We start from the raw sequence: 56,937 nt of genomic DNA on the forward strand, positions 1-56,937 counted from the left end.
CGAAACTAGCCCGAAGATGAATCTTCCACACAAGGGTCGTTGTAGACTACGACGTTGATAGGCTGCAGGTGTACGTGTAGAAATACATTCAGCTGAGCAGTACTAATTACCCAACAGCTTGCACAACTTTTAACTCATTCTCTTTTGCTTCCAATATGACATGAAATTCAATGAAGGAATTTTGAATAAGTGAATGATTGAATATTCTATCATTCCAACATTCTCTCATTCAATCATTGTACACTCACAAAGATCTTGTTGGTGACTATTGGAATGGTTCGGAGCCACGTTGGCTTCACTTCTTCCCTTAATCACAAATCCAACAGAAAATCTTGTTGGTGACTATTGGCCTGGTGTTCACCTCTTCCCATCCCGAACAGAGAAGTTAAGCCCAGAACCGCCGATGATACTTGGGTCAAACCTGGTAAAGTAGGTAGTCGCCACAATACCATTACAATCAATCCCATCTTCACAAGAGATGGGATTTTTTTGGTTGTGGCTACCGCTTCCGGGACGCGCAGTCCCAGTTGGTATCGACTCCGACCGGCTATGCGCTCCGGTCAGAGAAGTTAAAGGGTACGCCTAGTGCACGGGTTGCCTAAGCCGGGTGCACCCGGCCTGTCTATACCATTTATAACTAATTTCAGCTTCAAAGGGAATGAATTTTTTTAGTCGCGATTAAGATAAATAAAACATTTCTTATTTAAAGCTGCGTGCTCAAACAACACTTCGGACAGATAAATAACGCTTCAATTTTCCATTTGCCGCCCCAAAAAGTTACTGGATTGTTATTTTATTGTCTTAAACGCTAGCCGTTATCCTCTCCTAGCCTAAATATCATCGATAAAGCCTGTTATTATGGGCTCTATACAAATCTTTACATGTATGTAAGGCGTATTATATATAACGTTTATCTTGGTTTGAACAAACAGCAGTATATTTGAATTATTGACAAGGACGATTTGTCGGGTGGTACTGTATTAAACGGTTTAAACACGATTTCAATGACCAATAAAATAGATAGAACCAGATTGATATGATCTAAACAGAAGTACAGGCAATATAGATGTCGAATTATCTCATAACTGTTGTCTAGTGGAGAACATGTTCAGTTGCAAAACGTTATTGTATATAAAGCAAAAATCTCTAAAACAGCATTAAGCTATTTTAGAGGGTTACAAAATCTTATAATGCTATAATTAAAAACTAACTGCCGCACCAGTATGCATTAAAGAGCGTATGGCTGCGAGAATCCCTTCCTTATCAAAACCACACTCACGGTGTAATTCATCCGGCTCGCCGTGTTCAACCAATGCATCAGGAATACCAAGTCGTTTTACATGCGAATTATATCCGTGATCGACCATAAATTCAAGCACAGCACTTCCAAAGCCACCTTGAAGGCAACCATCCTCTATTGTGATAATCCTGTCAAACTTGCTGAAAATCTCATGAAGCATCCCTTCATCAAGAGGTTTGACAAAACGCATGTCGTAATGCGCTGCACTAATTCCTTCCTTAACCAGCGTTTCACAGGCATCGACAGCATAATTACCAACAGGCCCTAATGTTAGTAAAGCAATATCATTACCCTCTTTAATTTTGCGGCCTTTACCGATTTTTATTTCTTCAAATGGAGTCTGCCACTGCGGCATTACGCCATTTCCACGTGGATATCGTATGGTAAATGCCTGACGACCCTTTTGTATAACGTCAAGTTGCGCCGTATACATTAAATTACGTAACTCCTCCTCATTCATGGGTGAAGAAACGATCATATTTGGTATACACCGCATAAATGCAATATCATAAGCCCCATGGTGCGTCGGACCGTCAGCACCAACTAAACCGGCTCTGTCAAGGCAGAATATTACAGGAAGTTCCTGCATACAAACATCATGTACAACCTGGTCGTAGGAACGCTGCATGAATGTTGAGTAAATATTGCAATATACCACTTCACCTCGTGTTGCCATACCGGCAGAAAATGTTACCGCATGTTGTTCCGCAATTCCTACGTCGAAAGCTCTGTCAGGCATTGCTTTCATCATAATATTCAGAGAAGATCCCGAAGGCATTGCCGGCGTTACACCAACAATTTTTTCATTTTTCTCAGCCAGTTCTACCAAGGTATTTCCAAAGACGTCCTGGTACTTTGGAGCTTGTGGCGTATCGTAAATTTTTTTCTTTATTTCTCCGGTAATCTTATCAAATATACCAGGTGCATGCCATTTGGTTTGATCCTTCTCGGCAGGTCCGTAACCTTTTCCTTTAACCGTCAAACAATGCAAAATTTTTGGACCCGGAATACTTTTTAAATCATTCAGAACTTCTGTCAAATGTCCGATATCATTTCCATCAATCGGGCCAAAATAACGAAGGCCTAACGATTCAAAAAGATTACTTTGACGAAGAATCGCAGTTTTCATCATTGTTTCCACTTTTGAAACAACTTCTTGTGCGCTCTTTCCAAAATTGCTCATTTTACCAAGCATATTCCAGACTTCGTCTCTAAGTTTATTGTAGGTATGAGAAGTGGTAATATCTGTAAGATATTCTTTCAATGCACCAACATTTGGGTCAATGGCCATGCAGTTATCATTCAGGATAATCAGCAGATTGGAATCTGTCGCGCCTGCATGATTCATTCCTTCGAAAGCCATACCAGCTGTCATAGCCCCGTCACCAATGATAGCAATATGCTGACGGTCATGATGATTTTGTAAGGCGGATGCAACGGCCATGCCCAATGCCGAAGAAATAGAAGTAGATGAATGACCTACTCCAAATGCGTCATAAATGCTTTCCTTGCGTTTTGGAAAACCCGAAAGTCCGCCATAAGTACGGTTAGAATGAAAGTTGTCACGGCGACCGGTAAGTATTTTATGGCCATAAGCCTGATGCCCTACATCCCAGACAAGCTGGTCGTCAGGTGTATTAAAAACGTAATGAAGTGCTACCGATAATTCTACAACACCCAGGCTTGCACCAAAATGACCTCCGTAAACAGAAACATTGTCAATAATAAATTGACGTAACTCATTACAAACCTGTGGAAGTTGAGTTCGGTCCAGCTTTCTTAAATCCTCGGGAGAATCAATCTTAGCAAGTAGTTTTCCTGGTGTAATAAGCATATAGAAAGCTATTGAAAATCAGATTAGGCAATCAGCCTTAACATAAAAAGATACGCAAAATTAAGCAAATAGATGTTCACTACTGCTTTTTATTTTTGCTGACTCGCCTTGAACAATTTTTGCTTCTCTTCTTTGGTCAGACTCTCGTATCCTGACTTGGAAATTTTGTCCAAAATCGAATCAATTTCGTGTTGGTCAGGCATTTCTATTGTCGAAGAAGTTGTCGAAGACGAATAGACACTAGTGCTTCTGTATACCTGTTTTTCACGATACGTAACCTGCATCGAAGGGCGTCTGCGGAAAAGTCCGGTCCACCCGTTCATGATAGCGTAGACTGGTTTACCCAGGTCGGTACCGTTTTGCAACAGTTTGATAAAAATGTACCCAACCAGAGCCCCACCTAAATGGGCCAGGTTACCTCCTGCATTTGGCCCTACGGTTTGTGCAAGCGATAAAATAATATAGAAAAGTGCAATGAATTTGATTCGGATCGGCCCTAAGAAAATCAGGTTGAAAGTATAATTGGGAAGAAGCGTAGAAGCTCCTACCGCTACGGAAAATGCCGCTGCAGAAGCACCGAGCATGGTTGAGCTTTCAACCTGTGCCTGGAAAAATGGCAACAAATTGTAAATCAGCATATAAACCAAACCTCCTGCAATCCCTCCTAAAAAATACAGGGCAACAACACGTTTAGCGCCAAGATATTCATCTATCAGTTTACCAAACCAGTAGAAGAACAACATATTGAATAAAATATGGAAAATATCTTCGTGTGTGAAGAAATAAGTTATCAGCGTCCATGGCTTCCGGATAAATTCCTGAGGGAATGCAGGAAGCTCAAGCATATCAATAATCCAGCTGTAAATATTGGATGACTGACTAAGTGTAAAAATGATTTTTACCAATAACAATACCAGAAAAACGGCCGTATTAATTAAAATAATTTTTACGAGCGAATTCTCCGATTTCTCGAATTCTCTCTTAATGTCGTCAACAATATTGCTCATCTTCTTCTTTCAATAAAAATTTTCTCTTTGTGTGCCCCAGTAACGCAACAATATATATGCAAATAGCATTCCTCCAACGTGTGCAAAATGCGCGACATTATCCGATTGCGCATTTTGTATCCCTGAGTATAGTTCATATAATCCGTAACACGCAACAAAGTATTTTGCTTTGATCGGAAACGGAATGAAGAGCATGAAAAGCTCCGTGTTTGGAAACAACATTCCAAACGCCATTAAAATCCCAAAAATTGCCCCTGACGCCCCAACCATTGGCGTGCTAATGCTTGCCTGGTAAACGCTTTTTACAGCAACAATACTATTTTGAATATACGAAGGATTGGTAGGATTTTCTTCAAAAGCATTAAAAAAATCCAGGTTGGCCTGATAAAATCCTTTTGCATGGTGACTCATAAAGTCAACAAGCCCGTCCGGCGTTGGATATTGAACATAGACTTCAACAGATTTAAGCAGTTGTGCATTTTCATAATATCCGATTCCTGAGAAAAGCAATCCTGCACCAATCCCTGTAAAAAAGTAAAAAAACAGGAATTTTTTTGGTCCCCACATTCTTTCCAGTAAAGGTCCAAACATAAATAAACCGAACATGTTACTGAATAAATGCCCGAATCCGCCATGTAGAAACATATAGGAAACAAATTGGTAAGGCATAAAAGCAGGCGACAGGATCGGCATTAAAGCAAATCTGTTGCTGATTGGTAAAATGTATGCGTCAACAATAAAAAACAGAACATTCAGGATCAGTAAATTTCTAACCGTTGGCGTTATTTGTAACATTCTAATTCAAAATCAAAAGTTTGTAATCTATAACTCTTTAAGAAATATTTTCGTTTCCTTATCCCTTAAAGATACTGCTTAACTTATCCATCGTCAATAAAACGATAATCGCTTCACCGCTAGGCGTTCTGTTAGGATCGGTCGAGGCAAAAAGCTGATCTATCAAAGTATGAATTTCAAGAAACGAAAGTTTGACGGCATATCGTACCGAAAACCTGCGCGCCAAAGCACGTGATAAACTTTCGGGTTTGTTCAATTTCAGATCAGAATAACTTTGCTTCAATTGTTCAACCAGCTCTTCAAAAAGATCCTGCTCGCTTTCTTCGGGCAAATCAGCCGGGATTCCACGAATAATTAATTCATTAGCACCAAATTCATCAAACTCAAAACCCAGACTCCGGATTTCCTTTTTTGTCTCATTCACCAGCTGCATATCCGAATGTGTCAGACGGATCGTTTTTGGAAACAACAACTGCTGACAGGCACCATTTCTGTTCGTAAGCATTTTGCGATATCGCTCGTACAAAATGCGTTCATAAGCCGCTTTTTGATCTATCAGCATAATACCGTCTTTTACCTGCGAAAGAATATACCGGTTGTGCAATTGAAATAACATCGCATCACTCTCAGGCGCAGAAATCACTTCCGAAGCCATCCGGTTAACCTTACTGGCAATGGTCATTGGCTGTTCCTGATAGGAAGTTGGCCGTGAAACCGTGGTAGAATTCATTTCAAAAGCAGCAAGTTCCCGGCTTCTGTCATCGGTATTTTGCAGTCCTTCAAATAATTTATTCCAATTGGTAAGGTTCGTTTTCGATGGACCATTTTCCGCATGTCTCGATTGCGCAGCCCAATCCGGCATTACCGTACGCGGAATGCTGTCATGATTCTGATCTGACTTTGACGGATTTAAGAAGTTTATATTATCCTCAAAATCAATTGATTGAGAAAGGTTATATACCCCAACTGCTTTTTTAACAGCCGCCATGATAATGGCATAAACCGAACGCTCATCGTCAAATTTTATCTCCGTTTTTGTCGGGTGAATGTTTATGTCGATATGAGCGGGATCTATTTCAATAAACAAAACATAAAACGGATGACTTCCTTCCGGAATGGTTCCATCAAATGCACTCGTTACCGCATGGTGCAGATAATTATGTTTGATATACCTGTCGTTTACAAAAAAGAATTGCTCACCTCTGGTTTTCCGGGCGAATTCCGGTTTTCCTATATATCCTCTTACGCTGATGTAAGATGTATCTTCCTGGCAGAAAGCCAGTTGTTCCCTATAATTCCGGCCATATATATCAATGATACGGCGGACCAGTTTTCCGGGAATCAGATTAAAAACTTCGGTATCATTATGATGTAAACTAAAACCAACCTCCGGGTGCGCGAGTGCTATTCTTTGAAATTCATCCAGAATATGACGCATTTCTACTGAATTTGATTTAAGAAAATTGCGCCTTGCCGGAACATTATAAAAAAGATTTTTCACACAAAGATTCGTTCCCGGCAGGCAGGCAACGGATTCCTGTGTTTTTATTTCTGAGCCTTCAATTTTTATCAAGGTACCTAATTCATTTTCTGCCTGGCGGGTGCGCATTTCCACTTGTGCAATCGCAGCAATTGAGGCAAGTGCCTCACCACGGAATCCCATGGTACGGATCCTGAATAAATCTTCTGACTGACGGATTTTGGAAGTGGCGTGGCGTTCAAAAGACATCCTTGCGTCTGTTTCGGACATGCCAGATCCGTCATCAATAATCTGAATAAGTGTACGGCCTGCTTCACGTAAAATAACCTGAATATTACCAGCTTTGGCGTCTATGGCATTTTCAAGAAGTTCTTTCACAACCGATGCAGGGCGCTGGACAACTTCTCCGGCAGCGATCTGATTGGCTATGGAATCGGGTAATAATTGAATGATGTCGGAAGACGTCATATTTTAATGATGTAGGTTTGCTTTACTATAACAAATAAACAAATTTTTTTCTACACGATGGGTTATTTTGACAAGTAGCTGCTAACCGGAAATTGCTTTGTTAGTAACCGGCATCGAAAAAATTACATTATTTATTCGAATTTTGAATTTTATAGAAACCTTTAATTTAGTGTTAGCGTTGATAATTAGTAAATTATAGTTAATTTGTGAATCGAATTTTAGTCCAGTGTAACTAACCCGATCTTTATGAAAGCACCCATTTTTAAAAAGTTCAATTTTGGAATGGCCTTACAGTGGCTGATTTTTTTACCTGTGATATTGCCTCTTTGCATTATTTTCGGAGCAGTCCAGGGTGTTTTGAGCATGGTTGAGAAAATGGCTCAACGCATGTGGATTGACATGGAGCTATGAAGCCCTGCAATCCTTATTAAATTTTCATTCTGTTATTTCCAGTTATGAAATCCATTCGCACAACTATTCAGGATACACACGGAGTAAGATATAACTACTAACAAAAAAGGAAAGAGCTGCAAATCAAATTTGCAGCTCTTTCCTTTTTTACACTTTATCCATTAAAACTTCCAGCGAACGAAAGCTTCCATTGCTTCGTATTCTGCAAGACCTAAATTGTTATACAATTTAGCGGTTCCCTGATTACGCTCTTCCGCACGCTGCCAGAATTCACGTGCATCTTCACCCTGGAATACCACACCATCTTTTTGAGATTGATGCTTGAAAATTCCCTGACGTTTTTTGAAAACCTGATCCGGACTCATTGGCACTGCCATTTCAATTTCGTAAATATCCCACTCAGCCCAGGCGCCGCGGTATAACCAAACCCAGCAATCTTTCATAAAGTTCTTGTGTTTCGAACGGCCAAGTGCAGCTTCGATCGCGTCCCAGCATACTTTATGCGTTCCGTGTGGATCGGCAAAGTCACCAGCTGCATAAATCTGATGAGGTTTGATTTCTTCAATCAGATTTTCAATGATTTTAATATCTTCTTCCCCGATCGGGTTTTTCTGAACTGTACCTGTTTCGTAGAAAGGCATATTCAGGAAATGCGCGTTAGAAGTTGGTATGCCAACAAAACGACAAGTTGCTTTTGCTTCTCCACGGCGTAAAGCTCCTTTTACATGACGAATTTCCAAAGTATCAATTTCGCTGTCCTTCGTATGTCTTAAAAATTCTTTCGCATCCGTAAATATTTTCGTTGCTTCCGGACTGTCGATGCCAAATTCTTTATTGAAATCAACTACGAAATCTATGAAACGAAGTGCTTCATCATCGGCTACGGCAATATTTCCCGAAGTTTGGTAAGCCACATGCACTTCATGTCCCTGATCAACCAGACGCTGGAAAGTACCACCCATCGAGATAATATCATCATCCGGATGCGGACTGAAAATCAGTACGCGTTTTTTGGCAGGCTGTGCACGTTCCGGACGGTTTGTGTCGTCAGCATTCGCTTTTCCACCAGGCCATCCTGTAATGGTATGTTGTAATTGATTGAAAACATTGATATTGATTTCATAGCATGCACCATATTGTGCAAGCAAATCGCTCATACCGTTGTCATTATAATCCTTATCTGTAAGTTTCAGAATTGGCTTTTTAAGGCTTTGCGACAAATGTGTCACCGCCTTTTTGATCATTTTATTATCCCAAACAACCGAATCAACAGCCCATGGCGTTTTTACGCGTGTCAGTTCAGAAGCGGCACTTTCATCTAAAATAAAAGCAACATCCGGATGCGCCTGAAGATAAGATGCAGGATTACGTTCCGTAACCGGTCCTTCCACTGCGCCTCTGATCACCGAAGCTTTACGCTCACCCCAGGCAAGCAGAACAATACGGCGAGCACTCAAAATCGGCGCAACACCTAATGTGATTGCTTTACGAGGTACTTTATGCAACCCGCCAAATTCCATTGCAGCCGCAGCACGTGTAGAATGATCCAGTGTGATCAGCCTTGTGCGCGCATTGATTAATGAACCTGGTTCGTTGAAACCGACATGGCCGTTTCCACCAATCCCTAAAAGCTGGAAATCAAGTCCGCCAACTGCATTTATTTTATTTTCGTAAGAATTGCAATAGTCACGCACCATAGCTGCCGGAATTGTTCCGTCTGGCAGGAAATAGTTTTCTTTTGGTATATCAACATGATCGAACAATTGTTCTTTCATAAACCGGTGATAGCTATGAATAGAATCCGGCTCCATTTGATAATATTCATCCAGATTGAATGAAATAACATTTTTAAAGCTCAGGCCTTCTTCCTTGTGCATTTTAACCAGTCGGGCATAAACGGTTTTTGGAGAAGATCCCGTAGCAAGGCCAAGTACACAATTTTTACCTTCTTTTTGCTTTTGACGTATAAGGTCCGCAATTTCCTGTGCTACGGCATTAGAAGCATCCTTTGAATCAGCAAAAATCTGGGTTGGTATTTTTTCGTATGTAATAGGTTGTCCTACACTTCCGCCTGAGAGTGCGTTGTCCGCCGCCTGCATTAAAATTGTTTCCGGATTGAGAGATTGTTGGTCCATGTTTTTAATAAAATGAGATTTTAATCAAGAGCTTAGTAATAAAAAAGAACAGTTGATTTGAGATAGTACTGACAGACAGTAAATTAATACCACGGCATTATTGCTGAGTTTAATTACAACAAAAGGTAATGATATAAATTTCGTCTACAAAATTACAACACAAAGTGAATATTATTAAAAAAATTTAAAAAATAACTTATAGTTAACGTATTGAAGTGCTCGTACACGCACGTTGGAAAGCAGGAATTCAACATAAAGTGTGTGTGAAAATTTCATAACCGAATAATCTATTGTATTTTTGTTGCCTGTTAAGAAAACATCACATCATTTCAAGAGAAATACCATGTCTACACTCACAAGCGTCGTACGTGATACCCAAATTTTTGACCTTATTAATAAGGAAAAACACCGTCAGGAATCAGGTATAGAGCTGATTGCTTCCGAAAATTTTACATCCAAGCAAGTGATGGAAGCGTCAGGAAGTGTACTAACCAATAAGTATGCAGAAGGACTTCCGGGAAAACGTTACTACGGAGGCTGTGAAGTAGTCGATGAAGTGGAACAAATTGCGATTGACCGTTTGAAAGAACTATTCGGCGCAACATGGGCAAACGTTCAGCCTCACTCGGGTGCTCAGGCAAATATGGCCGTTTTTGTGGCTTGTTTGAATCCCGGTGATAAAATCATGGGTTTCAACCTTGCGCATGGTGGCCACCTTTCTCACGGATCTCCTGTAAACATTTCAGGTAAATATTTCCAACCGGTGTTTTACGGAGTTGAAGCGGAAACGGGTCTTATTAACTGGGACAAAGTGGAGGAAACTGCTTTGAAAGAACGTCCGAAATTGTTGATCTGCGGTGCGTCTGCATATAGCCGTGACTGGGATTATGAAAGACTTCGTAATATCGCTGACCAGATCGGTGCTATTCTTCTGGCTGATATTTCTCACCCGGCTGCACTTATTGCAAAAGGTTTGTTGAATGACCCGATGGGACATTGCCATATTGTTACCACAACAACACATAAAACATTACGCGGCCCTCGCGGTGGTGTGATCATGATGCGTGACGATTTTGAAAACCCTTTTGGTATTACAACACAAAAAGGACAACTTCGTACGATGTCATCTTTGCTTGATTCTGGTGTTTTCCCAGGAACACAAGGCGGACCGTTAGAACATATTATTGCTGCCAAAGCGGTTGCTTTTGGTGAAGCGCTCAGCGAAGGATATTACAACTACGCTGTGCAGGTTGCTAAAAATGCACAGGCCATGGCAAAAGCATTTGTAGAAAAAGGGTATCAGATCATTTCCGGTGGTACTGACAATCACTTGATGCTGATCGATTTGCGTACTAAAAACGGCGTTGCATCTGGTCTTACCGGTAAACTTGCTGAAAATACTTTGATCAAGGCTGACATCACGATCAACAAAAACATGGTTCCCTTCGATGACAAATCTCCGATGGTTACTTCGGGTATGCGTTTGGGAACTGCTGCGATGACTTCCCGCGGTCTGCTTGAAACAGATATGGAACGTATCGTTGATTTGATTGATACTGTTTTGATTAACCATGATCAGGATGCAAAAATTGCAGCTGTGAAACAGGAGATCAATAACTGGATGGCTCAGTATCCATTATATAGCTAGGATTTCAATTTCTGGCAGAGATTTAAACTGCGTAACGGTACTGAAAATGTATTCGTTACGCAGTTTTCTTTTTGTTTGAAATAGATTTTTTAACTTATTTTTTGAAGAAAAATTGTGGTTAAATAATAAAATTTCAAACTAAAAGTTAATACAATAAGTAAGAGCAATTTAAATGATGTGTAAAGAATTGTGCGAGAAGTGTTTTGACTTAAATAAGTTTTCATAACTTTGCACTCCAAAATACGAATTAATTGACATGAGCAAGAAAAATACGGACGAGTCCGGGTTTGAAATTATTGAAAAGCCGGAGGCACTAGCCGGACAAATCAATAAGGCTGAGGTTTTTTTCCTTAAAAATCGTAAGGTACTTATTGGTATTGGCGGGGCGATCCTTGTGGCCGTTGTAGCGTTTGCAGGATATCGTTTTTATATAGATGGACAGGAAGGAAATGCGCAACAAGCACTTTCATCTGTTGTTTATGATTTCGAAGCTGATTCTTTGTCAAAAGCATTGAACGGAAGCGGAGGAAATGAAGGACTATTGTCTATCGCTGATAATTACAAAGGAACGGACGCTGCAAACCTGGCTAATTTTTATGCCGGTGTTGCTTTGCTTAAACAAGGAAAATATGATGACGCCATCAGTCATCTTGAATCTTTCAGTTCTTCTGACCTATTGGTTAATGCCCGTGCTCAGTCATTGATCGGTGATGCTTATCTTGAAAAAAATCAGCCAGCTGAGGCGATTTCATATTATAAAAAAGCGTCTGATTATGAGAAAAACGAATTTTTTACACCAGTATATTTGATGAAGCTTGCACTTGCTCAGGAAAAAGCAAATCAGGCTGCTGATGCTGTTGCTTCTTATAAACGTGTTATTGAAGAATTCCCACTTTCATCGGAAGTTGTGAATGCGAAGAAATACATGGGATTGTTAGAGGGACAAGTCGGCAAATAAATGGTAATACATTATTGTTCCAAAAAAGGATAAAGCCGACACTGGTTTTATCCTTTTTTTATACAAAATATTTTAACTCATAATCGAACATTAACAAGTACTTATATGTCCAGTGCAGATAAAAATCTAAGTGTTTTCAATACGACAGGACTTCCTGATATCAGTAATAAAAAATTCGCGATCGTGGTTGCAGAATGGAACAGCGAGGTCACTGAAAAACTTTTTGAAGGAGCCTATCAGACTTTAATCACTTATGGTGCTTCGGAATCCAATATCGAAAGAGGAAATGTTCCGGGCAGTTTTGAGCTTACCCTGGGTGCTCACTGGTTTGCACAGCGTGAAGATATTGACGCAGTGATCGCCTTAGGCGTTGTAATCCAGGGAGAAACGAAACACAACGATTATATCAATCACGCCGTTGCGCAAGGCATCACAAACATCAGCATCCAAAATAACAAACCTGTAATTTTCGGTGTCTTAACGCCAAATAACATGGAACAAGCGATCGACAGAGCGGGTGGAGCTTTTGGAAACAAAGGCGACGAAGCTGCGATGACGGCGATCAAGATGGTGGGGCTGAAGGATCAGGTTGCCGGTAAGTAGTATTGGTCAGGTATAGTCAGGAAGTGGTCATTTATTGCGGCCGCCGCGCGGTCAATTGTAGTAAGGAAATAGTCAGGATTCGTTATGGCAAATGCAACCCCTGACAACTTCCTGACTATAAATGACAATCCTTGACGCTTCAAAAAATTTAGTAAATCAAAAATTTCAATATTTAATAATTATGCAAGTCTGGAAATTTGGCGGCACTTCGGTTGGGAAACCTGAACGTATGCACTCAATCCGTGAACTTCTTTTGACGGATCCAAGTCGGAAAATTGTAGTATTATCCGCTTTGTCGGGTTCAACCAATGCGCTGATTGCGATAGGGGAAGCTGCCAAGGTAAATGACGATGCGTCAGCTTCAAAGCAGATCGATGATTTGAAGTCGCATTACGATGCTTTTATCAAGGAGCTATATGCTACCGAAGCAGGTCTTGCCAAGGGACAGGAAATTATTGATAATGAATTTGGATTTATCCGTTCGCTGGTTGGTATCAAACCTTTTGCTTCCAAACAGGAAAAGGAGATTGTAGCAGAAGGAGAATTATTAAGTACTCAGCTTTTCCAGGGATATCTGGAAGAGGTAGGGGATAATTCTGTGTTACTTCCCGCTTTGGAATTTATGCGCATTGACGCAGATAACGAGCCGGAACTTGACAAAATTGAAGAAAAACTTACTGCGATTTTAGCACAGCATCCGGACAAACAAACGATCGTTACCCAGGGATTTATTTGCAGAAACCCACGTGAGGAGGTTGATAACCTGAAACGCGGCGGTTCTGACTATACTGCATCTTTGATTGGTGGTGCCATTCGTGCTGAGGAAATCCAGATCTGGACAGATATTGACGGAATGCATAACAACGATCCTCGTATCGTGAAACGAACTTTCCCTATTCGTGAACTTACGTTTGAAGAAGCTGCTGAACTGGCTTATTTTGGAGCAAAAATTCTTCATCCAAGCACGATCACGCCTGCGAAACTTCGTGGTGTACCAGTTCGTTTGAAAAATACAATGCAACCGGAAGCTCCGGGAACACTTATCGCCACGCAGTCTTCTGACAGAGAAATAAAAGCGATCGCTGCGAAAGATAATATTACAGCGATATACATTCATTCGACCCGTATGCTGAATGCTTACGGCTTCCTGAGACGCGTTTTTGAGATTTTTGAAAAATACAAAACGCCGGTTGATATGATCACCACTTCGGAAGTTTCTGTTTCGGTAACGATTGACAATTCTGAAAATCTGGAAGCAATCACCGCTGAACTGCGTGAATTTGCAGATCTGGAAGAAAACGACAGCGATCAGAACATCATTTGTATCGTAGGAAATTTCAGTGCAGATAAAGAAGGAATCGCTTTAAAAGTGCTTGAAGCGATGAAAAATATTCCTATACGAATGATTTCGTATGGTGCTTCGGAGCATAATCTTTCGCTTTTGATTCATTCGAAATACAAAGCTGAAGCACTTAATGTGCTAAACGAACGTCTTTTTTATTATGAAGATGCGATGAAAGATATTTTCACGGCACCGTGATATTTCACACCTGATCATTTATCCGGCGATTAGCTGTTAGCATTTAGCTAATAGCCAATCGCTAAAAGCTAATAGCCAAACATGTTACAAACCACTTTTATCCGCGAAAACAGAGAACTGACAATCGCCGGATTGACGAAAAAACATTACAAAGATCCGGAAGCGGCTGTTGACCGGATTATAGAACTTGACCGTTTGCGTCGTGAAACACAGCAGGAGCTTGATGCTGTATTGACGCAATCCAATGCAAAAGCAAAGGAAATTGGTGGTCTGATGAAAGAGGGCAAAAAAGCCGAAGCTGAAATTACAAAGGGTGAAACAGCTGCTTTGAAAGAAAGATCAAAATTATTGGAAGAGCAGCATAAGGCAACGGAAGAAGAGTTGTTGGCTGAGCTGGTAAAACTTCCAAATCTTCCGCACGAAAGTGTTCCGGAAGGGCGTACGGCTGAGGATAATGTCAATGAACTGGAAGCAGGTGACAAACCGGTACTTCCGGAAGGTGCTCAGGCGCATTGGGACCTGATCAAAAAGCTTGGTGGAAAACTGGCTCCGATCATTGATTTCGAACTTGGTAATAAAATTACTGCTGCCGGCTTCCCGGTATACAAAGGAAAAGCGGCTCGTTTGCAACGTGCCATGATTGCTTTCTTTTTGGATGAAGCGGGAAAAGCTGGTTACAACGAAGTACAGGTTCCTATTCTTATCAATGCAGATTCAGGTTTTGGTACTGGACAATTGCCCGATAAAGAAGGCCAGATGTATCATGATGCGCAGGACGATCTTTATCTAATCCCGACAGCAGAAGTTCCGGTGACGAATTTGTACCGTGACGTGATTGTGGCAGAAAATGAATTACCTGTTAAAAATGTAGCTTATACACCTTGTTTCCGCCGTGAAGCGGGAAGTTGGGGAGCTCACGTTCGCGGTTTGAATCGTTTGCATCAGTTTGATAAAATCGAAATTGTACAGATCTGCAAACCGGAAGATTCTTATCAGGCGTTGGCAGATATGTCAGACCACGTAAAGGGTTTGCTGGAAAAACTGGAATTGCCTTTCCGCATTTTACGCCTTTGTGGTGGTGATATGGGTTTCACTTCTGCGTTGACTTTCGACTTTGAAGTTTGGTCTGCAGGACAGGAAAGATGGCTTGAATGCAGCTCTGTTTCTAATTTTGAAACATACCAGGCAAACCGCTTGAAACTACGTTACAAAACAGCTGACAAGAAAACGCAATTGCTGCATACGCTTAATGGCTCTGCTTTGGCATTGCCACGCATTCTGGCAGCTTTGTTGGAAAATAACCAGCAAGCAGACGGAACGATCCGTGTACCGGCTGTTTTGGTGCCCTACTGTGGATTTGATACGATTGAGTAAGGGATCATTTTAGATTTATGTATTACGAGCCTTCACATTTGTGAGGGCTTTTTTATTAATATTTTTTTCTCAGAAGCTCCGGAATCCCAACCTTCTTCAAGATCAACTGACCGATTTTCTCTGACGCAATGCCTTCTTCAATCTGAAACGTATTTTCAAAATCCGGGCCAATGATTTTTGTTTTGAAACAACGGAAGGAAATGGAGCCGGAACTCTTATAATTTTCAAGCAATTCGTAAAGGTGCGTTGATACCAGAAAGATGGAATTTATATGATTGGAAAATCCATCAACAACTGTTTTGGAACAATGAAAAGCATCTTCCTGATTGGTACCACGAAAGAGTTCGTCGATGATGACAAAACATTTTTTGCCCTGACTCAATGCTTCGGAGATCTGTTTGATCCGCATGATCTCATTGTAAAAATGGCTGTACCCTAATTCCAGATTATCAGATAGATGGATTGAGGTAAAAAGCTGATCGAAGTATGAGATTTTCATCTTTTCAGCCGGAACAGGCCAGCCCAGATGTGCCAGATAGACGGCCACACCACAGGTTTTCAGAAAGGTTGTTTTTCCACTCGTATTAGCACCGGTTAACAGACAAAGCGGTGTGTTAGGATCAACTACGAAATTGTTCGGAGTAGCATTTTTTATCAGCGGATGCCAGATTTTTTCTACTTCGAAAGCAATGCCGTTATTATAAAATTCAGGGAAATTGAGATTGTACTTTTTTTGTGTCAGCACAATGGAAACATAGGCATCGAAGGTATAACAGGTATCCAGAAGCCGCCGAAATGATTCCTTATGTGTAATCCTGAAATAATAGTCCCGATAAAATACGGAGCTAAGAGAAAGCTTGTCGTCCTTAACTTTTAAAAAAGAATGGATGCTGTCCGAAAATAAAAACTTTCTCAGAAAGTCGAAATCATCCTTTGCATCTTCCGGAATTGTTTCTTTTTCAAAACGAGAAAGAAGATCCCTCATACCACGAATCAACATTAAAGTTGCCGTTAATCCGCTTTGCACAAGATAAAATTCAGCTGGATGCCGGCGTGAATAAAGAAATGTATCAACCCAGTGTTTAAAAACATCCTGGGACATCGTATACGAGATATTGGAGGCGTAATAACTTTCGGCGGCTGCTATGTAAGCTCTCGACACATTCAGTTTCCATGATTCGATATTTTGGGATATCGATTTCAGAAGCAGTTGAAAAGATAGAATTTCTGGCAGGGAGGCTTTCGGTTCGGCAATCAGTTTTTTCAGGATATCTTGTCCGCCCTGTGTTTTAGTCTGATCAAAAAAATGGAGAATACTTCCATCTTTACTATTGCGGGCTTGAATTTGCAATTCATCAAGCGTATGATTGTCGATAGCGTGCATACCTGAGGATTTTGGCTGTCACCAAAAGTATGCAGATCCCTGAAAGTAATTTTCTTAAAAATAGTTAAATGTCAATTAGTTAACCCGTTCTTTCAACTGCTTTTTTGGAAAAGCAAGCCAGACAAAATAGCCGGTCAGGATGATAATACTGATTTGAAACACGTAATCAATTAGAGAATCAGTCGAAGCGGTAATATCGGCAGGTTTCAGGTAGCGAGGCATACCCAATCGCCACCAGTAGGAAGGATGGACTACACAAAGTACATTGAAAATCAGTAGTAGAATTATCTGTTTTTTGTTCGTCCAGTCAAGCACATAAAATACCAACGGAATCAGAAACAGAAATATATAATTACTATAAGCACTTTGCTGAACAACCATCATGGTCGCATAGAGAACCACCCAGACCCGCGACAGCATAATCCGAAAATCAGCATTTTGCAAACGAAAAGCAGCAATACAGGCAAGCCCGACAGACACAACCAACCCAACCCAGTTCCAGAATTTTTCACCCACGCCAATTGCATTAAAAAACCAGGGATTGATAATAGCAAGGACGTTGGGCGCGCGCAACACTTTTGCTTCGTCCAGCGGCTGCATGAAATCCATACCCACAAGCGGATACAATATTCCCAAAGCAATAATTCCTACAATCGCCATTGGAATGACAAACTGTATTTTTTGTTTTTCAAGAAGAAAAATTGGTACAAGGATCAAAACGAAAATCGCTTTTGTCATCAATAAACCGATTCCTAAAACCACAGCAAACCATTCAACACGGACTGTTTTTTCTCTAACCAGATAAGCAAGCACAACAAATAGCCACATCCAGACATCTTCCTGCGCGCCGATGATGCAGAGTACCAAAGAGCCGGGAAGTATCAAATAAACCAGTGCTTTAAATAAAAAAGATCCGCGTGATTGAAACGGACGGAAAAAATGCCAGGAAACCCATAAAGCAACGCCATCCATGACGGCCATGGTAAGTACGATCATTTTCGGATCATACCAAAGTTTCAGCCAGATTCCTACGAAATAGGCATACAGAGGAGAATACGGTGACCAGAAATCACGGTACACGATTTGTCCCATGGAAGCTTTACTGCCTTCATCCCAAAAACCTAAAACATCCGAAGTGGGTGTAATATTGGCGACAAGATAAACGGCGAGGAACGGAATGAGTCGGAAAATGATCCAGCCGACGATCAGTGAAACCCGTACACTTTTAGTTTCAAGCCATGAAGAAATCCTTTTCCGTTGAGAAATGACGATGATCAACAGGACAATGGCGGCGAGGCTGATGCCTAATTTTGCTAAAACAATGTTCATGCCGTTGCCAGTTTATTTGGGTTTACCACGTTTTGATACGTTTGGCGCAAAACCCAGACATAACATAACACATTGAGAATTTGTAAGATGTATTCAAACAAATTCGAAAGATTTCCGAACATGCTGAAAGTAGTATAGGAAGGCTGGCCAATATAAACCCAGACAAAAGGCTGAACGACGGTAAGCCAGTTTAAAACCAGCAAAACGGCCATGTGCCAGGTTTTTCTGATATCAATAATATCAAACAGAACAGCCATCAGATAAGCGATCAGATAAGCACCCATGGCACTGGCCTGGAAAATCATCATACAAACAAAAACAGCAATAAATATTCCCGGAAGAATTTCACTGATATGTCTGTGACGCGCTTTGAAAGCCATATAGGTTGGAATGAAAACGGTAAAAAGTAAACCGATCCAGTTGATCATGGTCGATTTTTTCTCATTGATATGGATGAACAATTCGACAAAAGGGCGGCTTGTTGAAAAAAGATTTGGCGTCATTAACTGTTCCGTATGCCGGATGGGCATCAGGAATAAATCGCCGATTTGCCAATACAAAAATCCGACAGCCGGAATCCCAACAGCAGCCATAACCAACAGCATTTTGACCGGTTTTTTGACAACAACAAGAATCGCAGGCAATAAAAAGATAAATGTTACCTTAATCGTTAGCAGGGTCAGCGCAAAAAGCAGCCCGATACCGATTTCATAATTGTCTTTATGTTTGATCGTATATCGCCAGATTAATAATGCCGCACCCCAGAACCATACTTCCTCCTGTCCGTCTACCAGAATATACATAAAACCGGCTGGCAGCATTAAATAAATGACTGCAAGCTGCAACGCCCGGCTGCTTTTGACCTTGTAAGTTTGATAGGTCAGCCAAAGAATAGCGCTTTCCATAACAACCATAAACAGCACAATAGCACGTGCATTATGCCATATCCAGATTGGAATGGTAATGATGTAGGCATAAAGCGGTGCATGGTAAGACCAGAAATCTCTGTATACAAATCCGCCGGCTTTGGCGGCTTCGGCTTTGTAAAAGAAAAAAGGGATATCGCCGCGTGGCTCTTCGTTGGCAATAAGAAAAATAGCGATCCATGGAATCAGTCGAAGAAGAACGAAAGCAATCGCGAAAATTGATTTTTCTTTGTCCTGCTGCCATTTTGAAAAGAGATCAGACCTGATTATCACCCAGAAAATTCCCAGAGTCAAACCCAGGTTGATGATAAGCTTGATATAAAAAACCGTAAGAATGGGCATGTTTTAGTAAATGTCTTTTATGAAGTGTGCTGATGTAAGTCAGAGTAAATGAATACCAAGCCGCAAACTTAAGATAACTTTTTTTCAAAATGATCAGCAAAACACAAAGTTTTAATAAGTTAGAAAATGGTATGCTTGCATACTATTAGTGAAAATGTTATTTTTGATCGATTCATTAGAAATAAAAGTATTTTTCTTATGCCATACAGTGCACAGTTGACCGGAATGGATTTTAATCTCAGCGAAGAACATGAGGCAGTGCAGTATGCCGCCCGGGACTTTGCCCAAAATGTGTTATTTCCTGGCATTATAGCGCGCGATAATGATCAGAAATTTGATAAAACGCTGATTAAAAAGATGGGCGATCTTGGCTTTTTAAGCATGATGGTGAAGCCTGAATATGGCGGAGGCGGTATGGACACTATGTCCTATGTGATAGCGATGGAGGAGATTTCGAAAGTAGATGCATCGGCGGCCGTGATTATGTCGGTTAATAATTCTTTGGTTTGCTGGGGAATTCAGGCCTATGGAACGGAAGAACAAAAGAAAAAATATTTAACGAGATTGTCGTCTGGCGATGAAATCGGCGCATTTTGTTTATCTGAACCGGAAGCTGGTTCAGATGCGACTTCCCAACTTACTACTGCGGAGGACAAAGGAGATTACTATTTATTAAACGGCACTAAAAACTGGATCACCAATGGTAATTCTTCGGAAATTTGTCTGGTTATTGCACAAACGCATCCTGAGAAAGGGCATAAGGGTATCAATGTTTTAATCGTGGAAAAAGGGTCGCCAGGATTTACGGTGGGTCGCAAAGAAGATAAAATGGGAATCAGGGCATCAGATACGCATACTTTGATGTTTTCGGATGTAAAAGTGCCGAAAGAAAACAGGATTGGGGAGGATGGTTTTGGATTCAAGTTTGCGATGACTGTTTTAAATGGAGGAAGAATTGGTATTGCTGCCCAGGCGTTGGGAATTGCTTCAGGAGCTTTTGAGTTATCGCTGAAGTATGCCCAGGAAAGAAAAACTTTTGGAAAGCCGATCAGCGATCACCAGGCCATTCAATTCAAGCTGGCAGAAATGGCAACGCGGATTGAAGCAGCGAGATTGCTCGTATATAAAGCAGCGAGATTGAAAGATGAGGGAAAAGATTACATTCAGGCAGCCGCTATGGCCAAGCTTTTTGCGTCCGATGTTGCCATGTGGGTGACAACGGAAGCCGTTCAGGTTCACGGGGGTTACGGCTATGTGAAAGAATATCACGTCGAACGGATGATGCGCGATGCAAAAATTACACAAATCTATGAAGGTACCTCTGAAATCCAAAAATTAGTAATTGCACGTGAGTTGCTAAAATAGGCTGTTTCAGGCATTTTCCTGCATATTGTTCTAAATGTGGGATTAATTTCATCTTAAAAAGATACTTTTTTTATATTTTTTGTTAATACATGCTTGTATTAGTTTTGTACAATTTATTAGATTTGTACAAAAATTGAATAAACGGTCTTTTCGGGCCCTAAATATATACATGTATGGAAGACTATAATAAGATTATCGAGTCATTGGGTGTGAAATTTGTAAAAGCGAGACATATCCGCATTTTACAACCGATCACGATCAAGAATTTTTACGACGTACAGAATTCACTTACAATTTTGTACGATGGAGAAGTTTCGTTTGGTAGCGAAGAATCTCATAAGGTTGAGGAAGGCGACATGTTATTTATTCCGGGCGGAAAACATGCTACTGTAACTTACGGTAACACGCAGACTGCCAAAACGGTGTCGAATGAAGAGTTCATGACAAACCGGGATAATTATATAGAAGCCGGACATGACCCCGCTTTAATCGGTAAATTGCCAAATTCATTTGGTTTGATCTCATTTGAGGCAAAAGTGTTTGATACGGTTAACTTCTTTACTTCACTTGACGTTCCGCCATTTTTGATCAAAAGAGACGATCAGATCGCGATTACGATCAACCAGATCCTGACAGAAGATATGCTTGATATTCCTGGTAAAGGACGTATCATTAAAATTAAAACAGAAGAAGTTGTAATCGAAATTATTCGCTACATCCTTAAAAATAAATTGTTTGTTGAACAACTTGTTACAAACAGTACATATTTCAAGGATCCTCGTTTGATCGACATCTTTGCTTATATCAAAGACAACTTGGGTGGTGATCTATCCAACAAAGTCCTGGCAAACGTTGCAAACGTATCAGAAGATTACGTTGGACAATATTTCAAAATGCTGACTGGTATCAATCCTCAGGATTATATCGAGTACCAACGTATGGAGAAAGCAGTTGACTTGCTTCGTACTTCGAAGAAAAGCATCCGCGCCATCGGTTCTGATGTTGGATACAAAGATACTGCTTACTTCTGCCGTCGTTTCAAAATGATGTTTGGTATTCCAGCCGGCAAAATGCGTCGTCGTGAATCTTTGATGAACGTTTAGTTTTAGCGAAAGAAATAATAAAGAATTGGAGCTGTCTGAAAAGGCAGCTCTTTTTTGAGTAATTTTTAGGTTACACAGAGAACCACAGAGCAAAAAAAGAGAGCCACAGAGAAAATTGAAAAATTAACTCTGTGGCTCTCTTTTTTCTCTGTGGAACTCTGTGTAACAATATTAGAAAAGCAGAAATATCAAAGTTGGTTTAGAATTAGATACTGATTTTCAAATTGTCAATCAAAAAAATAAGTTATTGACGATATTTTATTGAACCGGAGTAAGCTGTACAGTTGCTACTTTCCAATTCCCGCCTTTTTTTACAGCAACAACCGTATAGGTCACTTCATTTTGAAAACCGTTGGATTCAATTTTTCCCTTAACATTCCAGGTTCCGGTCACCACGCCAACATCGCCATAATTGCGTGTGCGCGAACCTGAGAGCATTCCGGTTTCTACGGTGATATAACCTTGTGCAACGGCCTGCGCGAGCATGTCACGGTCAATCTGTCGTCCGTCAAAACTAATGATGGAAAAATCATTAGCCAAGACATTATTAAGTGCGTTACTGTCTTCCTCTAAAAGTGCCTTGAAGAATGTGTTGGAGCATTCTGTCGCATCCAGTGGCTGCGAAAAACTAACCTGTGCATGAGCTGAAAAAGAGCCAAAAGTAAGGAGGCCGAAAAGCATTAATCTTTTCATAAGTCTTTTATATAGGTGTAAAAATAATGTTAATGAAATCTGCAAAAAACGGTATTCATGTGCAAATGTTTAGTAAAATCTTAATGATTTTCTAACAGAAGGTAGCAGGAGATTTTTTTGGTTTTAGTGAATACTTAAAATGGTTTCCTGCCTTATGATTATATAAGTAAATTCGCCCTTGATTTAGAATTATAGATGAACATCAATTTGATATGACAAAAATAAAATCACTCCTTTCAGTTTTAGGGCTTTTTGTATTGCTGGCGGCCTGTTCTACACCTCCGGACAAACTTGGCAAGCTGGATGTTAAGAAATGGCGTCAGGACCGCGGAGGATGCAAAGGAGATCGCGTAGCGCTCATATCTGATTTAAAGACAGAGCAGAAACAATTGCTGGGAAAGTTTGCAGACGATATTGGGAAGATTCTCGGACGCCCCGACATTCACCAGCTTGGCGAACGTAATACGAAGTTTTACATCTATTTTTTAGAAAAAGGTCCGCAATGTGATGACATTACTGAAAAGTCGGATGCCAGGAAAGTGATATTGAAATTTAATGCGATCGGGTTGATGTCAGAGATTACTTATCAGAGCAGGCCTTTGTGAATTGTTTGATCCTAGATTTGAGGTGGCAGCTTGTTGATTTGAGTATAAATCATTAAAGTTTGAGTTAATTTTAATTATCATTGGCAACAAAATCAACCGTCTACTAATGTAATCAGGAGGCTCCTAAAGAGCCAAATTCAGCCAATTCTATATTTCTTTCTATAAACAGGATACTCCTCCGGAGTGACTGGACACATGATTTTAGAGCCAGGAAAATCTTTATATCTACGATTTGTTCCATAGGAACATCCTGTTTATAGCAAATACAAGTATACCAAATATGGCATGGCTCCATCGGAGCCACCTTAATTAGTGCAAGAGGCAGTTATAACATTTTCAAAGAAGTGCGAAACGGAACATGTAATTACGAAGGATAGGACGTTTATTTAGTTGTAGTCGAGCTTAATGATTGTGCCGAAATAGCAGCCTTTCTTTTTTCCACCCAATCACTCATTGACTTAACGTCCTTTTCTGAACGAACACTTGAAAATACCATCATACCGCCATCACCTGCGGCTTGTTCAATTGTTATTTGCTTGGTTTTATTGTTTTTAACTGCTCCTTCCATAATTTAAAAATACGAAATTTAAAAATATAAATCAACTAATTTTTTGGCTTGATCGGGTTCAATAACCATTCTCAGTCCAAAGATTAATTTTGCTCCAAAGCGCTGGTAATAAGGAACCAGTCTGTTCTTGGCATCAAAATAGATAAATCCTTCCATGCCATTATCTATCGATATTTTACAGCATAATGCTATAAGAGCCTTACCGACCCCGTTGTAAACCGCATTATTGTGCTTATTGAAGTTATTAGTTTCCATGTTGGCACATTCTAAAATCCCGGGTGTTTGACGAAAGCCAACGAATCCCTGAATTATTTCGGGTTCGCTCGTAACATGTAATTTGTAAATCGTGTAATTCTTGGTAAGGCTGATAAAATCAAAATTGAAAGATTTATTATGCTTTATAATTTCGCGGTCAAAAGTTGGTGAGGCAACCGCATCAACTTTCAAGCCAGTCGCGTTTAAGGTCAAAGCATTTCTTAGTGTGTATATTTCAGTCATTTGAGGAAGTAAGTATGGAGCAAAGAAATACAAAGATTGAGATAAGAAAAAATGACTTCGGTAAGTGTCAATTTTTAACCTGATAGTTATGGTTAAAAAGCAGATATTATTGTTGAGCATTGAATTGCCAATATTTTTGAAAATTAATTTAAATTAATCTCGACATATCAATGAACCTAAAAAACTTCCACCAGGAAATCCCACGGATAATCCTACAACGCGGAAAAGACTATTACAACGAAGGTGCTGTAATCAGCCTGGAAGAAGAAGAGGCCGGATTATGGAATGGGGTAGTGGAGGGGGCAGAGATTTATCTTGTGGAAGTGGTGTTGGGAGAAGGTGGTGAAATCGATTCGTTTTTATGTGATTGTCCTCATGAGTGAAACAAAAGAAGATCTGTTTTTATTCCTGAATATAGAGCTCGGTAAGGATGTTTATTTTGACTACGGAGATTTCGGTTATGAGCTTTTCAATATATTTAGGTATCTGGCAATTCAGCTTGGAAAAACAGAGGATTTTCTGAAATCTGCCAGTAGAATAACGAAAAGCGATTCAGAAGAGGAGGACGATAATTACAGATCCGAATATTTTGCTAAGAGCAAACTATCCGAAAAGAGCCGCAATGATTGACGAATTGAAAAAAGTCAGATAACTGGCTCTGCTTACAAATAAAACTTCTTAATCCGAATCATCTCCTCAACCGGCTCAGAAACCATATATCGAATTGATTTTCCACTTTTAAGGCAAGCTCTTAAAAATGTGGCAGAAATGTCCAAAAGTGGTGCCTGAACAAATTTCACGGCCGGGTGATCTTTGAATTTATGAGGTAGGGAATTCGGGCGGGGGTATACGTACAGACCTACATATTCCAGTATTTTGTCATGGTTTTTCCAGTTTGGAAACTGTGCAAGATTGTCTTCGCCCATGATTAGCTTGAATTCGTGCTGAGGATATTTTTCTTGTATTCTGATCAGGGTATCAATGGTAAAGCTGGGCTTTGGCATATGAAACTCTATATCAGTAACTTTCAATAATGCGTTATCAGCAACCGCTCTTGACACCAGATCAAAGCGGTCAAATTCATGCAACAGACTACTGTTTTTTTTAAAAGGATTTTGAGGACTTACCACAAACCAGACCTGTTCAAGATCGGTACCCGTAGCCATGGTATTGGCGATTATCAAATGACCAATATGGATTGGATTAAAGGATCCGAAAAACAGACCAATCTTCATAAAATTTAAAAAATTTGGACTGATAGAGGAGAAATACCTGAGGGGATTTTGAAAATAAATTTCATGACAAAAATGACAAAATACTGACAAATATATGACATGGATTATTTTCGGGCATTAATAAATTCTTCAATAAGATTTTCGGCTTCCTGCAAAGCATCTTCCAGATTATCGTTAATCACCACAGTATCAAACTCATGTTCAAAACTTAATTCATAACGAACTTTTGCAAGTCGTGTAGCCAGTGTTTTTTCTGTTTCAGTTCCGCGTCCTCCAAGTCGACGTTCAATTTCTTCTTCGGACGAAACTTTTACAAAAACCGCAAGTGCATTTTTTTCGTAAGCTTCTTTTAATTTCAACCCACCTTTCACATCTACATCAAAAACGACATGTTTTCCTTCGTTCCAAAGCCGCTGGATTTCTGCTTTCAATGTCCCGTAATAGTTTCCGGCATATACTTCTTCCCACTCAGCAAATTCCTGATTTGCAATGCGCTGTCTGAAATCGTCAATAGATAAAAAGTAATAGTCTTTTCCATCTATTTCATATTCGCGACGTGGACGTGTACAGGCCGAAACCGAAAACGCTAATTGCGAGGAATATTTATTTAAAAGATGCCTTACGATGGTGGTCTTCCCAGAACCTGATGGGGCAGAAAATATGATAAGCTTACCTTTCACGCGGACCTCTGACTAGCTGTTTACTTTGGATAAAATAGTATCCATAATACTCTGGGGGCAAGGTTTCTTCACCAATTTAAGACTTAGTGATTCCTTAATGCATTTTTCAAGACGGTACGCCTCGATACAAGGAAGGCATTTATCCATGTTTTCCCTGAAATGGTCTTTCTCTGCTTCCGTAGCTTCGTCATCAAGAATTGACTGAATGATTTTCATGCATTCAGCATGATGATCGCAGCTGTGCTTCATGGTTTGTTTTTGCGCTTCTTCTGTAACAGAAGGCGTATGGGAAGATGCATTCATCACAAATTATGCTGGTAAGTTGTTTTTTGGAATATATATGTACGACTGTACCCTATAACCCAATAGTGCATAAAAAAAGTTTCATGGGTTATGAATCATAGCCCATTGAACTAGCATAACTTTTTAGTTTTTCTTTCAAAAGGTTACGCGCACGGTGCAATCTTGACCGGACAGTACCGATTGGAATGTCCAGAATTTTGGCCATTTCTTCATAGGTAAAACCTTCAATATCACATAGAATAATAACCGTCCGGAAGTCAACCGGCAGTGCGTTCAGCGCATTGGCAACTTCATCACCAATAAGCTCCTGAACAGCATCAGCGCGAAGGTCAACCGTGTAGGTAGTATCGGACGCTTCCTCTGAATTGTAGGTTGTTTCAACTTCCTGATAATCTACTTTGGACGGCTCTTTACTTTTTTTACGATAATCGTTAATAAAGCTGTTTTTGAGAATCCGGAAAAGCCAGGCTTTGGCATTTGTGCCTTGCTCAAAAGAAGAAATAAACCGGAAAGCTTTCAGGTATGTATCCTGCACCAGGTCATTTGCATCGTCTTCATCCATGGTTAGGCGGAAGGCGAAGTTGTACATGGAGTCTATGTGTGGCATGAATTCACGATTGAAAATCTCGTAACGGAGATCGTCTGTGTATTCATTAGTGGTGATTGATTCTGACATGGCAACTGACATAGGAATGCTGAATTTACAAAGATTATCAACAGCTCCAAATCGTACAAAGCAAATTTTGATGAACGGCACTTCTAACTTCCTGAACTACCATTATTTCGGGATGCACATTTTTTCGCTGAAAGGACTTTTACCTGACATTAATGATCTCGAAAAAAGCGTGATCATCGTTAATTCATGTATCAACATCAAATTTCGAGCCAGGTATGGAGGGTAGGTCAAATTGTCATGTTACCTTCTTGAAAAAAGTTCCACGAGTACTATCATTATTAATGTAAACAGGGCACTTGCCGCAATTCGGAGCAATGTATGCAATATCATGCCAAAATTATTCATCTCCATTAAAAAAAGCATTGCGTGATGAATTAAAATTAACGGTAATATATAAGCGAGAAAGGCTCCAATCCCCTGACTCCTTATGCCAATATCGGTTCGTTCTGCTCCCTTGGATTCCATTTGGTATTGGATGAGAAAAGGGCGGAGGTATGCGATCAAAACCGTAGCTGCGGCATGCATTCCGAAAGTATTGGAAAAAATATCAACAGTAAATCCAACACCAAATGCAATGAAAAGCAAATACATTCTGCTGATTTCAGTTGGAAGAATCAGTATTCCGGCAATGTAAATGAAACAAAAGGCATAGTTAAACAAAACCATGTTGCGCATGAAAAAGATCTGCAGCAGCAGGTATAGCAGAACCATGAAGGAATATTGAATTACCTGGCGTAAGCTCATTGACGGTCTCCTATGCGTTGTTTTAATTTTTCCTGTTCCCCAAGTTGCCGATTTTTAACCACGTAAACGTAAGACAGGTTCCTGAAATCCGTTGCAAGGTCAAGACTGATGTTGTAGAACGTCTGATCCGGATGAACAGTGACAGATTTAACTTTTCCAACCATGATTCCCGGCGGAAAAACTGAATTCATATTAGACGTTACGGCAGAGTCTCCCTTAAAGACTTTGGTATAACGGGAAACGTCAACAAGATCAAGAATATTCGGGTCTTTTCCCGGCCATTTGGCAGTACCGATTTCCTTACTGCGAACCAGCTTGGATGAAACCATAAACTGGGAATGCAAAATGGAAGTAATAATGGAATAATTTTCCGAGCAGAACCGAACCTTACCAACAACACCAGTGGCAGAAATAACACCCATGTCTGGCTGAATGCCGTCAGCAGTGCCTTTGTCTATTGTAATATAATTGTTGGTCCGGTTGATTTCGTTATCAACCACTTTGGCAACGGTGTAAGTAAATCTTGAATTAAACGCTGAATCCGGAACATAACCAAGAGGCGCGTCTTTTGCATTTTTCTGGCTTAAGGTAGCTACCAGTGCATTAAGCCGGGCATTTTCAGCGGCCAGATGCGCATTTACTTCATCCAGATGTGTATATTCCTGAGCCGAGCTGGACAGAGCAAGCGTTTTGGCAACGTAATAATTTGAAGTATTAAAATACGTGGCTCCCCAATATGAATTACTGCGCACAATTAGCCATCCGCTGAAAACTTCCAGCAAGATAAATACCAAAAAGAAACGATTCCGGGCAACGAAATCTACTAACTGAAGCATGGGCTAAGATATTCACACGCAACGTGTCAGCTGAAATTTCAACTGACACGTTGTGAACGATCCTATACTACGAAATCAAAACAGGTTTATACAATTCCAGATTTTTAAGGACCTCACCGGTACCTTTTACCACCGCTTTTAGCGGATCGTCTGCGATGTGTACGGGTAACTTGGTTTTTTGGGAGATACGTCTGTCCAAACCGTGGATCAAAGCACCGCCACCTGTAAGCCAGATACCATTCTTAAATATATCAGCTGAAAGTTCGGGAGGAGAAATTTCCAGCGCTTTCATCACGCCTTCTTCAATTTTAGAAATTGATTTATCGAGCGAATAAGCGATTTCACTATACGTTACACGAATTTCTTTTGGAATACCGGTCATTAAATCACGTCCGCGAACCTGATAATCTTCCAAAGCATTTTCCAACTCGGGAGAAGCAGATCCAATCGCCATTTTGATCAGCTCGGCAGAACGCTCACCAATCAAAAGGTTGTGTTCACGACGCATATAATCAACGATATCTCTTGTGAAAACATCGCCTGCAATACGTACGGATTGTTCACAAACGATACCCGAAAGAGCGATAACGGCGATTTCAGTAGTACCACCACCAATATCAACGATCATCACACCATTTGGCTGAGTAATGTCAATACCGATACCAATCGCAGCGGCGATCGGCTCATGAACCATGTAAACCTCTTTTGCTCCGGCATGCTCGCAGGAATCTTTTACTGCACGTTTTTCAACTTCGGTAATTCCTGATGGTATACAAACAACCATGCGGTGGGATGGAGTGAAAAAGCGGCTGCCAGTATCGATCATCTTGATCATACCGCGGATCATCATTTCCGCAGCGGTAAAGTCGGCAATTACGCCGTCTTTTAGTGGACGAATGGTCTTGATATTCTCATTCGTTTTTTCGTGCATTTGCATAGCCGTGTGGCCGATCGCTAATACTTTGCCTGTGGTTTTATCCATGGCAATAATCGACGGTTCATCAACAACTACTGTATCTTTATGGATAATAAGCGTATTGGCCGTACCCAAATCTATCGCGATATCACTGGTCAAAAAATCAAACAATCCCATATATATTTTTAAAATTTTCGCTCACTTTGATTTCAGGTGTGCAAAATTACAGATTATTACCCACAAACAAAGGCATTTAACAAATTTCACTTTGGGGACGTTTTTTGGCCTGTATTCAAGTGTGTTTTAGGCTTGTAGAATAGAATTTATAAATCCTGTGTACATTTGTTTTTAATATGGGAATCAAAGCACTTTTGAGCCATCCTTTGGCTAAATACATTGTTGAAGAACAGCAGAACTGGATCGCCAGAAGCACGCAGGTGCAGGAAGAATGGCGTGAAAAACTGGTTGAAAAGGCCATGAACACGCAGTTCGGAAAGGATCATTTCTTTAAGGATATTCATTCTTATGAAGATTTTAAAGAAGCCGTTCCGGTTCGTGATTACGAAGATCTGAAAGGGTATATAACACATTTGAAAGCGGGAGAGTCTGATATTCTCTGGCCAGGAAAACCGCTTTATTTTGCCAAAACCTCGGGTACGACTTCGGGCACCAAATATATTCCGATCACAAAGGAATCGATCCCAAATCATATCAATTCGGCCAGAAACTCGATTTTATGCTATATAGCAGAAACGCAGAAGGCAGAATTTCTGGATAACAAGCTGATTTTTCTCTCTGGAAGCCCGGTGATGACAGAAACTGGCGGCGTGCTCACAGGACGTTTGTCGGGCATTTCAAATCACCATGTTCCGGCTTATTTACGAGCGAATCAGTTACCAAGTTACGAGACCAATTGTATTGAAGACTGGGAAACAAAACTTGATAAAATCATTGATGAAACGATAGACCAGCCGATGTCGCTGATCTCGGGAATTCCGCCGTGGGTCCAGATGTATTTTGACCGGATTATTGATAGAACAGGAAAGAAAATCAAAGATGTTTTCCCGGATTTTTCTCTTTTTATTTATGGCGGCGTAAACTTTGAGCCTTACCGGGCAAAACTATACGAATCCATAGGAAAGAGGATTGATTCCATCGAATTGTATCCGGCTTCGGAAGGTTTCTTCGCTTATCAGGATTCTCAGAAAGAAGAAGGTCTGTTGTTACTATTAAATTCCGGCATCTTTTTCGAATTCATTCCGGTTGAAAACTTTTTTGATGAAAAACCGAAAAGGCTTTCGATCAAGGAAGTTGAAATTGGAAAAAATTATGCTGTGGTAGTAAGTAGTAATGCCGGTCTATGGGGTTATTCGATCGGTGATACCATCAAATTTGTTTCAACGGACCCGTACCGTATTTTGGTTACCGGCCGGATCAAACATTTTATTTCTGCTTTTGGAGAACATGTCATTGGTGAAGAGATTGAAAAGGCGCTTCGTTATGCGATGGAACGCCATCCGGAAGTCGAAGTTGTAGAATTTACGGTAGCGCCCATGGTAACACCAAATCAGGGAAGTTTACCTTATCATGAATGGTTTGTAGAGTTTGCGACCATGCCTGTAAATATGGAGCAATTTGTAAAGGATATTGACCGCAGGCTTACAGAACTTAATGTTTATTATGATGATTTGATTAAAGGAAGCATATTGCGTGAGTTGGTAATGACTCCGATGCGTAAAAATTCCTTTATTGATTATATGAGAGCCAGCGGAAAATTGGGCGGGCAAAATAAAGTACCCAGACTTTCCAACGACCGGAATATTGCGGATGCGTTGACGAAAATAAATTCGTAGTAAGTCTTTTATTAAAGAAATTATGTCAAAAAAAAGAATAGCCATTTTAGGCTCCACAGGTTCTATCGGGACGCAGGCTTTGGATGTCATTGAAGCCAATCCTGAAATTTTTTCGGTGGAAGTACTCACAGCCCAGAACAACGCCGATCTGCTGATTGAACAGGCCGTGAAGTTTTTGCCAAAAGTGGTGGTCATAGGAAACGAGTCTTTTTATGACAAAGTGTCCGCTGCGCTTTCTTCTTTCCGGATTAAGGTATATGGCGGAAATGCGGCTTTGGTTTCTGTTGTGGAATCCGACGACATAGATATTGTACTGACAGCCATGGTTGGTTATGCGGGATTATTGCCAACCATTCACGCCATCAAAGCTGGAAAAAACATTGCCCTGGCCAACAAGGAAACACTGGTTGTTGCCGGGGAATTGATCACAAATCTGGCGAATGAAAATAACGTTAGTATATATCCGGTAGATTCTGAGCATTCCGCTATTTTCCAGTGTTTGGTTGGCGAAGAAAATAATCCGGTTGAAAAAATAATACTAACAGCGTCCGGCGGACCATTCCGGGGAAAAGACAGTGCTTTTTTAGCTTCTGTCACCAAGCAGCAGGCACTCAAACACCCGAATTGGAGCATGGGTGCCAAGATCACGATTGACTCTGCCACGCTGATGAATAAAGGGCTGGAAGTGATTGAAGCCAAATGGCTGTTCGATCTTTCTGCCAGCCAGATTGATGTCATCGTACATCCGCAAAGCATAATTCATTCTATGGTGCAGTTTGAGGATGGCAGTATCAAAGCACAAATGGGTTTGCCTGATATGAAATTGCCGATTCAATATGCACTTCATTATCCATACCGATTGAAATCTTCTTTTCCAAGATTTGATTTTACAGCATATCCATCGCTGACATTTGAAAAACCGGATCTTGAAACTTTCCGGAATCTTGCAATTGCATATCAGGCTTTGGAGAAAAAAGGAAATGCGGCCTGTATTGTGAATGCAGCCAATGAAATTGCAGTGGAAGCGTTTCTTCAGGACAGGATCGGATTTCTGGAAATTTCAGATGTGATCATCGAAAGCATCGCCAAAATTGACTATGTTGAAAATCCGACCTATCTTGACTACGTGAACACCAATGAAGCTACAAGGCGCTTTGCTTTGGAAATGATACAAGTAAAAGTATAGATGAAAGGAATTTTTTTAAAATATATATCAGTCGCCCTCGCCAGTACGCTTAAATTTTTTGGAGGCCCTATTACAGGCGTAATTTTAAACCTGACCTGGATTGAAACCGCACTGTGTTCCATTGCGGGAATGATGTTCAGCGTTTTAGTGGTGACCTTTGTAGGAAAAGGGATCCAGGCACTTTTGAAAAAACACAGAAAAGGAGAGCCAAAAAGATTTAGTAAAACCAACCGCATGGCGGTACGGATCTGGAAGAAATTTGGTATCATAGGTATTGCACTTTTGACGCCACCGCTATTTACTCCGATTTTTGGAACAGCACTGGCCGTGGCCTTTCGTGTGCCGAGAACTTCCATTTTTCTTTATATGACATTAAGTGCGATAGGATGGGGCTTTTTTGTATCTTACATCGCTCACAAAATGACTTTTATTCAGGAATGGATCAAATAAAAAAGCGTACATCAATGCAAGCTTTCTACAAATGACATATTCTGGAATTATCTGCTAACTTCTTTTTTCGGAGCTACTGACTTTTTCATATAATCACCACGGGAGAAAAACTTTTCGATAAAGCAATACATCAGAATAAAGAAATAGCGGCTTCCCATTTCTTTGATCTTCAATTTCGACTCGCCATATTTCCTGTTTGTCCAGCTATTTGGTACAACCGCATAATTATAACCACGAACGATCGCCTTCAATGGAAGTTCAATGGTAAGATTGAAATGCGGCGCAAGAAAAGGTTTGATACCTTCAATTGTTTCTCTTTTGTAAAGTTTGAAAGCGTTGGTTGTATCGTTGTATTTGATACCCATGATCATGCGTACAATGAAATTTGCCACGCGGTTGATTACTTTTTTCAGAGCCGGATAGTCTATTACCTTTCCGCCTTTTTCCCAACGAGATCCAAAAACGCAATCATAATCGCCTTCCAGCATCTTGAAATAATATTTCACAAGATCCTCAGGATCATCCGATAAATCGGCCATAAATACGGCCACGCAATCTCCTGTGAAACGTTCAAGACCATAACGAACAGCATATCCAAAACCATTAGGCCCCAGATTGGTCTGGTAAACGAGTGTTGGAATTTCGATGGAAAGTTCATCCAAAACACGGACAGTACCGTCTTTTGAATTATCGTTCGTTACGAAAATTTCGTGTGGGATATTGTACTTCTTCAAGGTTTGATAAAGTGACCTTAAAGTGTCAGTGATCGATTCTTCTTCGTTATATGCTGGTATTACAACACTTAGCTTCATCTATGTTCGGATTGAAAAACAGTACAAATTAAAGATTATTATATTGAACTGCCAATTTTTTCTAGTTTTCGTAATTGTTCGTTATAGCTGGCAACGGTTTTGATAATCGTATCATCATACTTTTTATCAAGCCAAAGGTTCACATTTTCGAACATTTCCTTTCTGTTTTTCAAAAACCATACATTCACATTGGAGTGAACATTGCTAAGCCCGGCACTGTGTTTTCTATACACGCCCATGGTTTCCGGCAGGTAGCCAATTTTTCCTTTTGCAGCCAGCTGAATACTTAATGCCCAGTCGCCTGCGGCAGCCAGTGCATGCCAGGAAGCGAAATCTTCTGTCAGGAAATAATTCCGGTACATCCAGCTTGCAGTGGCCATAAACCAGCGATCCTGAATAATGTCGTCAATTGAGGAAACAAGTAGCTGTGAATCTTTATTGAATGTGTGGCTGGGGGAGCCGTCCTCATAGGTTACCAGCATATTGTGGTGGCAAATAGCAAAATCCGGATGCGCGTCCAGAAAATCAACCTGTTTTTGAAGTTTGTGCGGATCTGTCCAGTAATCATCACCCTCACACATGGCCACATATTCGCCTTTGCAGGCTTTCAACAATTGCAGCACATTATTTCTTCCGGCAAACTCCCGCGGACTGGCTGGTCCCTGATTTTCCTTATGCAGATAGGCTCTGATTATTTCCGGATATTGTTCGGCATATTTTTGAATAATCTGTTGGGAATTGTCCGTGGAAGCATCATCACCAATCACAATTTCAAACGCAAAATCAGTTTCCTGCATGAGCGCGCCTTTCAGCATTTGCTCAATATATTCTTCGTGATTGAAGGTCGGCACACAAACGGATACTTTTATCATAGTCATCCAAATATTATTCAATGACTTGACTGGCGAAAGCGATAAGGCAAAAGGGCAACAAAACTATATGCACTCATCAACCATTTTGGCAAAATATAATCGCGCGTTACTTCTTTGCATTCTGTGAGATCTGCACCTTTGAGAAGAAGATAATTTGCAGCCAAACCTGCCCTTCTGAAATAACTTCTTGACATCTGTCTGGCATCCAGCAGCATACGATAATATCTTGCAATATTTTTTCGTAAGGATTTATCAAACTGATGATTTGTCTCTTCGTTGATACCTTTGTACATCATAATCCGGTTACGCAAAAAACGGACGTCGCGGTAATGATCTTTGAAACTGACGCCACCTCTGTTTTTTCTGTAAACCGACATAACACCCGGAACGTATCCTATCGGGCCATGTTTGGCTAAAATTACGTAACGGGGAATATCACCGCTGGTTGATTTCAAAAACCATTCTGGATAATACATCAGATGGTTTTTGAACATCACAGCCGAAGTGGCCATAAACCAGATCTCATCTTCACCAATGAGATCTTCCATTTCAATTTTTGTCTTTTGATTTGGCGGATTTACTTCAACCGAAGGTGAGCCGTCTTCATAAGTAATAAGCGCATTATGAAAACAGGCAGAATAATCCGGATGAGAATCCATGAAATCAACCTGTTTCTGAAGCTTGGTAGCGTCTGTCCAGTAATCATCGCCATCCAAAGGTGCAATGTATTGTCCGTCAGCTAATTTCAATGTTTCAATGGTATTAAAAAGACCGTTCTGTCCAAGGTTTTTGGAATGCAGAACGGCCTTTACTATTCCGGGATACCGGTTTTGATAATCTAAAATAATATCTCTCGCTCCATCCGTTGAGAAGTCGTCGCCGACAAGTATTTCGTAATCAAAATTTGTCGTTTGATTCAAAGCACTTTCTATCGTTTTACCAATAAAAGCGGCCTGGTTGAACGTAAGTATAACTACACTTACCTTATTCATAATTTTAACTGTCAATGGATTAGCTGATGTTCTTCACGTTTCGTCATAAAAATGGCAAAGCCATTACTTTCTCAGCTAAATACCTGCTGTAATTGCTGAACGCTTGGGAAATCCGGCGTCACCAATTCTTTTTCCGGTGCGTAAATGTAAGCCATCGGATATCCGCGCTCAATAAATGTTGGTTCGTCCAGATTGTTATACCGCAACTGAACCGACCAGCGGATATTATTTGTAACATTATTTCCGGACTGATGTACCAGAAAAGCAGAAAAAATCAAAATATCGCCCACCGAAAATTCTGTCTGAACAAAATCTTCATCTTTGATTCCTGCTGTAATTCCACCCTGGTAACCAGAAGTGTTGGATTCTTTCAAACCTGTTTTGTGGCTGCCCGGAATTACCTGCAAAGCACCAATGTCAGCACCTGCATCTACCATAGGAAACCAGATCACCGTGCTGTCCAAAGATCCCTGGCCAGTGCGCCAATCCTGATGCGCATCCAGTTTCCAGTGTTTGCTGCCATCTTTTGACAAAAAACGGCTGTTAAACTGCATTGCCGGACGTGCTCCGATAATCGGATTTGACACACCTACCTGCTTTAACAAATCTTCAATCTGCGGATCAACACCCAGTCTGTGTAAAGAAAATGAATGCTGTACCGTTTTTCCTGTGTTGACAAAAGCATTGAAATCCTTTTCGAAAAATTCAAACATTGCATTTTCGAAAGCGTCTTTATCATCAATATCAACCGACTTTCCGGTTACTCTTTTTATCTGGACTGCAAAAATTTTGCGTGCCTCGGTATAAATTGAATTGATTAAATCCTTATCTAAAAAATTACGAAGGATGACAAACCCGTCGTTATTAAATTGCTGCTGAAGTGTGCTCATTTTGTTGTTGATTTTCGATTTATAAAGTGAAAAACAAATTGTGAAACAGAATTTTTAATTCTATGTAACTAATTGATAATTAATTTTTTAAACTTAATTTATCCTTAGTTTCACTTGTTATTCACAAATTTATAATTCTTTTCCTGGTCAAATAATGACTTTGGTTATTCTTTTTTGTGACAGAAAATTAATCTTCCCAAACTGCATAGGCGAAACCTGCTGCACCAAATCCATTACCATTATACAGCAAATATTTTTTGCCGTTATGTTCATAATAGTTGGCATAATTGATCATCTGATAATCGAAATCTTCCGGGTTGTCGGATTTTCCAATTCCTACCAGATTGTCTTTGCGTTCCCAGGTTTCTCCATCTGTTGATTCTGCGTAACCTAAGCGATAACTTTGGTTACGGTCGGTGCGGTAATCCGTCGCGTTCCGGTAAGAATAGTACATTTTGTAAATACCATTTTCCTTAAAAACACTCGGGCGCCCAACGGCATGCAGGAAATCGTCAAAATCCAGTGTTGGAATATCACTGATTTCCCAATGAATACCGTCTTTTGACGTTGCCGACTGACCGCGATAAAATGGCTCAGGATAACCGTGGATATATTCGCACTTATGTCCTGAAATGTACCACATTCTCCATGTACCGTCCTCTTCGCGCATCACAGAAGGTTGTGCCGCCCAGATTGGATTTTGAATGCTGCGGTCCATAATCGGGCCTTTGAACATTTTTTCAAACGTTAATCCGCCGTCTTTACTCACAGACAATCCCATCGACAAACGATAAGAATTATGTGTTCGGTTCCAGCCGGTATAATAAAGCCAGATATCACCATTTGGCATATCAACAAACCAGGCTGGCATTGCTCCGGTTTCGTCATATTCGCCGGGACCGCCTAATTCTAGGACCGGTTTGTCGTGGATATAAAGAATCTTCGATGGATCTTCATAATCCACGTCAATGAAAGTAGGTCTGGATTGACCGCTTGCATCGCGGGATGAAAAATAAACGCGTAAAAAATCTTTATGCTTGTAAGCGAACGGAACCTGTGCGTGCGAAAGACTGTGCGGCAAAGTTCCATCCGGCTTGTATACTACTCCTTTTTTAACCCACATATTTTATTGAATTCAAAGTCTGCCTTTTGGCAAATTATTGACACAAACTAATTTGCTCTAAAACCGACTACAAAATTTCAGTTAAGCGTCCGCTTTATCAGCGCGCAAACGCCAGTTATCAACGAAATCTTTTCCAGGAATCGGAAGATCGATATCAACTTCCGGAGCTTTTGCTGTAACCGTATATTCCATTACATAAAAAGCATTCCCGAAAACATAGTGCAATTTGAAATTCTCAACATTAGCAGGAACATCTTCAATCGGTACCTCAGCACGGAACAAAGGGTTTGCTTTCAATAAAGTAGCATAAGTCGGTGTATTCCGCAACCATGGGGCAACACTTTCATCACCAACCACAACTTTTCCACCGGGGCGGACAACGCGGGTAAGTTCGTCAAACGCTTTTTTTCTTTCAGAGAAAGTATTGATACCACCGAAATGGAAAACTGCGTCAAAAGTATCGTCGGCAAATGGCAGATAAGAGCCATTTCCTAAAAAGTAATGAACGTTGACATCCTCGGTAGAAAGTTTTTCCTGAGCCAGTTTCAGCATATTTGGAGATAGATCCGACAAAACAGCAGTTCCGCCTGGTTTTACTTTTTCCAAAATCAAGGCAGAATCTTTTCCGGTTCCGGCACCAACTTCAAGTGCTTTCATACCTGGTTTCAAATCCATCAGATCAATAAAAAAGCGGCGTGTGGCTGCTTCATCGGAGTGATTCAAAGTTTCGAAAACCCAGGATACACCTTTGTCGTAACGAAGGAATGCCTGATCGTAAAGATATTGTTCGTGTGCGTCGCCTGGTAGTAACTCCTTAGGATAAAGCATGTTGACAATTCCTGTGTCACCTACTTCATATATTGTACCATCTTCACTGGTAAGCGTTTTGCCGTCTGCGGCGATTGTTAATGGACTGCCGGTAAGCGGACAAACCAACGCTTTTAGAAAATCCTGATGCGTCATTACGTTTTTTGCTATATTGATGTGTTAAGCCAAAATTACTTTATTTTCTTAGAAGTACTTTAAAATTAGGCGTTGATGTTACTAAAAGGACGATATAAATCTTTGATTTTTATCAATCCCCGTTTTCCACATTCTGCCCGATTCTATTTCTTCGTACCTTTGCAGAGCATATACCGGAAAAATTATCAAATCCGGTTTTGCTCATTATATTCATTTTCTCTTTGTACATATGTTTGACCTGCAACAAAAAATAAAGTCACTCGCGAAGGAACAGGCGGCGAGCGTTATTGCCAATCGCCGTCATTTACATACCAATCCGGAATTGTCGTTTGAAGAATTTAAAACTGCACAATTTGTTGCAGAAGAACTTCGTGCATTGGGATTGACGCCGCAGGAAGGTATTGCAGGAACCGGACTTGTTGCTTTGATTGAAGGAAAAAATCCCGGAAAAAAAATAGTTGGTCTGCGTGCGGATATGGATGCTTTGCCGATTGTTGAAGCCAACGATGGTCCATATAAATCGCAGGTACCGGGGGTTATGCACGCTTGTGGTCATGATGTACATACAGCTTCGTTACTTGGAACTGCCAGAATTTTAAATCAAATAAAGGATCAGTTTGAAGGAACAATAAAACTTGTTTTTCAACCTGCTGAGGAAAAAGCACCGGGCGGAGCTTCTCTGATGATAAAAGAAGGCGTTCTGGAAAACCCCAGGCCGATAAGCATGATGGGGCAACACGTTGCACCGAATATTCCGGTTGGTAAAATCGGTTTTCGTGAGGGGATGTACATGGCCAGCACCGATGAATTGTATGTTACAGTAATTGGAAAAGGCGGTCACGCAGCAGCACCAGATCAATTGATTGATCCGATTTTAATTGCCTCACACATTGTCGTGGCTTTGCAGCAAATTATTAGTCGTTATAGAAAACCGTCCAATCCGGCTGTTTTATCTTTTGGCCGTTTCATAGCAGATGGCGTTACGAATGTAATTCCGAATGAAGTTACCTTGCAGGGAACATGGCGTTGTATGGACGAACAATGGCGTGAAGACGGGTTGAAAAAAATGAAGAAAATGGCAGAGGGCATGGCCGAGGCCATGGGTGGAAGCTGTGTTTTTGAAATTGTAAAAGGTTATCCATTTCTGAAAAATCACCCGGAATTAACCCGCCGGGTAAGATCAGCGGCAACGGAATATATGGGTGTAGAAAATATTGTAGACCTTGACCTGTGGATGGCAGGAGAGGACTTTGCGTTTTATTCGCAGGTTGTAGATTCCTGTTTTTACAGATTAGGTACGCGCAATGAAGCCAAAGGAATTATTTCAGGCGTGCATACCCCCACCTTCGATGTAGACGAAACATCATTGGAAATTGCACCCGGATTGATGAGCTGGCTGGCTATTGCTGAACTTGCCTGTTAGCAGGAATATATCTTTTAAAATAACTGTTGATTTTAAGACTTAATACGCCCAGAATTGCTTCCTTAAAAATCCCGCGGGACATTTTAGAGGCTCCTTTTGTCCGGTCTGTAAAGATGATTGGAACCTCTACAATGTCAAACCCGTACTTCCAGGAATTGAATTTCATTTCAATCTGAAACGCATAACCGATAAACTGGATCTTGTCCAGATCAATCGTTTCCAAAACTTTTCTTGTGTAGCAAATAAATCCGGCGGTAGGGTCCATAATTGGCATCCCTGTAATTGTCCGCACGTAATATCCTGCAAAGTAAGACATTAAAACACGGTTGATCGGCCAGTTTACTACATTGACACCTGTAATATAACGTGATCCAATAGCGGCGTCATGACCTTTTTCGGCACAGGCTTCATGCAGGCGGATTAAATCTTCCGGTGGGTGAGAGAAATCCGCATCCATCTCAAAAATGTAATTATAACCTCTTTCAAGTGCCCATTTGAAGCCATGAATATAGGCAGTTCCTAACCCAAGTTTTCCTTTACGCTCCACAAGATGGAGAGATCCGGCGAATTCTTTTTGTAATTCCTTTACAACCGCGCCGGTCTGATCAGGTGAGCCGTCATCAATAATTAGTACATCGAAAGGTTTTGAAAGGCTGAAAACCTTTCGGATTATCGCTTCAACATTTTCAATTTCGTTGTAGGTAGGGATTACTACAATACTTTGGTTCACTGGTAATTAATTTATAGTTAAAGAAGTATTTAACGTTGCCGTTCAGGGCTTTATATTTTTCGTTTTTTCCCTCTGCTCAATTTGCTTCGCCACTTTTTCATAGATACGCGTCATATATTGAGGGTGTGTCATGTAAAAAGAATAACTGTTTTTGTAAAGAACGGTATCCACTTTATTTTTTTTCCACACATCCTGTTTTAGCTGATCAAATATAAGAATAGAAGAATCCAGAGATTTTAACTGCAAACGGGTAACACGCGATTCTGCGATATGAATATCGGTCAGAATATCTGCCATTTTTTCCTCAGAAAGTGTACCTTCCGGCGGGGTCTCTTCTTTATAACAGCCCGCTAAAATGAATGACATACTTCCCGACAGCAGCAAACTGAATGAGAAATTAATAATCCGTCGCGTCATAATTCCCAAAATACCTATCTTTGTTTAGGTGCAATAAGTTGCAAAGGTGGTAATTTTTTCGGAAAACACATGTTTGAACTGTTTTTGGGGAAACTCCGAAAGTACGAAATACGGATGCGAAAAGCGGTTACGAGTGAGAGACATGGAAACTTTCATTCCGTTTTTAAAGGCTCCGGACTTGAATACGACGATCTACGTCTGTATCAGTATGGCGACGATGTCCGTGCCATAGACTGGAACACGTCGGCAAAAGGTCATGGAACATTTATAAAAATTTTTAAGGAAGACAAAGAGCAGACGGCATTTTTTATGCTGGATGTAAGCGCCTCCCAACGTGTTGGCGAGGTAAATAAATTAAAAATTGATATTGCCAAAGAAATCTGTGGCGTTTTGACCTTATCCGCCATTCAGGAAGCCAGCCGGGTTGGTTTGTTGTGTTTTTCTGATAAAAATGAAAGATATATCAGGCCGTCCGACGGTATGAAACATGGGTATAGCCTGCTCTCAGAACTTTATAAACTGATACCGGAATCTACAAAAACCAGTATCTCAGAAGCTATTTTAGTTGCCCTGAATGTTTTGAGACGACGCAGCCTGATTTTTCTGATTTCTGATTTTATTGATACAGATTATCATCATAACCTGAAGGCACTGGCAAGGAAACATGATTTGATCGTCATTCATCTGTATGACCTTCGGGAAACCAGTTTACCAAAGCTGGGAATTATTCCGCTTTATGACGCGGAAAAACAAAAAACTACCTGGGTAAATACTTCATCCAGCCAATACCGCGAGGATATGGCAAATCGTTTTCAAAGCAGAAGTGCAGAATTAGAGAAAATTTGTCACCAAAACCGGGCAGATTATATTTCAATCAATACGCAGGAGGATTACGTCCCCGCGCTGATCCGCCTTTTCAAAGTCAGACGTTATGCGAAAGGCGGAATGGCTTCATCTTAAATTATTTACGGCTCAGCTTAAAATCCATAAACTTTGTTTTCCCATTTTTTCCAAAATAATGAATTTCCCCTTTTGCGAACAATATTTTTGTTTTGCGTGATCGTATCAGGAAATGTATCGGGTCAATCGCTGCCAAAGGGAAAATTTTTGTCTGATAGTATTGAAATTGGAAGGCCATTTTTTTATTCACTGAGTTACAAACATTCACCTAAAACGGAAGTTTTTTTTCCCGATACCACCTATCAGTTTTCTACATTTGAAGTTCTTTCGAAGAAAAATTTCACGTCAAATACGGATCTGAAAGGAAGTCTGGATAGTGCGGTATACCAATTGGTGACCTTTAATATCACGCCTGCTCAAACACTAAAAATACCTGTTTTTATTTTTAATGGAAAAGATTGCACAGCGGTCTTTACAACTACGGATTCCATTTTTTTAAGAAAAAGTAATTTTAAAGGTATTACGGATACAACCTCCTTAAAACCGGAAGTGGGTCTGCTGCCATTAAGCAACGAATTTAATTTTTCGATATTTATCGGTTTTTTTACTCTGGCCATTGGGGTTGCAGGTAGCATATACTGGCTTTTTGGAAGTGATATTTATAAACAATGGCAACTGATCAAGCTGCAACGGAGGCACATGGAGTATAACCGGTCTTATAACCGTTTGCTAAAAAACGCCAGAGAACATAATGACATTAAGGATGCCGAAAAAGCAATTATTGTCTGGAAAAATTATCTGGAACGTTTGGAAAAAAAACCTTTTGCAACCTATACAACAAGGGAAATTATGGATAATATGCCCGACGAAGGACTTGCTGTTGCCTTAAAAAATATGGATGGAATTATTTACGGACAGGTCAAATCCAAGGAAATGGATAAGTCGCTGGAAGTGTTGAAAATGGGAGCGATGCGTCTCTATCGGAATAAACGCAGGGAGATTTTGGAAAATAATACACCGGCTGAGATCTGATTATGGAACAATGGTTTTCGCTGAAATGGTTTACACTGGATATGTTCAGGTCATACGAATGGGTATATCCCTACTTTTTGTATGCGCTTCCGGCTATTCCGTTTTTGTTTTGGCTTAGGAGTGCATTTCACCGGAAACATCGTCAGCGGCTTGTCATCACTTACAACAAGGAGCGGTCAAGAATGGACTGGCTTACCGTTTTACGGTTTTTTCAACCGGTTTGTATAGCACTGGCACTTGCTCTAATTCTTATCGCGCTGGCCCGCCCGCAAATTGTTTCGGAAAGAACAGACAAGTTTTCGGAGGGGATTGATATTATGCTTTTGATCGATATTTCGGATTCAATGCTGGAAAAGGACCTGAGTCCAAATCGTTTGGAAGCGGCGAAAAAAGTGGCAAGAGAGTTTATCCAGGGACGTTTGCAAGATCGTATCGGGCTCATTATTTTCGCCGGCGAAGCCGTATCACTTTGTCCGCTTACCACGGATTATGAATTGTTGTACGGTTTTCTGGATGAAATTGAACCAACCATGATTCCCACCGCCGGAACGGCAATTGGCAGTGCGCTGGCCGTTGCGGTAAACCGGATGCGTGAGACTTCGGGTGAAAGTAAAGTGGCTATTTTAATTAGCGACGGTGATAATACTTCCGGAAATCTCGGACCAACCACCGCTGCACAATTAGCGAAGGCTTTTGGCGTTCGGGTATATAGTATTTCAGTGGGTAAAACCAGAAAATTTGTAAAAGCGTCTGATAGTCTGAATGTATCAAATGCGGTTGTGGATGAGAGTGAACTGCAAAAAATTGCAGATTTAGGAAATGGAAAATACTTCCGGGCTACGGACAATACGACGCTGGGCTCTGTTTTCACACAAATAAATCAGATTGAAAAAGTAAAATCCCGGAATGTAGTTTCCCGGGACGTGAGTGATTATTACCGTGTATATCTCTATTGGGCTGTGACGCTGCTCTTGATCGCTTTAAGCACAAAGAGTACCTTTATGGTTAATATTCTTGAAGACTGATGTTAAAATCGTATTACAACAAAGACGTCCGTGAAGCGGGATTGGATGAAGTAGGACGCGGTTGTCTGGCCGGACCGGTCGTTGCTGCGGCTGTAATTCTGCCATTAGACTATACCCACGAATTTCTAACTGATTCAAAACAACTTACCAGGGTTCAGCGTGAAATTTTGCAAAAGGAAATCATGCAGGAAGCAATTGCCTGGGCAGTTGCGGAAGTCGATAATTTTGAAATTGACAGGATCAATATCCTGAAAGCAAGTTTTTTAGCTATGCACCTGGCTGTGGATAAGCTGCATACAAAACCGGAACATTTGCTCGTGGATGGAAACCGCTTTACGCCCTATCCAATGATTCCGCATACCTGTATTATCAAAGGAGATGCGCATTATTTGTCAATAGCGGCTGCGTCAGTTCTGGCCAAAACATATCGTGACAATCTGATGAGTGAGTTGGCACTCCAACATCCGCATTATGGCTGGGAAACAAATGTAGGCTATCCCACGATTCATCACAGAAAAGCAATCCGTATGCACGGAACCTGCTCACATCATCGAATGAGCTTCCGCTTGTTAAAAGAAGAAATCGAAGAAATTGGTATGAAAGAAGAAAATTCCGAAGCCTAAACTTTCGGTTTTTTATAAAGCGGAACAGTGCTGCAAGGTTCGCCAAACATCAGGCTTTGTGCCACAGGTTTAAGCAGATTTGTAATTTCAACATATGCTGAAATCGGAACCGGAAGTTTGCTGCAACCTTTGATCACCACTTTTTTTCCACGGAATTCTTCTGCGTCAATTTTGCTGATTGCATCCGCAAAAAGTTTGTCTTCCAAAGCATTCAAATCACCAAAAACAACTGCGTTAGCATAAGGTTTAAGCTGAATTGCCAAAAGCATATAGGCCCAGGTTGGCACGATGGCATCTTCTGAACAAATAATGGCTACATTTTTACCTGTATATTGTGACCAGTCATTGGCTTTCAAAAACTCACGAAAATCTTTTTCACGAAGGATCATGCCCATGTAAAGGTTATCTTTCAAATCATAAATGACCCTTTCACCAGGATGAAAAAGTTCTTCAAGATCAAATGATACAATGCCACTGGTGGCTACACGGTTAACAATTTCTTCGGTTTCCATAGATTTTACTGTGTTTGAAAGAATAACACAAATGGAAGAAAGTTTGTTTTCGACAAATCAATAAATCTGAATATCCGGTTAGATAGCAGGCGTAACTTTGCGTGTTGGTGGGGCCATAAAATCTTTCAGATAATAAGGCTCAAAAGTTACAACATCTTCAAATTCACCTTTTTCAAAAGCCTTAATTCCCAGCATTCCAACCGTTTTTGCTGATGGACGAATTTCAGTGGAAAGAAAAAATGCGTTGGGATTTTGTTCAAATAATGGTTTACACTTCGCTGCTCCATCACCGAAGAAAACAACTTTATTCGATTCAAGAATATTTTCAAAAGAATCTTCCTGTAAAATAACGGCTTTGGTTGGCTCAATAATGTCAAGATTCGAATTGAAAACAGAAGCGTAAACTTCCATACGCCGTGCATCGATCATTGAACAAAAAAGGAAATCTTTTCCAAAAAACGGCATAACCTGAAGAGCCATCGCTTCCAGCGTATTGATAGCAATTAAAGGTTTATCAAGTGCATAACACAATCCTTTGGCAGTGGAAACCCCAACGCGTAATCCGGTATAGGAACCGGGACCTTTTGCTATAGCAACAGCATCCAGATCCTGTAATGTATAACCAGAATGTTCCACCGTACTGCTTATCAAAGTAGTCAGCATGGCCGAAGACGAGCGGTCGGTATATAATTCATAATCAGCTAACAAGCCGGCATCATGATGAAGCGCCACGGAACAACCGCGCGTTGATGTATCGATACTAAGTAAGAGCATGAATTTAATTTATTACTTCGGCTTTCGGCTGTTGGCCATAGGCTTGGCAATTTGCTGAAGTCTTAATGTTGGCCATAGTATGACAGCCGACGGCCGATTGCTGACAGCCTACTTCTTTGTTCCCTTTAAAATTTCGTGGTAACGGGCATTATCTTTAAAAAGTTTGATCGCTTCTTTCACTTCCGGATCATCATTAAAAGAAGCCTCGCGCATTCCTTTTTCCAGATAATAATGTTTAAGGATTTCTTCTTCCAAAATCATTTTTATTTCCGTTTTGGAAAGCTGCAAATCATTATCCTTGCTATGCGCCAGTTTGGATCTCAAACCTTTAAGCTGATCCTGAATTACATCAATCGATTTTTCCTTTTTTGCAGAGGCTTCAAGATCGTTCAGATCTCTTTCAACCTGAGTGGTATAGTCGTATTCTTTATTGCTCAGCCATTTGGCAAAATCACTATACTCCGCATCGGTCAGGTGAAATTCTTTTGCCGGTTTGATTGTCTTATGCTCAAAATGGTATTTCATCGCATAATCAAAAAACAAACGATTTCTGGCAAGAGATAAAGCAAGAGGAGAATAGGTTTCCTTTTCAGTAAGGATATCCGGCAAAATTCCGCCGCCATCATAAACCACACGACCATTCCGCGTTTTAAATGCCGTCATCAAGGAATCTGGAAGTTTTCCTACGCTGCCATCTTCATTGCGGTGCGCATAGTCAATCGCCTGAATACAGCGGCCGCTTGGAATATAATATTTTGCAGTCGTGATCTTCATTTTGGTATTATAAGAAAGGTCACGGGTAGTTTGTACCAATCCTTTTCCATAAGTTCTTTGGCCGATCAGAACACCCCGGTCATAATCCTGAATTACGCCGGAAACGATTTCTGCTGCCGACGCACTTCTTCCATTTGTCAAAACCGCGATAGGTATTTCAATATCCAAAGCAGGATTGTAGGCCGTATAGGCTTTATTCCACTCTTTTACTTTTCCTTTTGTCGTTACAACTTCTTCACCTTTTGGAATAAAAATATTGGAGATTTCAATCGCCATATTCAATAATCCGCCCGGATTGTCACGCAGATCCAGCACCAGATGTTTCATTCCTTTTCCTTTCAATTCCAGAAAAGCAGTTTTCACTTCCCGGGAAGCCGTTGCCGTGAAATCTTTAAGATCAATATACCCAACATCTTCGCTGATCATACCGTAATAAGGCACGTTGGTAACCTTCACGATGTCACGATTGATTGTTACCTCAATCGGTTTTGGAATTCCATAGCGCTGGATGGTCAGTGTTACGCTCGTTTGCGTTTGTCCTTTTAATAATTTACCGGTATCAAAATCTTCACGGGTTGAAAGATCAATTCCGTTGATTTTTGTGATTTCATCTCCTAGCTGAAGGCCTGCTTTTTGCGCGGGTGTATCTTCATAAACCATCATCACCGTATGTTTCCCATCCGCAGAATTAACCATGGCACCGATCCCGTTATATTTTCCGGTAGTCATTGTCATATAATCCTCGATATCATCCTCAGCGTAATAAACAGTATACGGATCCAGGGATCTTAACATACCATCAATACTGGTTTTTATCAATTGATTTGGATTGATCTCATCAACATAGTATGCATTCAGCTCTTTAAAAAGCGTGGCATAAATATCCAGATTTCGTGCAATTTCAAACAAACGGTCGTCTTGTTTGAAAGACACAAATGCAAGTCCGGCAACCACCGGCGTAGCAAAAAGTAGGGAACGAAGATATTTTTTCATCGATTGTCTAGGATCATTGACCTTGGTTTTTCCGGAGTGCCGGAGGCAGTTTCAGCAAACGATTGACCGATTGCTTCATAGATGATTCAATAACGTCAAAAGTTGATATTTCTTTCGCAATATACAAAAAAGCAATGTATGATGGCCGGGATTCGGGGGGAAGGGCAAGTAGCGCGGCTTTGTTGAGGCGATAAGCTTCGCGGCAGCGTCTTTTTACCTGATTTCTGTCGACCGCTTTTTTGAACTGGCGCTTTGAAACGGAAAAAAGAAGTTGTGGAAATAGGGGAGGTGTGGTATCGTACATATACAATACGCGAAAAGGAAAGAGGTAGAACGTATGTACATCCGCACTACCCCTTTGAAAAAGCCTTCCAATTAATGTCGGGCTGCATAAACGCTCATTTTTACCAAATGTTTGTTTCAAGTTCTCGTAGAAAAAAAACGTGTATTAAGTTTGAGAATTAATCGAACTTAATACACGATTAAAGACAAGGAGTCTCTGATTTGATATTACCAACCAGGTATTATCCTACTCAAACTTTCAAACCTTGATTATTGCTTATGACGTTTTTCGTCTGAAACCGTTAGTTTCCAACGACCTTTCTTGCGACGGGCCGTTACAACTTTCCGGCCATTTGCCGAAGACATTCTTTCACGGAATCCGTGCTTATTTCTCCTCTTGCGATTCGATGGTTGATAGGTACGTTTCATCTCATTATCAAATTATTGCGCTGTAAAATCTCTGCTACCCGTAATTTTGGCTTGCAAAGGTAGAAAAAAAATTGAATTATGACAAGACCTGAAAACTTTTTTCTTTTCATAACATGCAGTATGAAATTTAAAGAAAAATTGGGTAAGATTTGTTGAAATATAAGCACCTGATTTTTCTCTTAATCCTGATCTTCATGCATTATAACGTCCATACACATCCTCACGCGCATGATAGCGATGTGGTTTTTATTGAAAATTTGTACAAAAACTTTGATCAGAGTATTGAAGGAAGCAAAGTGAGTATGGGACTGCATCCCTGGTACCTGAACGCTGAAAATCTGGCAGAACAGTTGGAAATTTTAAGGAATAATATAACAAAACCGGAAGTTCTGGCTGTTGGCGAGTGCGGATTGGACAAACTCTCTACTACGGATTGGGCATTGCAAATCAAAGCGTTTCAGGCCCAGATCACTTTGGCAGAAGAAATCAATAAGCCGATCATTATTCATTGTGTAAAAGCATTTAATGATGTTTTGGTTATGTTGAAAAATATAACGGTTCCGGTTATTTTTCATGGAATTAATAATAAACTATCACTGGTTCAGCCGGTTATCGACAGCGGTTATTATTTATCATTCGGGAAATCTTTACTTGGATTGAATGATGCAATTTTGAATACTTTTCGGGAAACACCTTTGGAGCAGTTATTTTTAGAAACCGATGATGCCGATGTTGCTATTAAAGAAATCTACAAATCAGCGGCCGGAATTAAAGATATTTCTGAAAAAGAGATTGTTTTGCAGGTTGAAAAAAACTTTTTAAACCTGTTTCAATCATAATGGAGGATTTTGCCTGGCTTTCCAGAACCGAGTTATTAATAGGAAGAGAAAAACTTGTCAAGCTCAGTAAAGCGCATGTGCTGGTTATCGGTTTGGGTGGCGTGGGCTCTTTCGCTGCCGAATTTATTTGCAGAAATGGAATCGGAGCGATGACCATTGTAGACGGCGATACGGTTGATCCTACAAACAGAAATCGTCAGTTGCCAGCTCTCTCGACCAATCATGGTGTTAGCAAGGCGGATATTATGGCAGAGCGTTTAAAGGCGATTAATCCTGAATTGACTTTACATGTTGTCAAAACATTTATAAATCCGGAAGCGGTTGATGAAATTCTTTCAGCCCATCCATACGATTATATCGTTGACGCAATCGACAGTGTTACGCCCAAAATCACTTTTTTAAAGGAAGCCTTTAACCGGAAAATGCGGATTGTAAGTTCGATGGGCGCAGGCGGGCGCATGGATCCGACGATGATACGGGTCGTTGATATTTCTAAAACTTTCAATTGCAACTTCGCGCAGCAGGTTCGGAAAAACCTGAAAAAGGAAGGTATTTACAAAGGAATCAAAGCCGTGTTTTCTTCCGAAGAACAAATCAGGGAATCGCTTATTTTAACCGATGGAAGCAATTACAAGAAATCTGCTTATGGTACGATGTCGTATTTACCGGCAACTTTCGGTGCAACCTGTGCTTCTGTGGTAATCCGGGATCTGATTGAAGATTGAAGTAAATCCTGGTTTTGGTATTACCAGGATTTACCAAAACGATTATATCTCAACCACAATTTTTCCCTTCGCCTGATTGCTTTCCATGTAAGTATGTGCTTCTGAAATCTCGTCCAGTTTAAAGATTTTATCAATATTGAGATTGATTTTTCCTGCTGCAACGGCATTGATAAATTCCTGAAGTAAATCTTTTTGCAGGTTTGCTGAGTCGCCCATATAAACGGTCAATCGTCCTAATGAAGGGATATCGCCCATTGGGGTAAATTCCTGCATAGTCCAGGAACCGCCTAAAATTCCCGTCATACAAACAGTTCCTTTTGGACGGATACATTGTAAAGAATCCTTTAAAGTTTCGATGCCTATCAGTTCAAGTACTTTATCAACGCCATTTGGAAACAGGTTTTTTAGTGCATGGTGAATTTTTCCGTTATCCAAAAGCACATAATCGGCGCCGTTTTCTTTTAAGTGATTTTCTTTGTCAGGATTTCTGGTCGTAGAAATAACGGTCAGCCCTTTTGTTTTTGCCAACTGGCAGGCAAGCATACCAATGGACGAAGTACCGCCGCGGATCAGCAAAGTTTCACCTTCATTGATTTCCAAAGCCTCGTTCAAGGAGCCGGATACAGTCTGAAACATTTCCGGGATAGCACCAAGAACAGTCCAGGGAAGATCACTTTCAAAAGGAAAAGCAATTTCCAGTGGTACAGTTGTAAATTCTGCATATCCTCCGTCAAAATTCCGTCCCAGGCCGCCCATAATCGCAGCAACCTTCTGGCCGGTTTTATAGGTTCCTGATAGATCTTCCTCTATTTCTCCCACACACTCAATACCCTGAATTCTTGGAAAAGTGACGTCTGGCGAATGACCCTGCCTTGTAAATATTTCGGATCTGTTCAATCCAAATGCCTTTATCTTTATTAAAACCCAGCCTTCTTTAATCTGTGGTTTTGACCTTTCCTGAATTTCTATCACATCAGGATTTCCTGCTTTCGTCGTTACTGCCGCTTTCATTTTTGTGTGAATTAATAGTTTGTTGATGTATCGTGTTCTACCACATGTTCTATATTTCCCCCGGAGGTCAAAAATTCCCAGACCTCATGAAGTGCTTTTTGCGATGCCCCGGAATAAATATTTGCCAATGGCCAAACATGTGTCTGATTTTCATAGATGCGCAATACCGCATTATTTTGTATCGGTTTGATATAATTGTAAAAATTTATGCTGTCGTCCAGCAAAATCTCATGGGTGCCAACCAGAATCAATACCGGTGGAAATTTATTGAAAAGGACATTTTCCGGACTGGATATTTTTAACGAAGTTTCGCCGGAGTAATCAGCCGCTGCATTTTTCAAGTATTCAGGACTGAGAATAGGGTCAATATGTTTGTTGCTTTCCATAGAAAGATTATTCCCTTCCAGACTGATCCATGCCGAAATAAAGACTACTTTTTCAGGCAATTGAATTTCCTGTTTCAGCATTTCACCTATGGAAGAAATGATCAGGCCGGCGCCGGCACTGTCGCCTATAAAAGATATATCGCTTTCCGGATGAGTATTGATTAACTCTTTGTATACCTGAACAATGCCGTTTAAAGCCGCAGGGAAGGGGTTTTCCGGTGCCAGTGCATAGTCTACAAACAAAATTCTTCTTTGAAGTCTCTCTGAAAAGTGACTGATCATACTTGCGTGTGACCGAATCGAGCCGACGGCAAACGCGCCGCCGTGCAGAAAAATGGTTAAATCTTTTGAGGTTACATTTTCAGGAATAAGCCAGTAGCAATTTATGCCGGCAATATTTTCTTGTTCAATACTAACCCCGGCTGCTTTGGGATATATATTTCCTAGCTGGTCAAATCCACCTCTTCTTGTTTCTAAATCTTCCATCGTTATCTTATTTAATTGCTAATCAATTTTTGATAAGACAAAGGTGATAGTAAATGAAGAAGCGGACTTATAAGTAAGTTCAAGAAATAGTCTTAAGATAGTTTAAGGATCATATGCCTTTCTGTGTAATTTCCTTTCTGATTTTACTCAGAAACTCCGGAGTAATACCCAGGTATGAGGCAATTTGTGTATTGGGAAGTCGTTGTGAAAGTTTTGGATATTGATTTAAAAAGGTAAGATAACGCTCCTCGGCCGTTGAGCTGATTGCCTGCAAAACACGGTTTTCAAGCTCTACAAACCGGTTTTCAATGATCACCCGGAAGTTTCGGTTAAACTTTTGGTTATTTACGAAAAGGTCCAGTAGATCGGGTTTGGTTATTTGTAAAATGACAGACGGCTCGATCGCCTCAATAAAAACCCGGCTTGGCTTTTCATTATAAAAACTGTCAATTTCCATAATCCAGTCGTTTTCAGCGATGAATTGAAGATTATGTTCCGTGCCTTTTTTGTCAACCTGAAATTTTTTGAAACACCCTTCTGCCACAAAAGTATAGTGTTTGCATACATCTTCTTCCTGCAAAATAAACTGCCTGCGTTTAATTTTTCTTTCAACAACTCTTTTAGAAAGATCTTTCCGCTCGTCTTCGTTGAGCGGAATGTAGTTGTCAAAATTTGCAAAGAGTTTTTCCAGGCTCACTTTGTAATAATAAGGGTTTGATAAAATCAGTTAATTATTGATGTGAGTAAATTAGCAAATTAATAAGTGTGATCCAGTTTTTGTCGAGCGAAGATGGCCATATAAAATGCTGGAGGTGATTTATTTTCATCTCCGCTCCACAAGAACATTCAGTTTCCAGCCAAATACTTGTTTAGGCTTAATCGCAACTCCCTGTGAGTTTCCTAAATTTTTTTCCATTGTGTCTTTCGCGAATAAAGGAGGCTCCGAAGGAGCCAAACCTTTGCCTGATGATAATTCTTTCTATAAACAGGAAGCCGTTCCGCGGCTGGCAATTCCTGAATTTTTAGATTAATTACCGTTCAAAAATCTCTTTTCCTATTCTCACCGGTCCATCGGAGCATCCTGTTTATAGAGATATCGATTTGAATGCTTCTGTCGTAATTCCATCAGAGTTTCCTGATATTCCGGGAGGCTCCGATGGAGCCGGTAAATTTTAAAGTTTGGTGTGATGCTATAAACAGGATGCTCCTATGGGAGCGAAAATAAACCAGCCCGGTCGAATCAATGATCTTTGGATTAACGCCCAACGAACAAAATTCTTATGATTAATTAAACGCCCCAGAAACGCAAAAAAGCCACCATCTTTCGATAGTGACTTTCTCTTCTTGTAGCGGGAGCTGGCCAGGATCGCCTGCCCGGTCGAACCAACGATCTTTGGATTAGCGCCCGACCAAATATTTATAATACTTAATTAAAGATGCCAAAAATGCAAAAAAGCCACCATCTTTCGATAGTGACTTTCTCTTCTTGTAGCGGGAGCTGGACTCGAACCAGCGACCTTTGGGTTATGAGCCCAACGAGCTACCAACTGCTCCATCCCGCGGTGTCGTTGAATTGGAGTGCAAACATACGACTAATGTTTCAATAAAAACAACTATTTTTGTAAAAAAGATTAAAAAATATTTTCAACGACCTCCTGACATCATCAAATAATTTATGAATTTTTCTTTGTCTCCCGCCGCAATATGGGGACGTATTCACGTAGTAATGTTGCTCAGAATACTCTGGATCATGATTTTGTTCATGGTTTGCCGTATTCTGTTTTATATTTTAAACACTGTTTTTTTTCCGGATATTTCTTTTGAGCACGGATTAAATTTAATGGCGGGCGGAATCAAATTTGACACTGTCGCCGTTTTTTATGTAAATATTCTTTACATTTTTTTGATGTGTGTCCCTTTCACATTCAAATACCGGAAAGGTTACCAGAAATTTCTTGATTACCTTTTTGTCATAACCAACAGTATTGCTTTAATGGCAAACTGCATGGATATGATTTACTACCGTTTCACAATCAAACGCACTACCTGGTCTGTTCTCAAAGAGTTTTCGCACCAGGACAATATGGGATCACTTTTCGGCGGTTTTATTTTGAGATACTGGTACGTTGCTCTGATCTGGATCTTGCTGGTGTTTTCTCTGGTGAAAATCACCCAGATTGTAAAAGTTAAAGAACGGGCAAATTTTCCTTTCTGGGCATTTTTTCTGATTCACGCAGCGATCATGTTTGTTACGGTAAAACTTTTCATAGGCGGCGTTCGGGGTGGTTTTGCACATAGCATTCGCCCGATCACATTGAGTAATGCAGGAGAATACGTGAAAAAACCTAAAGAAATGTTTCTGGTTCTCAATACGCCATTTTGCATTATTAAAACCTTACGAAGGACGGATTATGAGCGCGTGCATTATTTCCCGGGACTGAAAGAAGCCGGACAGGTTTTTAATCCGATGCACCAGCCAGATAGTATTCAAGAACCATTCAGACCCAAAAATGTGGTTATTCTCATCTGGGAAAGTTTTGGAAAAGAAATGGTTGGCACTTATAATCATGATCTTGAAAATGGCAACTACAAAGGTTACACGCCTTTTATTGATTCCTTGATGCAGTATAGCCGTGTCAACTGGTATTCATTTGCGAATGGAGCCAAGTCTATTGAAGCGATTCCTTCGGTGCTCACGAGTATTCCAGGTATTAAAGAGCCCTTTGTGACCATGCGTTATACCGATAATAAATTGCCGAGTTTACCAGCCATTTTGCAAAGCAAAGGATATTCAACTTCCTTTTTCCATGGTGCTCCAAATGGCTCCATGGGTTTCCAGGCTTTTGTCAATTTAATTGGCGTCCAAAAATATTACGGCAAAAATGAATATAATCATGATGCTGATTATGACGGAATCTGGGGAATCTGGGATGAGGAATTTTTACAATATTGGGCCAAAACGATGAATTCCTTTAAAGAGCCCTTTATGAGTACGCTCTTTACGGTTTCTTCGCACGATCCATACAAAGTGCCGGAACGTTACAAAGGCAAATTCCCGACGGGGCCATTGCCTGTTTATGAAACGATGGGTTATACCGATAACGCTTTACGTGCATTTTTTGCCAAAGCCAAAACGATGCCCTGGTTCAAAAACACGCTTTTTGTAATCACGGCAGATCATGCCGCCACTTTTGCACATTATCCAAAATATCAGACATCCGTCGGAAACTTCTCCATTCCAATCCTTTTTTATGCACCCGGCGATAGTACGATGATTGGCCGTGATACGACCACTTTGGTGCAGCAGATTGATATTATGCCGTCAATTTTAGGATATCTCCATTACGATAAACCCTACTTCGCTTTCGGGAAAAATATCTTCAAGAACCCGCCGCTTAACTTTGCTGTTAACTATGATGGTGTATATCAATGGTTCAACGGTCCATATATTTTGCAATTTGATGGCCAGAAAACCGTAGGTTTGTATAATTATCAGAAAGACAAGCTTCTGAAAAATAATTTGAAGGATAAATTACCGGCCGTACAAGGCCCGATGGAGTTGCAGGTTAAAGCTTTTGTGCAGCAGTATACCAACCGTATGCTGGATGATAAGCTAACCTTGACACCTTAAAATATTTCGTTGTTGTTTAGTGCAAACAGTACTTGGTCAGCGAATTACAATAATAAGTTATGAGCGAAAATACAGAAAATCCAGTCTCACTGCGCGACTTTCGTGCCGGATTTGTGAGCATAATTGGCAAGCCAAATGTCGGCAAATCGACATTGATGAATGTGCTGGTAGGGGAGAAGATGTCTATCATCACATCCAAAGCGCAGACAACCCGTCACCGTATCATGGGAATTTTGAACGGAACACATGAAGAAATTCCTTTCCAGCTTGTTTATTCGGATACTCCGGGTGTTGTAAAACCTGCATATAAATTGCACGATTCTATGATGACCTTTGTAAAAGGTTCTCTGGAAGATGCGGACGTAGTGCTTTTTGTTACAGAAGTTGGAGAAAAAGCAGCGGAACATGAAGTAATTCCTTTGCTTCAAAGAACAAATGCACCGATTATTTTGGTGTTGAATAAAATTGATCTATCGAACGAAGAAGAACTGAAACGTAAGACAGAAGAATGGGAAAAGGAAATTCAGCCTGCTGCAATTATCCCGATCTCGGCACTGTTAAATGCCAATGTGCAAACTTTGTTTGATGCAATAATTACCCGGTTACCATTTCATCCACCATACTTCGATGAAGATGAACTAACCGATAAACCTGAACGTTTCTTTGCTTCGGAAATCGTTCGCGAAAAAATATTTCTGAACTACCGCCAGGAAATTCCATACAGCAGCGAGGTGGTTATTTCAGAATTTAAGGAACGCGACGATATGATTGTGATCCGGGCCGAGATTCTCGTGGAACGTAAAAGCCAGAAAGGGATTATCATCGGGGAAAAAGGCGCGATGCTGAAAAAAATCGGCAGCGAGGCGCGCAAGGACATGGAAGATTTCTTTGGTAAAAAAGTTTTCCTTGAACAACATGTAAAAGTAGAACCGGATTGGAGAAGCAAGGAGAACAAGCTTCGTCAGTTTGGATATGAAGAGTAAGGAACGTCATTCTCAGTCCTGAATTCAGATCCTGACATCCGCGGTTCTATTATTAAGAATAAAAT

At 40.5% G+C, this 56,937-nt stretch carries 58 protein-coding genes, 1 tRNA gene and 2 rRNA genes; 26 read left to right on the top strand and 35 right to left on the bottom strand.

Annotation, left to right across the window (positions count from 1 at the left end):
- Positions 1-126 (top strand): 23S ribosomal RNA (locus LXL81_RS26190); the annotation flags it as partial.
- Between the two features lie 208 nt (positions 127-334).
- A 5S ribosomal RNA gene (rrf, locus tag LXL81_RS26195) occupies positions 335-446 on the top strand.
- A gap of 753 nt (positions 447-1,199) precedes the next feature.
- On the opposite strand, the gene dxs is transcribed toward rrf, so the two are convergent.
- The 4 genes from dxs to mutL form a co-directional block, all read right to left on the bottom strand.
- Positions 1,200-3,134: a 1-deoxy-D-xylulose-5-phosphate synthase gene (dxs, locus tag LXL81_RS26200; RefSeq protein WP_234650535.1), complete on the bottom strand. Its 1,935-nt coding sequence runs from the start codon at positions 3,132-3,134 to the stop codon at positions 1,200-1,202.
- An 89-nt stretch (positions 3,135-3,223) separates the two neighbouring features.
- Positions 3,224-4,141, bottom strand: coding sequence for a rhomboid family intramembrane serine protease (locus LXL81_RS26205; RefSeq protein WP_234650536.1), 918 nt, complete (start codon positions 4,139-4,141; stop codon positions 3,224-3,226).
- Between the two features lie 9 nt (positions 4,142-4,150).
- Positions 4,151-4,936: a rhomboid family intramembrane serine protease gene (locus tag LXL81_RS26210; protein WP_234650538.1), complete on the bottom strand. Its 786-nt coding sequence runs from the start codon at positions 4,934-4,936 to the stop codon at positions 4,151-4,153.
- Positions 4,937-4,994: 58 nt separating this feature from the next.
- Entirely contained in the window at positions 4,995-6,884 is a 1,890-nt protein-coding gene (gene mutL / locus LXL81_RS26215) for a DNA mismatch repair endonuclease MutL (protein ID WP_234650540.1), read from the bottom strand.
- Between the two features lie 246 nt (positions 6,885-7,130).
- Here mutL and LXL81_RS26220 point away from each other — a divergent pair, with 246 nt between their 5' ends.
- Complete coding sequence (locus LXL81_RS26220) at positions 7,131-7,295, top strand: hypothetical protein (RefSeq protein WP_200837061.1); 165 nt, start codon at positions 7,131-7,133, stop codon at positions 7,293-7,295.
- Positions 7,296-7,456: 161 nt separating this feature from the next.
- Here the strand turns inward: LXL81_RS26220 and nagB are convergent, their stop codons facing one another.
- Positions 7,457-9,394 (bottom strand): glucosamine-6-phosphate deaminase, encoded by a 1,938-nt coding sequence (gene nagB / locus LXL81_RS26225; RefSeq protein ID WP_234650830.1) that lies wholly within the window; start codon positions 9,392-9,394, stop codon positions 7,457-7,459.
- Between the two features lie 379 nt (positions 9,395-9,773).
- Between nagB and glyA the strand changes: the two genes are divergently transcribed.
- The 5 genes from glyA to serS all read left to right on the top strand — a co-directional run bounded on the left by glyA (position 9,774) and on the right by serS (position 15,553).
- On the top strand, positions 9,774-11,078 hold the full coding sequence (gene glyA / locus LXL81_RS26230; RefSeq protein ID WP_234650542.1) for a serine hydroxymethyltransferase: 1,305 nt from the start codon (positions 9,774-9,776) through the stop codon (positions 11,076-11,078).
- Positions 11,079-11,334: 256 nt separating this feature from the next.
- Entirely contained in the window at positions 11,335-12,036 is a 702-nt protein-coding gene (locus LXL81_RS26235) for a tetratricopeptide repeat protein (protein ID WP_234650544.1), read from the top strand.
- A gap of 105 nt (positions 12,037-12,141) precedes the next feature.
- The gene (gene ribH, locus LXL81_RS26240) at positions 12,142-12,639 is read left to right on the top strand and encodes a 6,7-dimethyl-8-ribityllumazine synthase (RefSeq protein ID WP_234650546.1); all 498 of its coding nucleotides are present in this window, start codon (positions 12,142-12,144) and stop codon (positions 12,637-12,639) included.
- Positions 12,640-12,820: 181 nt separating this feature from the next.
- Positions 12,821-14,179, top strand: a complete 1,359-nt coding sequence (locus LXL81_RS26245; protein ID WP_234650547.1) for an aspartate kinase — start codon at positions 12,821-12,823, stop codon at positions 14,177-14,179.
- A gap of 81 nt (positions 14,180-14,260) precedes the next feature.
- Positions 14,261-15,553 carry a serine--tRNA ligase gene (gene serS / locus LXL81_RS26250; protein WP_234650549.1) on the top strand — a complete coding sequence of 431 codons (1,293 nt, stop codon included), beginning with the start codon at positions 14,261-14,263 and terminating at the stop codon, positions 15,551-15,553.
- A gap of 55 nt (positions 15,554-15,608) precedes the next feature.
- Here serS and LXL81_RS26255 read toward each other — a convergent pair whose 3' ends face one another.
- From LXL81_RS26255 to LXL81_RS26265, 3 genes are all read right to left on the bottom strand, one after another.
- A complete protein-coding gene (locus LXL81_RS26255; protein WP_234650552.1) occupies positions 15,609-16,937 on the bottom strand; it encodes a MutS-related protein in 1,329 nt (442 codons plus the stop codon).
- A 75-nt stretch (positions 16,938-17,012) separates the two neighbouring features.
- A complete protein-coding gene (locus LXL81_RS26260; protein ID WP_234650554.1) occupies positions 17,013-18,266 on the bottom strand; it encodes a hypothetical protein in 1,254 nt (417 codons plus the stop codon).
- The gene (locus tag LXL81_RS26265; protein WP_234650555.1) at positions 18,263-19,534 is read right to left on the bottom strand and encodes a hypothetical protein; all 1,272 of its coding nucleotides are present in this window, start codon (positions 19,532-19,534) and stop codon (positions 18,263-18,265) included. The genes LXL81_RS26260 and LXL81_RS26265 overlap by 4 nt, the downstream gene beginning before the upstream one ends.
- A 225-nt stretch (positions 19,535-19,759) precedes the next feature.
- Between LXL81_RS26265 and LXL81_RS26270 the strand changes: the two genes are divergently transcribed.
- Positions 19,760-20,899, top strand: coding sequence for an acyl-CoA dehydrogenase (locus LXL81_RS26270; RefSeq protein ID WP_234650831.1), 1,140 nt, complete (start codon positions 19,760-19,762; stop codon positions 20,897-20,899).
- A 173-nt stretch (positions 20,900-21,072) separates the two neighbouring features.
- Positions 21,073-22,002: an AraC family transcriptional regulator gene (locus LXL81_RS26275; protein ID WP_159468433.1), complete on the top strand. Its 930-nt coding sequence runs from the start codon at positions 21,073-21,075 to the stop codon at positions 22,000-22,002.
- A gap of 258 nt (positions 22,003-22,260) precedes the next feature.
- Here LXL81_RS26275 and LXL81_RS26280 read toward each other — a convergent pair whose 3' ends face one another.
- Complete coding sequence (locus LXL81_RS26280; protein WP_234650557.1) at positions 22,261-22,695, bottom strand: nuclear transport factor 2 family protein; 435 nt, start codon at positions 22,693-22,695, stop codon at positions 22,261-22,263.
- 212 nt (positions 22,696-22,907) lie between these two features.
- On the opposite strand from LXL81_RS26280, the gene LXL81_RS26285 reads away from it, so the two are divergent.
- On the top strand, positions 22,908-23,300 hold the full coding sequence (locus tag LXL81_RS26285) for a hypothetical protein (protein WP_234650559.1): 393 nt from the start codon (positions 22,908-22,910) through the stop codon (positions 23,298-23,300).
- Positions 23,301-23,682: 382 nt separating this feature from the next.
- Here LXL81_RS26285 and LXL81_RS26290 read toward each other — a convergent pair whose 3' ends face one another.
- Both LXL81_RS26290 and LXL81_RS26295 read right to left on the bottom strand, forming a co-directional pair.
- Entirely contained in the window at positions 23,683-23,868 is a 186-nt protein-coding gene (locus LXL81_RS26290; RefSeq protein ID WP_234650561.1) for a hypothetical protein, read from the bottom strand.
- An 18-nt stretch (positions 23,869-23,886) separates the two neighbouring features.
- Positions 23,887-24,486 carry a hypothetical protein gene (locus tag LXL81_RS26295; RefSeq protein WP_234650563.1) on the bottom strand — a complete coding sequence of 200 codons (600 nt, stop codon included), beginning with the start codon at positions 24,484-24,486 and terminating at the stop codon, positions 23,887-23,889.
- Between the two features lie 50 nt (positions 24,487-24,536).
- Between LXL81_RS26295 and LXL81_RS26300 the strand changes: the two genes are divergently transcribed.
- On the top strand, positions 24,537-24,749 hold the full coding sequence (locus LXL81_RS26300; protein ID WP_234650565.1) for an SWIM zinc finger domain-containing protein: 213 nt from the start codon (positions 24,537-24,539) through the stop codon (positions 24,747-24,749).
- Positions 24,742-24,996, top strand: coding sequence for a hypothetical protein (locus LXL81_RS26305; protein WP_234650567.1), 255 nt, complete (start codon positions 24,742-24,744; stop codon positions 24,994-24,996). The genes LXL81_RS26300 and LXL81_RS26305 overlap by 8 nt, the downstream gene beginning before the upstream one ends.
- Before the next feature lie 32 nt (positions 24,997-25,028).
- Here the strand turns inward: LXL81_RS26305 and nadD are convergent, their stop codons facing one another.
- The 4 genes from nadD to LXL81_RS26325 form a co-directional block, all read right to left on the bottom strand.
- Positions 25,029-25,601, bottom strand: a complete 573-nt coding sequence (gene nadD, locus LXL81_RS26310) for a nicotinate (nicotinamide) nucleotide adenylyltransferase (protein ID WP_234650569.1) — start codon at positions 25,599-25,601, stop codon at positions 25,029-25,031.
- 104 nt (positions 25,602-25,705) lie between these two features.
- Positions 25,706-26,281 (bottom strand): guanylate kinase, encoded by a 576-nt coding sequence (gene gmk / locus LXL81_RS26315; protein ID WP_234650571.1) that lies wholly within the window; start codon positions 26,279-26,281, stop codon positions 25,706-25,708.
- 12 nt (positions 26,282-26,293) lie between these two features.
- Positions 26,294-26,584 carry a phosphohydrolase gene (locus tag LXL81_RS26320; RefSeq protein ID WP_234650574.1) on the bottom strand — a complete coding sequence of 97 codons (291 nt, stop codon included), beginning with the start codon at positions 26,582-26,584 and terminating at the stop codon, positions 26,294-26,296.
- Positions 26,585-26,672: 88 nt separating this feature from the next.
- A complete protein-coding gene (locus LXL81_RS26325) occupies positions 26,673-27,260 on the bottom strand; it encodes a sigma-70 family RNA polymerase sigma factor (RefSeq protein WP_234650575.1) in 588 nt (195 codons plus the stop codon).
- Here LXL81_RS26325 and LXL81_RS26330 point away from each other — a divergent pair.
- Entirely contained in the window at positions 27,259-27,486 is a 228-nt protein-coding gene (locus tag LXL81_RS26330; RefSeq protein WP_234650577.1) for a hypothetical protein, read from the top strand. The genes LXL81_RS26325 and LXL81_RS26330 overlap by 2 nt on opposite strands.
- Before the next feature lie 14 nt (positions 27,487-27,500).
- Here the strand turns inward: LXL81_RS26330 and LXL81_RS26335 are convergent, their stop codons facing one another.
- The 3 genes from LXL81_RS26335 to LXL81_RS26345 all read right to left on the bottom strand — a co-directional run bounded on the left by LXL81_RS26335 (position 27,501) and on the right by LXL81_RS26345 (position 29,933).
- Positions 27,501-28,004, bottom strand: a complete 504-nt coding sequence (locus tag LXL81_RS26335) for a hypothetical protein (RefSeq protein ID WP_234650579.1) — start codon at positions 28,002-28,004, stop codon at positions 27,501-27,503.
- Positions 28,001-28,840, bottom strand: coding sequence for a rod shape-determining protein MreC (gene mreC, locus LXL81_RS26340; RefSeq protein ID WP_234650581.1), 840 nt, complete (start codon positions 28,838-28,840; stop codon positions 28,001-28,003). Before mreC ends, LXL81_RS26335 begins: the two co-directional genes overlap by 4 nt.
- Positions 28,841-28,907: 67 nt before the next feature.
- Positions 28,908-29,933 (bottom strand): rod shape-determining protein, encoded by a 1,026-nt coding sequence (locus LXL81_RS26345; protein WP_137337963.1) that lies wholly within the window; start codon positions 29,931-29,933, stop codon positions 28,908-28,910.
- Between the two features lie 176 nt (positions 29,934-30,109).
- Between LXL81_RS26345 and LXL81_RS26350 the strand changes: the two genes are divergently transcribed.
- The 3 genes from LXL81_RS26350 to LXL81_RS26360 are packed head-to-tail and all read left to right on the top strand — an operon-like array spanning position 30,110 to position 33,245.
- On the top strand, positions 30,110-31,609 hold the full coding sequence (locus LXL81_RS26350; RefSeq protein WP_234650583.1) for a GH3 auxin-responsive promoter family protein: 1,500 nt from the start codon (positions 30,110-30,112) through the stop codon (positions 31,607-31,609).
- 22 nt (positions 31,610-31,631) lie between these two features.
- Positions 31,632-32,795 carry a 1-deoxy-D-xylulose-5-phosphate reductoisomerase gene (locus LXL81_RS26355; RefSeq protein WP_234650585.1) on the top strand — a complete coding sequence of 388 codons (1,164 nt, stop codon included), beginning with the start codon at positions 31,632-31,634 and terminating at the stop codon, positions 32,793-32,795.
- Complete coding sequence (locus tag LXL81_RS26360; protein ID WP_234650587.1) at positions 32,796-33,245, top strand: hypothetical protein; 450 nt, start codon at positions 32,796-32,798, stop codon at positions 33,243-33,245.
- A 47-nt stretch (positions 33,246-33,292) separates the two neighbouring features.
- Here LXL81_RS26360 and LXL81_RS26365 read toward each other — a convergent pair whose 3' ends face one another.
- The 6 genes from LXL81_RS26365 to LXL81_RS26390 all read right to left on the bottom strand — a co-directional run bounded on the left by LXL81_RS26365 (position 33,293) and on the right by LXL81_RS26390 (position 38,897).
- Positions 33,293-34,057, bottom strand: a complete 765-nt coding sequence (locus LXL81_RS26365; RefSeq protein WP_234650589.1) for a glycosyltransferase family 2 protein — start codon at positions 34,055-34,057, stop codon at positions 33,293-33,295.
- A gap of 38 nt (positions 34,058-34,095) precedes the next feature.
- Positions 34,096-34,929 carry a glycosyltransferase gene (locus tag LXL81_RS26370; RefSeq protein ID WP_234650591.1) on the bottom strand — a complete coding sequence of 278 codons (834 nt, stop codon included), beginning with the start codon at positions 34,927-34,929 and terminating at the stop codon, positions 34,096-34,098.
- A 17-nt stretch (positions 34,930-34,946) separates the two neighbouring features.
- Positions 34,947-35,921: a glycosyltransferase family 2 protein gene (locus tag LXL81_RS26375; protein WP_234650593.1), complete on the bottom strand. Its 975-nt coding sequence runs from the start codon at positions 35,919-35,921 to the stop codon at positions 34,947-34,949.
- Between the two features lie 71 nt (positions 35,922-35,992).
- Complete coding sequence (locus LXL81_RS26380) at positions 35,993-36,811, bottom strand: phytanoyl-CoA dioxygenase family protein (RefSeq protein ID WP_234650595.1); 819 nt, start codon at positions 36,809-36,811, stop codon at positions 35,993-35,995.
- A gap of 187 nt (positions 36,812-36,998) precedes the next feature.
- Positions 36,999-37,934 (bottom strand): hypothetical protein, encoded by a 936-nt coding sequence (locus LXL81_RS26385; protein WP_234650598.1) that lies wholly within the window; start codon positions 37,932-37,934, stop codon positions 36,999-37,001.
- An 81-nt stretch (positions 37,935-38,015) separates the two neighbouring features.
- On the bottom strand, positions 38,016-38,897 hold the full coding sequence (locus LXL81_RS26390; protein WP_234650599.1) for a class I SAM-dependent methyltransferase: 882 nt from the start codon (positions 38,895-38,897) through the stop codon (positions 38,016-38,018).
- A 229-nt stretch (positions 38,898-39,126) separates the two neighbouring features.
- Here LXL81_RS26390 and LXL81_RS26395 point away from each other — a divergent pair, with 229 nt between their 5' ends.
- Positions 39,127-40,320, top strand: a complete 1,194-nt coding sequence (locus LXL81_RS26395) for a M20 family metallopeptidase (protein WP_234650601.1) — start codon at positions 39,127-39,129, stop codon at positions 40,318-40,320.
- On the opposite strand, the gene LXL81_RS26400 is transcribed toward LXL81_RS26395, so the two are convergent.
- Both LXL81_RS26400 and LXL81_RS26405 read right to left on the bottom strand, forming a co-directional pair.
- Positions 40,298-41,050 carry a polyprenol monophosphomannose synthase gene (locus tag LXL81_RS26400; RefSeq protein WP_234650603.1) on the bottom strand — a complete coding sequence of 251 codons (753 nt, stop codon included), beginning with the start codon at positions 41,048-41,050 and terminating at the stop codon, positions 40,298-40,300. The two genes, LXL81_RS26395 and LXL81_RS26400, sit on opposite strands and share 23 nt — an antisense overlap.
- Positions 41,051-41,092: 42 nt before the next feature.
- Positions 41,093-41,467: a DUF4296 domain-containing protein gene (locus tag LXL81_RS26405; protein WP_234650605.1), complete on the bottom strand. Its 375-nt coding sequence runs from the start codon at positions 41,465-41,467 to the stop codon at positions 41,093-41,095.
- 69 nt (positions 41,468-41,536) lie between these two features.
- Here LXL81_RS26405 and LXL81_RS26410 point away from each other — a divergent pair, with 69 nt between their 5' ends.
- The 4 genes from LXL81_RS26410 to LXL81_RS26425 all read left to right on the top strand — a co-directional run bounded on the left by LXL81_RS26410 (position 41,537) and on the right by LXL81_RS26425 (position 45,047).
- Positions 41,537-42,427: a DUF58 domain-containing protein gene (locus tag LXL81_RS26410; protein WP_234650606.1), complete on the top strand. Its 891-nt coding sequence runs from the start codon at positions 41,537-41,539 to the stop codon at positions 42,425-42,427.
- A gap of 72 nt (positions 42,428-42,499) precedes the next feature.
- Positions 42,500-43,399 (top strand): hypothetical protein, encoded by a 900-nt coding sequence (locus tag LXL81_RS26415; protein WP_234650607.1) that lies wholly within the window; start codon positions 42,500-42,502, stop codon positions 43,397-43,399.
- A gap of 2 nt (positions 43,400-43,401) precedes the next feature.
- Complete coding sequence (locus LXL81_RS26420; protein ID WP_234650608.1) at positions 43,402-44,424, top strand: VWA domain-containing protein; 1,023 nt, start codon at positions 43,402-43,404, stop codon at positions 44,422-44,424.
- Positions 44,424-45,047 carry a ribonuclease HII gene (locus tag LXL81_RS26425; protein ID WP_234650611.1) on the top strand — a complete coding sequence of 208 codons (624 nt, stop codon included), beginning with the start codon at positions 44,424-44,426 and terminating at the stop codon, positions 45,045-45,047. Before LXL81_RS26420 ends, LXL81_RS26425 begins: the two co-directional genes overlap by 1 nt.
- On the opposite strand, the gene LXL81_RS26430 is transcribed toward LXL81_RS26425, so the two are convergent.
- The 5 genes from LXL81_RS26430 to rpmH all read right to left on the bottom strand — a co-directional run bounded on the left by LXL81_RS26430 (position 45,044) and on the right by rpmH (position 48,811).
- Positions 45,044-45,559, bottom strand: a complete 516-nt coding sequence (locus LXL81_RS26430) for a DUF2480 family protein (RefSeq protein WP_234650613.1) — start codon at positions 45,557-45,559, stop codon at positions 45,044-45,046. The genes LXL81_RS26425 and LXL81_RS26430 overlap by 4 nt on opposite strands.
- 78 nt (positions 45,560-45,637) lie before the next feature.
- Positions 45,638-46,333, bottom strand: a complete 696-nt coding sequence (gene tsaB, locus LXL81_RS26435; protein ID WP_234650615.1) for a tRNA (adenosine(37)-N6)-threonylcarbamoyltransferase complex dimerization subunit type 1 TsaB — start codon at positions 46,331-46,333, stop codon at positions 45,638-45,640.
- 108 nt (positions 46,334-46,441) lie between these two features.
- Positions 46,442-48,100, bottom strand: coding sequence for a S41 family peptidase (locus tag LXL81_RS26440; protein WP_234650616.1), 1,659 nt, complete (start codon positions 48,098-48,100; stop codon positions 46,442-46,444).
- A gap of 13 nt (positions 48,101-48,113) precedes the next feature.
- Positions 48,114-48,524: a ribonuclease P protein component gene (locus LXL81_RS26445; RefSeq protein ID WP_234650617.1), complete on the bottom strand. Its 411-nt coding sequence runs from the start codon at positions 48,522-48,524 to the stop codon at positions 48,114-48,116.
- A 128-nt stretch (positions 48,525-48,652) separates the two neighbouring features.
- Positions 48,653-48,811, bottom strand: a complete 159-nt coding sequence (gene rpmH / locus LXL81_RS26450) for a 50S ribosomal protein L34 (RefSeq protein WP_090336744.1) — start codon at positions 48,809-48,811, stop codon at positions 48,653-48,655.
- Between the two features lie 194 nt (positions 48,812-49,005).
- On the opposite strand from rpmH, the gene LXL81_RS26455 reads away from it, so the two are divergent.
- Complete coding sequence (locus LXL81_RS26455) at positions 49,006-49,650, top strand: TatD family hydrolase (protein WP_234650618.1); 645 nt, start codon at positions 49,006-49,008, stop codon at positions 49,648-49,650.
- Positions 49,650-50,375 carry a ThiF family adenylyltransferase gene (locus LXL81_RS26460; RefSeq protein ID WP_234650619.1) on the top strand — a complete coding sequence of 242 codons (726 nt, stop codon included), beginning with the start codon at positions 49,650-49,652 and terminating at the stop codon, positions 50,373-50,375. The genes LXL81_RS26455 and LXL81_RS26460 overlap by 1 nt, the downstream gene beginning before the upstream one ends.
- A 42-nt stretch (positions 50,376-50,417) precedes the next feature.
- On the opposite strand, the gene LXL81_RS26465 is transcribed toward LXL81_RS26460, so the two are convergent.
- The 4 genes from LXL81_RS26465 to LXL81_RS26480 form a co-directional block, all read right to left on the bottom strand.
- Positions 50,418-51,386, bottom strand: a complete 969-nt coding sequence (locus tag LXL81_RS26465) for a zinc-binding alcohol dehydrogenase family protein (protein WP_234650620.1) — start codon at positions 51,384-51,386, stop codon at positions 50,418-50,420.
- Positions 51,387-51,397: 11 nt separating this feature from the next.
- Positions 51,398-52,258 carry an alpha/beta hydrolase gene (locus LXL81_RS26470; RefSeq protein ID WP_234650621.1) on the bottom strand — a complete coding sequence of 287 codons (861 nt, stop codon included), beginning with the start codon at positions 52,256-52,258 and terminating at the stop codon, positions 51,398-51,400.
- A gap of 109 nt (positions 52,259-52,367) precedes the next feature.
- The gene (locus LXL81_RS26475; RefSeq protein ID WP_234650622.1) at positions 52,368-52,955 is read right to left on the bottom strand and encodes a Crp/Fnr family transcriptional regulator; all 588 of its coding nucleotides are present in this window, start codon (positions 52,953-52,955) and stop codon (positions 52,368-52,370) included.
- A 792-nt stretch (positions 52,956-53,747) separates the two neighbouring features.
- Positions 53,748-53,820: transfer RNA gene (locus LXL81_RS26480), tRNA-Met, on the bottom strand.
- 113 nt (positions 53,821-53,933) lie between these two features.
- On the opposite strand from LXL81_RS26480, the gene LXL81_RS26485 reads away from it, so the two are divergent.
- Together LXL81_RS26485 and era are read left to right on the top strand one after the other, a co-directional pair.
- Positions 53,934-55,889 carry an LTA synthase family protein gene (locus LXL81_RS26485; protein WP_234650623.1) on the top strand — a complete coding sequence of 652 codons (1,956 nt, stop codon included), beginning with the start codon at positions 53,934-53,936 and terminating at the stop codon, positions 55,887-55,889.
- Positions 55,890-55,948: 59 nt separating this feature from the next.
- A complete protein-coding gene (era, locus tag LXL81_RS26490) occupies positions 55,949-56,872 on the top strand; it encodes a GTPase Era (protein ID WP_234650624.1) in 924 nt (307 codons plus the stop codon).
- Positions 56,873-56,937 lie beyond the last annotated feature (65 nt).

It is taken from the genome of Dyadobacter sp. CY356 (assembly GCF_021440195.1).
Classification (GTDB): Bacteria; Bacteroidota; Bacteroidia; order Cytophagales; family Spirosomataceae; genus Dyadobacter.

Bases quoted from the DNA above. Each gene is read 5' to 3' on its own strand.
- dxs (WP_234650535.1), bottom strand. From the start codon at position 3,134: ATGCTTATTACACCAGGAAAACTACTTGCTAAGATTGATTCTCCCGAG.
- LXL81_RS26205 (WP_234650536.1), bottom strand. From the start codon at position 4,141: ATGAGCAATATTGTTGACGACATTAAGAGAGAATTCGAGAAATCGGAG.
- LXL81_RS26210 (WP_234650538.1), bottom strand. From the start codon at position 4,936: ATGTTACAAATAACGCCAACGGTTAGAAATTTACTGATCCTGAATGTT.
- mutL (WP_234650540.1), bottom strand. From the start codon at position 6,884: ATGACGTCTTCCGACATCATTCAATTATTACCCGATTCCATAGCCAAT.
- LXL81_RS26220 (WP_200837061.1), top strand. From the start codon at position 7,131: ATGAAAGCACCCATTTTTAAAAAGTTCAATTTTGGAATGGCCTTACAG.
- nagB (WP_234650830.1), bottom strand. From the start codon at position 9,394: ATGCAGGCGGCGGACAACGCACTCTCAGGCGGAAGTGTAGGACAACCT.
- glyA (WP_234650542.1), top strand. From the start codon at position 9,774: ATGTCTACACTCACAAGCGTCGTACGTGATACCCAAATTTTTGACCTT.
- LXL81_RS26235 (WP_234650544.1), top strand. From the start codon at position 11,335: ATGAGCAAGAAAAATACGGACGAGTCCGGGTTTGAAATTATTGAAAAG.
- ribH (WP_234650546.1), top strand. From the start codon at position 12,142: ATGTCCAGTGCAGATAAAAATCTAAGTGTTTTCAATACGACAGGACTT.
- LXL81_RS26245 (WP_234650547.1), top strand. From the start codon at position 12,821: ATGCAAGTCTGGAAATTTGGCGGCACTTCGGTTGGGAAACCTGAACGT.
- serS (WP_234650549.1), top strand. From the start codon at position 14,261: ATGTTACAAACCACTTTTATCCGCGAAAACAGAGAACTGACAATCGCC.
- LXL81_RS26255 (WP_234650552.1), bottom strand. From the start codon at position 16,937: ATGCACGCTATCGACAATCATACGCTTGATGAATTGCAAATTCAAGCC.
- LXL81_RS26260 (WP_234650554.1), bottom strand. From the start codon at position 18,266: ATGAACATTGTTTTAGCAAAATTAGGCATCAGCCTCGCCGCCATTGTC.
- LXL81_RS26265 (WP_234650555.1), bottom strand. From the start codon at position 19,534: ATGCCCATTCTTACGGTTTTTTATATCAAGCTTATCATCAACCTGGGT.
- LXL81_RS26270 (WP_234650831.1), top strand. From the start codon at position 19,760: ATGGATTTTAATCTCAGCGAAGAACATGAGGCAGTGCAGTATGCCGCC.
- LXL81_RS26275 (WP_159468433.1), top strand. From the start codon at position 21,073: ATGGAAGACTATAATAAGATTATCGAGTCATTGGGTGTGAAATTTGTA.
- LXL81_RS26280 (WP_234650557.1), bottom strand. From the start codon at position 22,695: ATGAAAAGATTAATGCTTTTCGGCCTCCTTACTTTTGGCTCTTTTTCA.
- LXL81_RS26285 (WP_234650559.1), top strand. From the start codon at position 22,908: ATGACAAAAATAAAATCACTCCTTTCAGTTTTAGGGCTTTTTGTATTG.
- LXL81_RS26290 (WP_234650561.1), bottom strand. From the start codon at position 23,868: ATGGAAGGAGCAGTTAAAAACAATAAAACCAAGCAAATAACAATTGAA.
- LXL81_RS26295 (WP_234650563.1), bottom strand. From the start codon at position 24,486: ATGCTCAACAATAATATCTGCTTTTTAACCATAACTATCAGGTTAAAA.
- LXL81_RS26300 (WP_234650565.1), top strand. From the start codon at position 24,537: ATGAACCTAAAAAACTTCCACCAGGAAATCCCACGGATAATCCTACAA.
- LXL81_RS26305 (WP_234650567.1), top strand. From the start codon at position 24,742: ATGAGTGAAACAAAAGAAGATCTGTTTTTATTCCTGAATATAGAGCTC.
- nadD (WP_234650569.1), bottom strand. From the start codon at position 25,601: ATGAAGATTGGTCTGTTTTTCGGATCCTTTAATCCAATCCATATTGGT.
- LXL81_RS26320 (WP_234650574.1), bottom strand. From the start codon at position 26,584: ATGAATGCATCTTCCCATACGCCTTCTGTTACAGAAGAAGCGCAAAAA.
- LXL81_RS26330 (WP_234650577.1), top strand. From the start codon at position 27,259: ATGGCAACTGACATAGGAATGCTGAATTTACAAAGATTATCAACAGCT.
- LXL81_RS26325 (WP_234650575.1), bottom strand. From the start codon at position 27,260: ATGTCAGAATCAATCACCACTAATGAATACACAGACGATCTCCGTTAC.
- LXL81_RS26335 (WP_234650579.1), bottom strand. From the start codon at position 28,004: ATGAGCTTACGCCAGGTAATTCAATATTCCTTCATGGTTCTGCTATAC.
- mreC (WP_234650581.1), bottom strand. From the start codon at position 28,840: ATGCTTCAGTTAGTAGATTTCGTTGCCCGGAATCGTTTCTTTTTGGTA.
- LXL81_RS26345 (WP_137337963.1), bottom strand. From the start codon at position 29,933: ATGGGATTGTTTGATTTTTTGACCAGTGATATCGCGATAGATTTGGGT.
- LXL81_RS26350 (WP_234650583.1), top strand. From the start codon at position 30,110: ATGGGAATCAAAGCACTTTTGAGCCATCCTTTGGCTAAATACATTGTT.
- LXL81_RS26355 (WP_234650585.1), top strand. From the start codon at position 31,632: ATGTCAAAAAAAAGAATAGCCATTTTAGGCTCCACAGGTTCTATCGGG.
- LXL81_RS26360 (WP_234650587.1), top strand. From the start codon at position 32,796: ATGAAAGGAATTTTTTTAAAATATATATCAGTCGCCCTCGCCAGTACG.
- LXL81_RS26365 (WP_234650589.1), bottom strand. From the start codon at position 34,057: ATGAAGCTAAGTGTTGTAATACCAGCATATAACGAAGAAGAATCGATC.
- LXL81_RS26370 (WP_234650591.1), bottom strand. From the start codon at position 34,929: ATGATAAAAGTATCCGTTTGTGTGCCGACCTTCAATCACGAAGAATAT.
- LXL81_RS26375 (WP_234650593.1), bottom strand. From the start codon at position 35,921: ATGAATAAGGTAAGTGTAGTTATACTTACGTTCAACCAGGCCGCTTTT.
- LXL81_RS26380 (WP_234650595.1), bottom strand. From the start codon at position 36,811: ATGAGCACACTTCAGCAGCAATTTAATAACGACGGGTTTGTCATCCTT.
- LXL81_RS26385 (WP_234650598.1), bottom strand. From the start codon at position 37,934: ATGTGGGTTAAAAAAGGAGTAGTATACAAGCCGGATGGAACTTTGCCG.
- LXL81_RS26390 (WP_234650599.1), bottom strand. From the start codon at position 38,897: ATGACGCATCAGGATTTTCTAAAAGCGTTGGTTTGTCCGCTTACCGGC.
- LXL81_RS26395 (WP_234650601.1), top strand. From the start codon at position 39,127: ATGTTTGACCTGCAACAAAAAATAAAGTCACTCGCGAAGGAACAGGCG.
- LXL81_RS26405 (WP_234650605.1), bottom strand. From the start codon at position 41,467: ATGACGCGACGGATTATTAATTTCTCATTCAGTTTGCTGCTGTCGGGA.
- LXL81_RS26410 (WP_234650606.1), top strand. From the start codon at position 41,537: ATGTTTGAACTGTTTTTGGGGAAACTCCGAAAGTACGAAATACGGATG.
- LXL81_RS26420 (WP_234650608.1), top strand. From the start codon at position 43,402: ATGGAACAATGGTTTTCGCTGAAATGGTTTACACTGGATATGTTCAGG.
- LXL81_RS26425 (WP_234650611.1), top strand. From the start codon at position 44,424: ATGTTAAAATCGTATTACAACAAAGACGTCCGTGAAGCGGGATTGGAT.
- LXL81_RS26430 (WP_234650613.1), bottom strand. From the start codon at position 45,559: ATGGAAACCGAAGAAATTGTTAACCGTGTAGCCACCAGTGGCATTGTA.
- tsaB (WP_234650615.1), bottom strand. From the start codon at position 46,333: ATGCTCTTACTTAGTATCGATACATCAACGCGCGGTTGTTCCGTGGCG.
- LXL81_RS26440 (WP_234650616.1), bottom strand. From the start codon at position 48,100: ATGAAAAAATATCTTCGTTCCCTACTTTTTGCTACGCCGGTGGTTGCC.
- rpmH (WP_090336744.1), bottom strand. From the start codon at position 48,811: ATGAAACGTACCTATCAACCATCGAATCGCAAGAGGAGAAATAAGCAC.
- LXL81_RS26455 (WP_234650618.1), top strand. From the start codon at position 49,006: ATGCATTATAACGTCCATACACATCCTCACGCGCATGATAGCGATGTG.
- LXL81_RS26460 (WP_234650619.1), top strand. From the start codon at position 49,650: ATGGAGGATTTTGCCTGGCTTTCCAGAACCGAGTTATTAATAGGAAGA.
- LXL81_RS26465 (WP_234650620.1), bottom strand. From the start codon at position 51,386: ATGAAAGCGGCAGTAACGACGAAAGCAGGAAATCCTGATGTGATAGAA.
- LXL81_RS26470 (WP_234650621.1), bottom strand. From the start codon at position 52,258: ATGGAAGATTTAGAAACAAGAAGAGGTGGATTTGACCAGCTAGGAAAT.
- LXL81_RS26485 (WP_234650623.1), top strand. From the start codon at position 53,934: ATGAATTTTTCTTTGTCTCCCGCCGCAATATGGGGACGTATTCACGTA.
- era (WP_234650624.1), top strand. From the start codon at position 55,949: ATGAGCGAAAATACAGAAAATCCAGTCTCACTGCGCGACTTTCGTGCC.